Origin of the sequence: Helicobacter rappini (assembly GCF_900198625.1) — a bacterium.
Classification (GTDB): Bacteria; Campylobacterota; Campylobacteria; order Campylobacterales; family Helicobacteraceae; genus Helicobacter_A; species Helicobacter_A rappini.
Map to the genome: position 1 here is coordinate 1 of NZ_FZPK01000019.1, position 51,078 is coordinate 51,078.

47 protein-coding genes and 1 tRNA gene are annotated in these 51,078 nt (G+C 35.0%); 19 read left to right on the forward strand and 29 right to left on the reverse strand.

Annotation, left to right across the window (positions count from 1 at the left end; genetic code table 11):
* Positions 1-880: 880 nt before the first annotated feature.
* The 7 genes from C6H17_RS12870 to tyrS all read right to left on the reverse strand — a co-directional run bounded on the left by C6H17_RS12870 (position 881) and on the right by tyrS (position 7,274).
* Positions 881-1,807 carry a PKD domain-containing protein gene (locus C6H17_RS12870; RefSeq protein WP_020995884.1) on the reverse strand — a complete coding sequence of 309 codons (927 nt, stop codon included), beginning with the start codon at positions 1,805-1,807 and terminating at the stop codon, positions 881-883.
* Between the two features lie 101 nt (positions 1,808-1,908).
* Positions 1,909-2,037 carry a hypothetical protein gene (locus tag C6H17_RS13255; protein WP_263363176.1) on the reverse strand — a complete coding sequence of 43 codons (129 nt, stop codon included), beginning with the start codon at positions 2,035-2,037 and terminating at the stop codon, positions 1,909-1,911.
* Between the two features lie 272 nt (positions 2,038-2,309).
* A complete protein-coding gene (locus C6H17_RS05070) occupies positions 2,310-2,783 on the reverse strand; it encodes a hypothetical protein (RefSeq protein ID WP_005218288.1) in 474 nt (157 codons plus the stop codon).
* Between the two features lie 41 nt (positions 2,784-2,824).
* Complete coding sequence (locus C6H17_RS05075; protein ID WP_005218290.1) at positions 2,825-3,541, reverse strand: LPD23 domain-containing protein; 717 nt, start codon at positions 3,539-3,541, stop codon at positions 2,825-2,827.
* A gap of 162 nt (positions 3,542-3,703) precedes the next feature.
* Positions 3,704-4,915 (reverse strand): N-acetylmuramoyl-L-alanine amidase family protein, encoded by a 1,212-nt coding sequence (locus C6H17_RS05080; RefSeq protein WP_020995883.1) that lies wholly within the window; start codon positions 4,913-4,915, stop codon positions 3,704-3,706.
* 10 nt (positions 4,916-4,925) lie between these two features.
* The gene (locus C6H17_RS05085; RefSeq protein WP_005218295.1) at positions 4,926-6,017 is read right to left on the reverse strand and encodes a nitronate monooxygenase; all 1,092 of its coding nucleotides are present in this window, start codon (positions 6,015-6,017) and stop codon (positions 4,926-4,928) included.
* Between the two features lie 9 nt (positions 6,018-6,026).
* A complete protein-coding gene (gene tyrS, locus C6H17_RS05090; protein WP_005218297.1) occupies positions 6,027-7,274 on the reverse strand; it encodes a tyrosine--tRNA ligase in 1,248 nt (415 codons plus the stop codon).
* A gap of 311 nt (positions 7,275-7,585) precedes the next feature.
* Between tyrS and corA the strand changes: the two genes are divergently transcribed.
* On the forward strand, positions 7,586-8,557 hold the full coding sequence (gene corA, locus C6H17_RS05095) for a magnesium/cobalt transporter CorA (RefSeq protein WP_004088932.1): 972 nt from the start codon (positions 7,586-7,588) through the stop codon (positions 8,555-8,557).
* Positions 8,558-9,038: 481 nt separating this feature from the next.
* On the opposite strand, the gene C6H17_RS05100 is transcribed toward corA, so the two are convergent.
* From C6H17_RS05100 to C6H17_RS05125, 6 genes are all read right to left on the reverse strand, one after another.
* Complete coding sequence (locus C6H17_RS05100; protein WP_005218299.1) at positions 9,039-10,208, reverse strand: pyridoxal phosphate-dependent aminotransferase; 1,170 nt, start codon at positions 10,206-10,208, stop codon at positions 9,039-9,041.
* 311 nt (positions 10,209-10,519) lie between these two features.
* On the reverse strand, positions 10,520-11,377 hold the full coding sequence (locus C6H17_RS05105; protein ID WP_005218301.1) for a ParB/RepB/Spo0J family partition protein: 858 nt from the start codon (positions 11,375-11,377) through the stop codon (positions 10,520-10,522).
* A 1-nt stretch (position 11,378) separates the two neighbouring features.
* Positions 11,379-12,170, reverse strand: a complete 792-nt coding sequence (locus C6H17_RS05110) for a ParA family protein (protein ID WP_004088939.1) — start codon at positions 12,168-12,170, stop codon at positions 11,379-11,381.
* A gap of 25 nt (positions 12,171-12,195) precedes the next feature.
* On the reverse strand, positions 12,196-12,966 hold the full coding sequence (locus tag C6H17_RS05115; protein WP_005218312.1) for a biotin--[acetyl-CoA-carboxylase] ligase: 771 nt from the start codon (positions 12,964-12,966) through the stop codon (positions 12,196-12,198).
* Between the two features lie 2 nt (positions 12,967-12,968).
* On the reverse strand, positions 12,969-14,801 hold the full coding sequence (locus C6H17_RS05120) for a tetratricopeptide repeat protein (protein ID WP_005218313.1): 1,833 nt from the start codon (positions 14,799-14,801) through the stop codon (positions 12,969-12,971).
* A 200-nt stretch (positions 14,802-15,001) separates the two neighbouring features.
* Positions 15,002-15,517: a hypothetical protein gene (locus C6H17_RS05125; protein ID WP_223808377.1), complete on the reverse strand. Its 516-nt coding sequence runs from the start codon at positions 15,515-15,517 to the stop codon at positions 15,002-15,004.
* Between the two features lie 85 nt (positions 15,518-15,602).
* Between C6H17_RS05125 and purF the strand changes: the two genes are divergently transcribed.
* Complete coding sequence (gene purF, locus C6H17_RS05130) at positions 15,603-16,997, forward strand: amidophosphoribosyltransferase (protein ID WP_104731366.1); 1,395 nt, start codon at positions 15,603-15,605, stop codon at positions 16,995-16,997.
* Positions 16,998-17,016: 19 nt separating this feature from the next.
* Positions 17,017-18,030: a TIGR01212 family radical SAM protein gene (locus C6H17_RS05135; RefSeq protein ID WP_005218320.1), complete on the forward strand. Its 1,014-nt coding sequence runs from the start codon at positions 17,017-17,019 to the stop codon at positions 18,028-18,030.
* Positions 18,031-18,145: 115 nt separating this feature from the next.
* On the opposite strand, the gene C6H17_RS12875 is transcribed toward C6H17_RS05135, so the two are convergent.
* The 3 genes from C6H17_RS12875 to C6H17_RS05150 all read right to left on the reverse strand — a co-directional run bounded on the left by C6H17_RS12875 (position 18,146) and on the right by C6H17_RS05150 (position 20,155).
* Entirely contained in the window at positions 18,146-18,664 is a 519-nt protein-coding gene (locus C6H17_RS12875; protein WP_005218322.1) for a hypothetical protein, read from the reverse strand.
* Positions 18,665-18,794: 130 nt separating this feature from the next.
* A complete protein-coding gene (locus C6H17_RS05145) occupies positions 18,795-19,244 on the reverse strand; it encodes a GNAT family N-acetyltransferase (protein WP_005218325.1) in 450 nt (149 codons plus the stop codon).
* Positions 19,245-19,315: 71 nt separating this feature from the next.
* Positions 19,316-20,155: a radical SAM/SPASM domain-containing protein gene (locus C6H17_RS05150; RefSeq protein WP_005218327.1), complete on the reverse strand. Its 840-nt coding sequence runs from the start codon at positions 20,153-20,155 to the stop codon at positions 19,316-19,318.
* 198 nt (positions 20,156-20,353) lie between these two features.
* Here C6H17_RS05150 and C6H17_RS05155 point away from each other — a divergent pair, with 198 nt between their 5' ends.
* Positions 20,354-21,181 (forward strand): substrate-binding domain-containing protein, encoded by an 828-nt coding sequence (locus C6H17_RS05155; RefSeq protein WP_040463431.1) that lies wholly within the window; start codon positions 20,354-20,356, stop codon positions 21,179-21,181.
* A gap of 395 nt (positions 21,182-21,576) precedes the next feature.
* Positions 21,577-22,422, forward strand: a complete 846-nt coding sequence (gene pstC / locus C6H17_RS05160) for a phosphate ABC transporter permease subunit PstC (protein ID WP_005218333.1) — start codon at positions 21,577-21,579, stop codon at positions 22,420-22,422.
* Between the two features lie 210 nt (positions 22,423-22,632).
* Here pstC and C6H17_RS05165 read toward each other — a convergent pair whose 3' ends face one another.
* Together C6H17_RS05165 and C6H17_RS05170 are read right to left on the reverse strand one after the other, a co-directional pair.
* Complete coding sequence (locus C6H17_RS05165; protein ID WP_020995880.1) at positions 22,633-22,839, reverse strand: hypothetical protein; 207 nt, start codon at positions 22,837-22,839, stop codon at positions 22,633-22,635.
* An 89-nt stretch (positions 22,840-22,928) separates the two neighbouring features.
* Entirely contained in the window at positions 22,929-23,231 is a 303-nt protein-coding gene (locus tag C6H17_RS05170; protein ID WP_138160868.1) for a FeoA family protein, read from the reverse strand.
* An 88-nt stretch (positions 23,232-23,319) separates the two neighbouring features.
* On the opposite strand from C6H17_RS05170, the gene hisC reads away from it, so the two are divergent.
* The 6 genes from hisC (at position 23,320) to C6H17_RS05200 (ending at position 29,115) form a co-directional block, all read left to right on the forward strand.
* Complete coding sequence (gene hisC, locus C6H17_RS05175) at positions 23,320-24,420, forward strand: histidinol-phosphate transaminase (protein WP_005218339.1); 1,101 nt, start codon at positions 23,320-23,322, stop codon at positions 24,418-24,420.
* A 21-nt stretch (positions 24,421-24,441) separates the two neighbouring features.
* Positions 24,442-26,133 carry a flagellar basal-body MS-ring/collar protein FliF gene (gene fliF / locus C6H17_RS05180; RefSeq protein WP_005218340.1) on the forward strand — a complete coding sequence of 564 codons (1,692 nt, stop codon included), beginning with the start codon at positions 24,442-24,444 and terminating at the stop codon, positions 26,131-26,133.
* Positions 26,134-26,142: 9 nt separating this feature from the next.
* Entirely contained in the window at positions 26,143-27,174 is a 1,032-nt protein-coding gene (gene fliG, locus C6H17_RS05185) for a flagellar motor switch protein FliG (protein ID WP_004088974.1), read from the forward strand.
* Complete coding sequence (gene fliH / locus C6H17_RS05190) at positions 27,161-27,955, forward strand: flagellar assembly protein FliH (protein WP_004088976.1); 795 nt, start codon at positions 27,161-27,163, stop codon at positions 27,953-27,955. Before fliG ends, fliH begins: the two co-directional genes overlap by 14 nt.
* Positions 27,956-27,972: 17 nt before the next feature.
* Entirely contained in the window at positions 27,973-28,674 is a 702-nt protein-coding gene (gene hisA, locus C6H17_RS05195; RefSeq protein WP_005218345.1) for a 1-(5-phosphoribosyl)-5-[(5-phosphoribosylamino)methylideneamino]imidazole-4-carboxamide isomerase, read from the forward strand.
* A 66-nt stretch (positions 28,675-28,740) separates the two neighbouring features.
* On the forward strand, positions 28,741-29,115 hold the full coding sequence (locus C6H17_RS05200) for a chemotaxis response regulator CheY (protein ID WP_004088980.1): 375 nt from the start codon (positions 28,741-28,743) through the stop codon (positions 29,113-29,115).
* A gap of 74 nt (positions 29,116-29,189) precedes the next feature.
* On the opposite strand, the gene C6H17_RS05205 is transcribed toward C6H17_RS05200, so the two are convergent.
* The 5 genes from C6H17_RS05205 to C6H17_RS12150 all read right to left on the reverse strand — a co-directional run bounded on the left by C6H17_RS05205 (position 29,190) and on the right by C6H17_RS12150 (position 31,642).
* Complete coding sequence (locus C6H17_RS05205; protein WP_005218348.1) at positions 29,190-29,846, reverse strand: outer membrane beta-barrel protein; 657 nt, start codon at positions 29,844-29,846, stop codon at positions 29,190-29,192.
* A gap of 305 nt (positions 29,847-30,151) precedes the next feature.
* Positions 30,152-30,817 carry a DNA-methyltransferase gene (locus C6H17_RS05210; RefSeq protein WP_005218349.1) on the reverse strand — a complete coding sequence of 222 codons (666 nt, stop codon included), beginning with the start codon at positions 30,815-30,817 and terminating at the stop codon, positions 30,152-30,154.
* A gap of 10 nt (positions 30,818-30,827) precedes the next feature.
* Positions 30,828-30,989, reverse strand: a complete 162-nt coding sequence (locus C6H17_RS12145; RefSeq protein WP_005218350.1) for a hypothetical protein — start codon at positions 30,987-30,989, stop codon at positions 30,828-30,830.
* 270 nt (positions 30,990-31,259) lie between these two features.
* A complete protein-coding gene (gene thiS, locus C6H17_RS05220) occupies positions 31,260-31,460 on the reverse strand; it encodes a sulfur carrier protein ThiS (protein WP_005218352.1) in 201 nt (66 codons plus the stop codon).
* 32 nt (positions 31,461-31,492) lie between these two features.
* Entirely contained in the window at positions 31,493-31,642 is a 150-nt protein-coding gene (locus C6H17_RS12150) for a hypothetical protein (protein ID WP_155243512.1), read from the reverse strand.
* Between the two features lie 16 nt (positions 31,643-31,658).
* Here C6H17_RS12150 and C6H17_RS05225 point away from each other — a divergent pair, with 16 nt between their 5' ends.
* From C6H17_RS05225 to leuC, 7 genes are all read left to right on the forward strand, one after another.
* Positions 31,659-32,489, forward strand: coding sequence for a metallophosphoesterase (locus C6H17_RS05225; RefSeq protein ID WP_005218353.1), 831 nt, complete (start codon positions 31,659-31,661; stop codon positions 32,487-32,489).
* Complete coding sequence (locus C6H17_RS05230) at positions 32,446-33,393, forward strand: chemotaxis protein CheV (RefSeq protein ID WP_005218354.1); 948 nt, start codon at positions 32,446-32,448, stop codon at positions 33,391-33,393. The genes C6H17_RS05225 and C6H17_RS05230 overlap by 44 nt, the downstream gene beginning before the upstream one ends.
* A gap of 91 nt (positions 33,394-33,484) precedes the next feature.
* Positions 33,485-35,860 (forward strand): hybrid sensor histidine kinase/response regulator, encoded by a 2,376-nt coding sequence (locus C6H17_RS05235; protein ID WP_005218355.1) that lies wholly within the window; start codon positions 33,485-33,487, stop codon positions 35,858-35,860.
* Between the two features lie 2 nt (positions 35,861-35,862).
* Complete coding sequence (locus C6H17_RS05240; protein ID WP_005218356.1) at positions 35,863-36,366, forward strand: chemotaxis protein CheW; 504 nt, start codon at positions 35,863-35,865, stop codon at positions 36,364-36,366.
* A 126-nt stretch (positions 36,367-36,492) separates the two neighbouring features.
* A tRNA-Ala gene (locus C6H17_RS05245) sits at positions 36,493-36,568 on the forward strand.
* Between the two features lie 657 nt (positions 36,569-37,225).
* A complete protein-coding gene (locus C6H17_RS05250; RefSeq protein WP_020995879.1) occupies positions 37,226-37,756 on the forward strand; it encodes an NAD(P)H-dependent oxidoreductase in 531 nt (176 codons plus the stop codon).
* Positions 37,747-39,009: a 3-isopropylmalate dehydratase large subunit gene (gene leuC / locus C6H17_RS05255; protein WP_005218359.1), complete on the forward strand. Its 1,263-nt coding sequence runs from the start codon at positions 37,747-37,749 to the stop codon at positions 39,007-39,009. The genes C6H17_RS05250 and leuC overlap by 10 nt, the downstream gene beginning before the upstream one ends.
* A 768-nt stretch (positions 39,010-39,777) precedes the next feature.
* On the opposite strand, the gene C6H17_RS05260 is transcribed toward leuC, so the two are convergent.
* The 6 genes from C6H17_RS05260 to C6H17_RS05285 form a co-directional block, all read right to left on the reverse strand.
* The gene (locus C6H17_RS05260) at positions 39,778-40,581 is read right to left on the reverse strand and encodes a pseudouridine synthase (protein WP_005218360.1); all 804 of its coding nucleotides are present in this window, start codon (positions 40,579-40,581) and stop codon (positions 39,778-39,780) included.
* A 2-nt stretch (positions 40,582-40,583) separates the two neighbouring features.
* Positions 40,584-42,140 (reverse strand): DEAD/DEAH box helicase, encoded by a 1,557-nt coding sequence (locus tag C6H17_RS05265; RefSeq protein WP_005218362.1) that lies wholly within the window; start codon positions 42,138-42,140, stop codon positions 40,584-40,586.
* A gap of 230 nt (positions 42,141-42,370) precedes the next feature.
* Entirely contained in the window at positions 42,371-44,269 is a 1,899-nt protein-coding gene (gene rpoD / locus C6H17_RS05270; RefSeq protein WP_005218363.1) for an RNA polymerase sigma factor RpoD, read from the reverse strand.
* Positions 44,270-44,381: 112 nt separating this feature from the next.
* A complete protein-coding gene (locus C6H17_RS05275) occupies positions 44,382-45,815 on the reverse strand; it encodes a Do family serine endopeptidase (RefSeq protein ID WP_005218364.1) in 1,434 nt (477 codons plus the stop codon).
* A gap of 178 nt (positions 45,816-45,993) precedes the next feature.
* Positions 45,994-46,635 (reverse strand): LysE family translocator, encoded by a 642-nt coding sequence (locus C6H17_RS05280; RefSeq protein WP_005218366.1) that lies wholly within the window; start codon positions 46,633-46,635, stop codon positions 45,994-45,996.
* A 29-nt stretch (positions 46,636-46,664) separates the two neighbouring features.
* A complete protein-coding gene (locus tag C6H17_RS05285) occupies positions 46,665-47,222 on the reverse strand; it encodes a hypothetical protein (RefSeq protein WP_005218368.1) in 558 nt (185 codons plus the stop codon).
* A 1,259-nt stretch (positions 47,223-48,481) separates the two neighbouring features.
* Here C6H17_RS05285 and C6H17_RS13425 point away from each other — a divergent pair.
* Positions 48,482-50,485: a methyl-accepting chemotaxis protein gene (locus C6H17_RS13425; RefSeq protein ID WP_005218370.1), complete on the forward strand. Its 2,004-nt coding sequence runs from the start codon at positions 48,482-48,484 to the stop codon at positions 50,483-50,485.
* Positions 50,486-51,078 lie beyond the last annotated feature (593 nt).

Here is a 51,078-nt window from a genome sequence, read left to right on the forward strand (position 1 = left end):
TAGCATAAGTGGGTAATTGCTTTTTAATGTAAGAGTAAAAAATCCCCTTGTGTGTTGTGTTGCTTATGATTATAGTGTATCAATAGCCTTTATAATCTAGCTTAAATAAAGCCTTATTTAAAACTTAAGAGTAACTTAAAATTTCATTGTTGGAATCGCAATTCTATCCAAAGTCCGCAAAATAGGGCATAAAATGTATATGTGTGTCAAAATTTGTGTCATCAGTGTATTTTTTGTGTCATTTATGTATGATAGAAAATCTTAAAGAATGAGATAAGTTGCAGAGAGATTGAAATATTTAAAGCTTTATGGCTTGTATGATTGGCTCTTGTAAAGTTGTCTTGCTTTGATTGGCTTTTGTGTAAATGTAAAGGCTAGTGTGATTTATGTTTGCATGATTTAGGGTTTTTTTGTGCTATTTGTGTAATTTTGGCTGATATTCCACTGAAATAAGGCTCTAAAACTAAGCTAAACTAGGCTACATTTGGCTAGTTTTTGCTTTTTTGATAGAAATTACACTTAAATCTACCATTAAACTTACATAAATGACTTACATTTTCTTGCAATTTTGTTAAATTCTGCTTTGTTTGCTTCATTTCATAGTGTTTTTGTCAAAAAAACTCACAAACAATCTTTTTTATATGTTTTCGCTTATATATTACTATCAACAAACATGTAAAATATAAAAATCTCGCAAAATGTGGCGTGTGAATTGTAAGGCTTTGAGAATGCAAAAATTGCAATTTTGGCTTTAAATGTGGCGTGGAAAAAAGGTATATAAATAGATTTTGGGCTTTCAAGTGTGGCGTGTGAGCTTAAAAAAGGTCGAAATGGCTTAAATGCAGTATCTAGCACATTTAAACACTAGCAAAAAAAATACTTAACACACCAAAATCTCTAAATCCCTAAAGTATTCTTTCATTACAAATTTATCTTGGCTTTTATCATTGACATAATCTTTATTCTCAACTTCTACTAAGGCTTTTAATCTTACATTGTATGAGCCTTCTTTATTAAAAGACTTTAATATATTGTCCTTTTGACTACTCACTTCACCATCTCCAAAATCCCATTCAACTTCTACTAACTCAATAGAAGTAACAATATGAAATCCTATCACTTCATCAATAGCTATAACACTCTTAGTAGCATATATCTCTAGTATAGTCGTATCAAAGTCTGTATTGTAGTCAGGTATTTGCACCTTTTTCCACTCATCTGTATAATCACTGATTGGAGCTTCACCTATTGCTTTGAGTGCATTCACGGTAGTTTGCTGCATATCATAGCTTTTAAGCAAGTCTGGTTTATTTGCATTAGATAGGACATTTTGATAGCTTACCATACAATTAGCTTTGTTTATCTGTGCGTTATCATTGGCACTTTTATGTAATACTTCTGCCTTGATTTTATCTTGCAAGGCTTGGGCTTGAAGTTGTGCTGTTTGCATTTTACTTGCTTGTATCTTAAAGAAACTCTCTTTCACTTGATTTGATAGCATTGCTACTTCTTTTTTCTTACCTAGTATGCCTAAAGCACTTTGATTTTGTGCGTCTCTTGTAGCTACTTCATTTTGGTCTATGGTTAATGCGGTTTGGACTGCACTTTGAAATACGCCTAAAAATGTTTTAGCCATAAAATCACTATAAGCTAAAGCTTTTTGGTCGTCTGTAAAGGCATAGCTTGGCATATACTTTACAAAACTATCTAAGGCATCTTTATATATTTGACTATCTTTCATCTTAGCTTCTATAAAGTCGAAATTCTCTTGGAATTTCTTTAGAGTGAGATTTTTTGTGTCTAACATGTTAAATCCTTTTTTTTGTGGTATAATACTCCCACGCAAGAGTAGTAGCCGTAGGATACGCAATGTAAGTGGTTTATCCCCTTTGCTGAGGCACTCTTGCCTTAAAATGCTTCATATACTAATTCGTATTCATTTATCATTTTTAGCATTCTTTCCCTTGAGGCAATGTAGCTTGTTTTGTAGCGGATTCTATTGCTCTTTGGTATGGCTATACTAACGATATTTAGCACTCCCTTTTCATCTTTAAAAGGTTTGTAAAAATAGTAAGTGTCTTTTTTGTCTTTGGTTATAAAAAGTGGGTTTTGCAAAGTTGGTAATATCGCACCGCTTATATCTATCCTGTTTTGTTTGTTAGAATTTTGCGTTAAATGCTCGTAAGCTTTTAAAGGTTCTATTTCTAGTTCTTTTATAGGTGTTTGTATATTGATATATTTTTTATTTTTTAAAAGATGTAAAAAATCATCTTTTGTTATAGGTTTAGGTAAATCTTGGGCTATTTCTTTTAAATAACTATATTTAAATTATTGTCTATAAGTAGCCTATCTTTCAAAGTCATTGTCTCTCCCAAAATCTTATTGCTAGATTCTAGCATATTTTCCACTTTGTTTGTTGGCTCCTTGCTTAACACTTCCCCTTGCATTGTGCTTTCTGCTATGGTATCTTTTAAAGGTGTATCCATAGTTTTATAAGGGTGTGGAGTTTGAGTATAATTGTCTCTAAGCTTTATTGCCCTTTCTCTACCTCTTAATGCACTATCTATAAACTCTAAGTTTGTTTTAATACTTCTTTCTTTATCTTTTTGTGATACGCCTTTATACTTTCCTATGCCATTTTTGATTTCTTGTATTTCTTGTTCTGCTTTTTGTATATTTTTATCTATTGTATCTATTGATTTTTGGATTTGTTCCTTAGGTGGTTTTTTAGTCTCATAACCACTGACTTGTTGCATTCTGTTTTGCACATTCCTTGCTTCCACTTCGCCGTGCCTTAGCCTGTAATTATCCTTGCTAAGTGTTTCTAATTTTCCCCATAAGCAAAGCCCTCTATATCTTGGATTGCGTGTTGGATTTCGTGGTAGAGAGTGCTTTTTGCCTCTTGTGGTGATTTTAGTGTATCTATTTCTAAGGATATTTTCTTTTTATCTTTTTTATACTCACCTAAAATGTCTTCACCTAATGGGTCAGCTTGTATTTTAAGGTCCTGTAACTCTGGGTAAGCTTGAAATAATTCCTTATCCTGCAATACTTCTTTCAATTTCATATAGTTATTATCTCTTGAGTAGTCATACCTTATGCTTTTTAGTAAATCCCAATCAAATTCCCCGCCACTTTGGCTTATCTCAAACTTCCATTTAGAATCTTTATCTTTATACCAGCCTGTTTTTTCCCATATCTCTATTTCATCTGCCCCACTAGATTCTAATTCTTTTGCCTTTTGTAGCCTTGCTTTGTGTGGTGCATAAGATTCATTTACTAAAGCCTTTTCCCCTGCAAATAATTCCAAGCCAACATTCCTAACCCCTAGCTTCTCATACTCTTGGCTAAAGTTATCTTTATAATTTTCTATAATATTTTTGACATTCTCTCTTAGTTTATCATAGGCATTACTTTTCTTAAGTCCTATCATTTCTGCTGTGCTAACAAAAAGCTGAATAATATTATCAATAATCTTTTCAAAGACATTTGCCCTTTTAAGCTTACTAGCAAACTTAGGGTTAGAAAGCTCTGCTATCATCTCGTGTGAGTTTTTTAATCCATAATCCCCTGTCTTTTCTCTAGCATTCCACGATGTGAATCCTAGCTCATCTTTTTTCTCTACAATCTGCTTATAGATTGATTCTATATTCTTGTGTTAAAAGTGTTTGGTGCAATATTTAGAATAATAGATTATAGTAATTTATGGATTCTTTGTTATATACCCATCAACACCATTTGCAATGCCTTTGGCGATTAGGGTTTGATAGCTTGTATCTTTTAGTCGCTCTGATTCTACTGGGTGAGAGTTATAGCCTATTTCAATAAGGATTGAGGGCATGAGAGCACCTACAAGCACCCAAAATGGTCCCTCTCTTACACCACCATCAAGATTCTCATTATATTTTGTGCGGATTTGCTTTAGGATACCTGCTTGCACATCCATACCAAGCTTATTTGAAGCGATAATCCTTTGTGAAGTAAGGAATGAGGCAATGGTTGTTGGCGAATATTCCGCCATGCCTTGATTCTCAATAGCAGCGGCATTTATCGCCCTCTCTGTCCTTGCGGTTGATAGAAAATAGGTTTCCACGCCTTTTGGCTGTCTGCTTGAACCTGCTGGTATAGAGTTTGCATGAATGGATATAAACAAATCCGCATGTATCTCATTTGCCATTTCTGTGCGTCTTTGCAGCTCAATAAATATATCAGTGTTCCTTGTCATATAGACCACATAGCCTCTTCTAGAAAGCTCTTGTGCGGTGAGTTTGGCTACGCTTAAGACAATATGTTTTTCACAAGTTTTAGAAATGCCTTGTGTGCCACAATCTTTACCGCCATGACCGGGGTCTAGGATAATAATTTTTTTACGATTTTTACTCGTTGGCGTTGCTTTTGAAACAAGTATTGGCTTTGGCTGATTTGTGTTTGCAGCTGGTTTTGGTTTAGGCTTTGGTGATTGTGGCTTTTGTGTTGTGGGTTTTGCTTGTTGTATGGGCTTTTTTTCTGGTTGCTTTTCAGGCTTTTTTGAACTTGCGATTGGGACTATACTTTGTTTTGCATTTTTTTCTTTGATTGCGATGTAGAGATGGTTGCCTTTGGTATTGTATTCAAATTCAGTTTTTGAGGTGAGGGTGATAAGCACACGAAGTCGCTGTTTGTTGTTTTGTGCGATTGTGATTTGAGTGTTATTTGGGAAGTTATACTCTTTTCTACCTGTTGGCACATATATGCCGTATATGTCTATAAAAGTGCTTGTATCACTTAGTTTATGAACGCTGATTTCATCTTTTTTGAACGCTCTGTTTGCATCAATCCTAAGGCTTGATGCACCAAAAGGAATAGTATTTAAAACGCGCAGTGTGTCGGCTTGCAAACTGCTTATAAGCAAGAAAAAAAGCACAATGCAACGCATACATATCCATTTAGCGTTGTGTTAATTCATCAACTAATGCTTTAACGCTCAAAATCTCTTTTACGCGATAGCCATTTGCACCACTGAAATATAAACCCTCTTCAAGATTCCCTAAATGTCCCTTGCCTAAGCTATCAGCTATGCAGTAACCCACTTTTTTTGCTTCCTTGCCCCTTTGACATGGGCTAACGCAGTTGCTAATGCACTGCACTTTTGGGGCATTTCCCTCTTTTAATCTCTGCATTACACCGATCTTTAAAGCTCTTGCTGGATAGCCAACGGGCGATTTTACAAGCTCAATATCATCTTCAGTAATATGTGGTAGGATTTGCTGATAAGCTTTCGCATCACATTCTTTTGTCCCTAAGAATCTTGTCCCCATTTGCACTCCACTAGCCCCTAGTGAAAGCATGGCATCAATATCATTTCTATCCCAAATACCACCTGCAGCAATAATTGGCATAGACCCCCACTGCATAGATTCTGTGACAACTTGTGGCAGAATGTTTTCAAGCTGATATTCTGGCTTAAAACAATCCTCATATTTAAAGCCCTGATGACCACCGCTTAAAGGTCCCTCTACGACCACAGCATCTGGCACTCTTTTATATCGCTCACTCCAACGCTTACATATAACACGCAGGGCTTTTGCTGATGATACGATTGGGACTAATGCTACTTCTGGAAAATTCCTTGTAAATTCTGGCATATTTGTAGGCAGTCCTGCACCTGTAATAATCACATTTGCCCCCGCTTCACACGCATCTTTTACCACTCTGCCATAGTCATTAATTGCATGTAAAATATTTGCACCCAAAGGCTTATCACCGCATATTTTACGCGCATTTTTAAAGATTTCATTCAACGCATTTTTACTATAAAAGTTAATCGCCTCAAAAGGCTTACTTGATAAAATCTTATCAACAAAACCCATATTTTTATAATAGCCCGTGCCAACTGCAGAGATAATGCCTAGACAACCTTCCTTTGATACATTGCCTGCCAACTCGTCCCAACTAATGCCAACACCCATGCCACCTTGAAAAATAGGATATTTTATCGTGTGTTTTCCTATTGTTAAGCTTTTAAATAAATTGCCCATTATCCTACCTTATATGCTATCTACAATAATAATTTTAGCAAACTTTCTTTTACCAAGTTTTATAATAAATTCGCCTTCTTGTAAAAAGTGAAAATTCTCATCTGTTTGCTTTGCTTGATCTATACTTAAAGCCCCAGCTTTAATATCTCTTCTTGCTTGTGAAGTAGATGGGCTGAAACCTAGCTCTACTAGCACTTTGCATATCCACTCGCCTTTTTGTATCTCTTTTGTTTCAATGTCTTTTGGAATCTCTTTATTGCTAAATATCGCATTAAAGGCTTCTTTAGCCTGTATTGCCAAGCTTTCATTATGAAAACGCGTAGTAATCTCTAAAGAAAGTTCCTCTTTCACAGCCTTTGGGTGCAACTCACCTGTCTCTACACCCCTTTTTAGCTTTGCTATCTCTGCTAAACTTTTTGTGCTAATAAGCTCATAATAACGCCACATAAGCGTATCATCAATGCTTAGAATCTTAGCATACATATCATTTGGGGAATCTGTTACGCCGATATAGTTTTTAAGGCTTTTGCTCATCTTATTGACACCATCTAGCCCTTCAAGTAAAGGCATAGTCATCACGCTTTGTTCTTTACCGCAATTATATGCCCTTTGCAATGCCCTACCTACCAAGAGATTAAACTTTTGATCATTACCGCCAAGCTCAATATCACAATTTAGTGCCACAGAATCATAACCTTGCAATAAAGGATACATAAACTCGACAATAGAAATAGGCTGATTTTCTTTAAATCGTTTTGTAAAGTCGTCTCGCTCCATCATTCTTGCCACAGAGTATTGAGCGGTCAGCTGCATGATATTTACACTTGTAAGACTACCTAGCCATTTACTATTAAAGCAAATATCTGTCTTATCTTTGTTTAGAATCTTAAAGACTTGTTCTTCATAAGTCTTAGCATTTTGTGCTACTTCCTCAAAAGTTAGTGGTTTTCTTGTCTCACTTTTCCCTGAAGGATCGCCTATTGTCGCAGTGAAATCGCCGATTAAAAATTTTACTCTACCGCCATAGTTTTGAAAAGTCGCAAGCTTTTGCAATAACACAGAATGCCCTAAATGTAAATCTGGTGCAGTGGGATCAAAACCAGCCTTTACAATAAACTCTTCCCCCTTTTCATAGAATCTTGTTACTAAAGATTCTATATACTCTTTACCGATAAACTCCACACAGCCCCGTTCAATTTCTCGCATGGCTTCTTGCACTTTTGCTTGTAGCGTAGAGTTGGCATTATTTGCTTGCATACTATTGTATTCCTTTTTTGTTGCAATTTATCTTTCAAATAGGTAATAATACTATGAAATTATAAAGATTTTTATAAACTATTAATGTTATTTTAAGTTTTTGTTGAAATGGTGGCAATTAAGGTGGATATTGTCTCGTAAAATCTCTCTATTGCAAGAATCATATTCATATCTTATTTATTACAATTATATACTACAAGCTTTTTTGGGAAATCACACATCATGCAATAATATGTTATAATGCGTAGTTTCTGTAACAATGTTTAGCGGATATGTAAAACCAAGTATTCAAAAAAGCGTAAGGAATAGTCATGCTTAATATTTATACTAAGACGAATAATGGGCTTGTCAAAAAGTTACAATTTAACATCGAAGATAATATTCTCCCTAGTAATATTTTGTGGGTTGATTTACTTCACCCAACAAATGATGAGATGAACTACATTACAAAGCAATATAACCTTGATATTCCAACGCAAGAAGAGCGTGAAGAAATCGAGCTTAGCGCAAGATATTGGGAAGATAATCTCACAATTACTATTAACACGCATTTTCTCGTGCGTATGCAGACAGAAAACAAGGAATTTAGCCTGATTAATGAAACAATTACTTTTATGACGACTAAAAATATTTTATTTACGATTAGATTCAATGATTTTAAGATTTTTGAAGAGATGCAAACACGCATTCTTGCAAGTCCAAAAAACTTTGAAGATGGCTATGATGTGCTTGATAAAATGTTTGAAATTCGTGTAGAAAAAGATGCTGATATACTAGAGTGGATTGATAAAGAGGCAAGAAAGCTACGCATTAATGTTTTAGAAGAAAAGAATGAATACACTTATGACAAAATGCTAAAAGGCATTTCAAGTTTGCAGGAACTTAATATGCGTGTGCGAGATTCACTATTTGATAAACGGCGCGCTATTACTTCGCTTATTAAAAGTGATAAGATTGATAGCGATATTAAACGCAATCTTACTATTGTTTTAAAGGATTTAAACTCACTTGTTGAATTTAATGTATCGCAACTCAATGTCCTTGATAATATCCAAACAATTCTAGCAAGTCAGATTAATATCGAGCAGAATAAAATCATTAAACTATTTACCGTTGCCACTGTTGCTATGATGCCACCAACTCTTATTGGGACGATTTATGGCATGAACTTTGAGATTATGCCAGAGCTTAAATGGGATTATGGCTATCCACTTGCAGTGCTTGTGATGATTATTTCCACCATACTACCACTTATTGCATTTAAGAAAAAAGGGTGGTTGTAAGATTTATTACATAGCAATTAATGGCTAAAGTCTTTTATCTAAAAACTTTGCTTAAAGTAAATAGCAAGGTGAATTTACATGAGAATCTTTTTTGTAGTTCTTGCTTCTATTTTTGATGCTTGTGGTAAAATAATAATATGTATTTCATTTTAGATCTTCTGTATTCGCTATTTTTTGTTTCTTAAGATCATATAATGTGAATTTGAGTTTATGCGAAAAGGTTGAAATATAGATATGCCAAACAACTCACTACACAAGGCAGATTATACAATATAAAAAATTCGAGAATTAATAAGACACGCGATACTAAACAAGATATGGAATAACAGAAAAATAAATACTTTGCCTATTTGAGATTCAATAGGCTCAAGCGAAAATATACAGATTCCAGATTTTATCTGTATAGATATAACAGATTGGCAGGAAAGGCTTCAATGGTGAAATTTAAAGCCCTATAAATCGCTACAAAATCTTAATGGTATTAGATATAGCGTTTCTGTCTAAAAGTTTTTAATACTTTTACATAATATTCAGCTTGCTGTGGAGTTCCTAATGTAACTCGACAGAAGTTATCAAACTTAGCAAATTGTCGTCCAACAAGGATATTTTGATTTCTCATATTTTTTGCAAAATCATCATAGCTACCTGTGATTTCATGGAAAATAAAGTTAGCATGTGAAGGTGCATAGCGTAAGCCCAAAGAATCAAGGGCTTTTGTTACAATTTGTCTTGATTTCACATTTGAATTTACACAATATTGCCTAAAGTTGAAATCAGCAAGTGCCGCAGTAGATGCAACTGCACCGCACACATTAATACCTGCAAGTTGCAAGAAATCTTTAATTCTTCTTTGCAACTCTGGTGTTGTAACTGCATATCCTACACGCAATCCTGCAAGACCATATATCTTTGAAAATGTGCGTGTTACAATAACATTTTTTGCACCATCTTTTAGGATATCAATACCACTTTTAAATGCAGGGTCAATCACATACTCTGCATACGCCTCATCGATAAGGAAAATCGTGCTTTGTTTTGCATTTCTTACCCAAGAATACAGATCGTTTGCAGATACAATGTTTCCTGTTGGATTATTTGGATTGCAAAGATAAACAAGAGAAATGCCATCAAACTCTCGCTCACTCTTTTTCATAGCATCAATATTCATGTTAAACTTAGAGTCTAAATCAAAATTCACAACTTCAATGCCTAGCGGTTTTGCATAAACAGCAGGGAATTCAAAAGTGGGATTAGGATTTATGATTCTAAATGGCATATTAAGCTCATTAGCCAAATTACTAACAGCATAAATCGCAGCTTGTAATGCAGCCGAAGAACCATTACTCACACATATATTGTCTTCTTTTACTTGATAAAATCTTGCAATACTAGAACGCAATTCCTCTTCAGCTTTGAAAGGATAGAGAGATAAATCTGCTGCCTTTTTGTCCAATGCTTTTTTAACAAGACTTGAAAAACCATACGCACTCTCATTGCTATTTAGCAATAATGGCTTATCTCTAGTAGGCAACTTAAAAGATGTGCCAGCAGCCTGCAACGGCGACAAAAAACCACCTAAAGCCAACGCACTAGCAATCGTTCCAGCCTTCAGCACATCGCGTCTATTCATTGTTTGTTCAACACTTTTCATAAGATTAACTCCTTACAATATGTTATATATGCAGTTTCCATGTCTGCAATAATACACTATTTTCACAGAAAATGCAATAAAAAAAGAAAAAATGTAGTATTTTAAATAAGCTTTTTTATGAATTTGAAAATATGAGAAACCTAGAAATGATTATAATGAAAAGTATATTGCACAAAATAACGACGCAAGAGTAACAAAATCAAGAATAACAAAATAGAATCTAGGGCATGATAATATGAAGTATAGCAAGCAAGGCTCTAAAGACACACAAAGCCTAAGCAAGAAAATGTGCGTTTAGGGCAAGAACAATATTATTGCAACTTCTGTAAAACAATATCAAGTTTGCTGTTTTCATCACATTGCAAAATAATACTATTCTTTTTTATGGTGCTTTCAATATTATAGGTTTTTAGAATCTCTTGTAGATTTTGCAGAGATTCCGCATAGAGAGATTCTGTAGAATCTTTATTATTCTCTAGCATCTTTGCCTTTGATTTAAGGTTTTTTGCAAGATTTTCTGTTTCTCTTACATTGAGTTTTTGTCCTAATATGCTTTGCAATGCCATCTCTTCGTCATTTGGAGTTAAGCCAATCAGCATTTTTGCATGTCCTTGCGTTATTTTGCCATCTTGGAGTAATTCTCTTGTTTTATCGCTTAATTCAAGCAAACGCAGTGTATTTGTGATTTGCGTGCGAGATTTGTGAATCTTTTGTGCGAGTTTTTCTTGTGTGAGATCATATTCTTTTAAAAGTGCTTGATAGCAAAGGGCTAAATCAATAGGATTTAAATCCTCTCTTTGCACATTTTCTATCAATGCCAATTCACGCATTTTGTAATCTTCTGTGCTAATGACTATGGCTTGTATATGCTCTTTTTGTAGTAGTTTTGTAGCACGAAGTCTTCTTTCCCCAGCAATAAGTATGTATCCACCATTTTCATTTTCACGCACGACTATGGGTTGTAAAAGTCCATGCTCTTCTATAGAATCCGCAAGTTCCCTCAAACTCTCATCATTAAAGATTTTACGCGGCTGCATGGGATTTGGCACAATATCATCGCATTTAATCATCTGCATGTTAGTATCTGAATCTACATAATTTTTCTCATACACAGCATTAATATCACCAAATAGATTATTAAGCCCACTACCTAACGCTCTTTTTGCCATGCTATTTCCTTTTTTGCTTCTTTAATAAAGCTTTTGCAAGACGCATATAAGCTTCATTACCAGCTGACTTGCTATCATATAATGCAATGGGTTTTCCATAACTTGGGGCTTCTGCAAGTTTTACATTATGCGGTATGACTACATAGCCTTCTTTATCATCAAAGAATTTAGTTTTCACATGATTTAATAAATCATCTAAAACTTGCTTTGATAGATTTGTCCTTGAGTTATACATGGTAGGCAAAAAACCTCTTATTGCTAGACTCGTATTAATAGACTGCTTTATTACCTTGACAGTATTCATAAGTTGGGCTAATCCATCAAGGGCTAAAAACTCACATTGCACAGGCACAATGAGAGAATTTGCCGCTGTTAAAACATTAATCGTAAGCGGTCCTAATGCGGGTGGCGAATCTATAATAATAAAGTCATAATCCATGCGAATAGATTCTATATATTGCCTAAGAAGTGTTTCCCCTTGACTTTTCTTTTTTGCGTAAAACTCAGATTCTATACCGACTAGATTTTGGTCAGTTGGAGCGATAAATAGGTGCTTTAGCATTGTGCTTTGGATAATATCTTGTATGGAAGTCTGCCCAGACATTACATGATACATTGTAGATTCTATGCTATTGCGTTTTATCCCATAGCTTAGTGTAGCATTTGCCTGTGGGTCAAAGTCAATAAGCAAAACTTTTTTATTACATAATGCCAAAGATGCGGAAAGATTCACAGCAGTAGTTGTCTTTCCAACGCCACCTTTTTGATTTGCAATGCCAATGACTTCGCCCATGCAATCTCCTTATTTCTTGTAATATTTAACGCAAACTATATAGAATCTTATCATGCAACACTATGCTGCCATCATTTTGTAATAACGCATCTTGCAATGATACTTTATGAGTAATTCCATCTTCATTGATATGTGTATAAAAACGATGATTTTTAGAAAAACTTTGTTTATATCGATTAAAGACTTCATACCATGTCATGTTATTTTGTAAAAAAGCATTGCAAGTAATGCCATGCAATGTTGTATCTATATTTTTTTGTAAAGCAAATTCTACAATGTTAAAGCTTAAAAAATGCAATATTTTTTTGATTATTTGAGATAAAATCTCTATGCTTATGGATTCTATAGAATCTTTTTGAGATAAATTATTTTGCATTTTGCCTGTTAATAAAGAAAATTTCTCTTCGCTAAAGATATTTAGCCCAACGCCAAATATAACAAAGCCTTTTATATACTGCGTGATTAAACCCCCGATTTTCTCATCTTGTAAATAAAAATCATTGGGCCATTTTAACCACAAATCATTATGAAATTCTCTAAACAACTCAAGCAAAATTTGTCCAAAATAAATTGAGCTAGACTGCCTTGGTAAATCCTTTGGTAATAAAGCAATAGGCAAAGCACATGATAGATATAATCCACATGATACTTTATCCCAAGTGTTTGCACGACTGCCGATACCATTTGTCTGCTCTTTTGTTGCTACTATGCAAATAGATTCCAAATCATTCTTACGGATATAATCAGCCAGCCATACTTGCGTGGAGGGCAATTCCTGTGTCCAAATAAAACGCATATCTACTCTTTAAATGTCTGCTTTAAAAACGCATTAAGTTTTTCTAAGACACCACGCCATTCATGTAAATCTTCTTGTATAAATAGCTTTGTGCTATCATACCAAATAGTAGAATCATGTTTGCAAAATCTCCCCCATCTCCAGTCATGCCGCTTATATAATAATACAGCCGTAGGAATACCTAAAGTAGCACTTAAATGCGCTAATGCAGAATCTATGCTAATCACAAAATCCATATTTAATAAAATCCTAGCACTATCATAAAAGTCTTTAATCTCTTTTGACATATCAATGACACTAAATTCTTTCGCAAGACCAGAATCAATGCCTTCATACTGCAAACTATAATATGTGAAGTTTTTATGCGGCAAGGATTCTAAAAGCTTTTGTGCGTATATGGACTTTTCTCTTGCGTTTTGAAAGTTTGGATTTGAGCTAAAGTTTAGGGCGATCTTTATTTGCTTTTTTGTCTCTATTGCATTATGCGTATTTGTTATAAAGTGATTTTTCGCTTGTGCTTTTGTGCTTAGGAATACATCATCTTTTAGCTCTTCTTTTTGTGCGTAATGCTGATAAGATTCTAAAACCTTTTTTATAGATATTTGAGATTCTGTCATATTTGTGTGTATAAAAGTATCACTTAGCATAGAATCTTTTAAGCCATTAGAATCTTTTATTTGAGATTTTATAAGAAAGGATAATAAGGTATTTCTAAAAGATTCTAAGCCCACTTTTACACTCTTTTCATTGGCAAATAAAAAGGCAAGGCTTGGCAGGGGGAGTGCTACATCATAATCATCATGCACTTTTTCACTGCAGCACACATTAAAGCAGCTAAAGATTTTACAAAGCTCTTTTGGAGCAAAAATTATCTTTTCTTTACATGAAAGAAGTGGTATAAATCTTGCAAACATAATGCTATCTCCAAAGCCTTGCTCGTGGTAAAGTGCTACTCTCTTATCTTGCAAGAAATCCAATATACTTTTAGAATCCTGAAAAGAAAAATCAAGAAAATGCCTATCCATAGTCTTTGGCAGCATAACTCTTCTGTGTTCATAGAGTGCAAAGCCTGTTTGAAACTCATTTAAGCTTAAATATAAATGTGAGAGATTTATCACATATCTTATATCTGGATTTAGGCTAATCGCCCTGCTATATGCCTCTTTTGCTAACTCTACCTCATCGTTATAACGAAGTGCATTTGCGTAGTTAAAATAGAAATTAGAATCTTGTGTGTAATGTGGCTCTAACTCTCTATAAAGTGTGATAGCAGATTCCAAATCATCTAAATTTGTATAGATTTGTGCTAGATTTATACCCGCATCGCCCATACCGCTTTCATAGGCGAGTGAGTAGTATTTCAATGCGAGTTTAAAGCTACCTATGGCGGCTTGCTGATTGGCTAGATTAAAGATAGCATGTATATCTTTTGGATTAATCTTAATAGCTATCATGTAATGTTGAATAGATCTCTCATAATCTTGTAAATCACCATAGCATTTTGCGAGATTAAAATGCAAATTCTCATCATCTTTTGGCAGAAGATTCTGTAAAAGTGCTATGGCTTGTAGCGTCATATTATTTCTTCTATAAAATTCCGCAAGATTGAGTGAGAGTGTAAAGACATGCTCTTTATGATGCTTTTTTGCTATCTTTAGTGCGTCTTCAAGGCATTTAATCGCTTCTTGCAGCTGCCCTATATTGTTATAACAAAACGCACATAAACTCCATGCTTCAATATTTGTGCGTTGCTGCATAATCAGCTTTAAACATGCTTCAATGCAGGTTTGCCACTGCTTATTATTAAATAACTGACGAATAGTCTCTATATTCATATAAAACCCTAAAATAATCTAAATAATCGCAAACAATCAAATTTAATACCAAAATAATCAATCTTTTGTTATTCTACATAAATAACACAATGATATGAAAAACGACTCATGTTTGATGAAACTAAGCACAATATTAAGCTTTTGTATTGTAGCTTTGCGATACTTTTGTTTGATGTTAAACCAAGTTATCAAGCATATATCTACCACGCTTCATCAATACCTATGAGAATGCAGCTTGTAAGATAAGGTGCAGCACAATAGGAAAATACCTTGCCGCCTTTGCCGATTTCATGCAGTGCAGAATAGTATCTTTGAGCGAATTTAAAATACCTTACTTTTGCTTTTTTATCGCCAAACTCATCAGCTAAGATTCCCCCCACACTCACACCATCTAAGTCATTATGCTGACTTATCCACTCTATATAAAACATAGATAGAATCACATAGGTATGATAGCCGTGCATTTGCCCTAGATTCATCTTGCTAAAAGCGGTATGTGAGATAATCTTTTTGCCATTAAAGCGGACAAAGTTTCTCTCATTTGATTGCTTATCGACTTGTTTATAATAGGCTTCTAGCTTTTTTGTATTTTTTTCTAACACTTCACTTGCTTCTATGTTTTTCCAAGTTTTGTTTTGATTGTATTTTCTTTGTGTATTTTCATTCGCATACAGCACAAAAAGACTGAAGAAAAATAACAACAATATGCGGTGCATACAAAGCCTTTTTAAATTTTTGTTATTGTAGCTTAAAAACATTATGATACAATCCCTATTTATCATTTTAACCCAAGGCTTTTGTATGGATAAACACTGGAATGAGGAATGTGCTGTTGTTGGTGCATTTAACTGCGATGAAGCAGCCTTCATGGCATATTACGCCCTTTTTGCAATGCAGCACAGAGGGCAGGAGGCAAGCGGTATAGCAATAAGCAATGGCAAAAATATCACTACTCAAAAAGGGCAAGGACTTGTAACAAAGGTTTTTAGCAAATCAATCTTAGAAAAGCTAAAAGGCATGAATGCGGTAGGGCATAATCGCTATGCAACTGCTGGGGCAGATTCTAATGGCGATTGTCAGCCTATTTTTGCGCGTTATGGCTTAGGTGAGATTGCCCTCGTGCATAATGGCAACCTTACAAATGCAAAAAATATCCGTCAATCACTCACACAGCAAGGTGCAATCTTCCAAAGTAATTTAGATACAGAAGTCATTATCCATTTAATCGCAAGAAGCACAAAAAAGCATTTAACCCCGCGTATTATGGAATCTTTGCATGAGATTGAGGGGGCGTTCTCACTTGTGATTTTAAGTCGTTCTAAAATGTTTGCAGTAAGAGATAGATTTGGTCTTCGTCCATTAAGCTTAGGGGAGATAACCAATAAAGATGGCTCAAAAGGCTATATTGTAGCAAGTGAGACTTGTGCCTTTGATCTTGTTGGGGCGAGTTTTGTGCGAGATATTGAGCCGGGGGAATTAGTCGTATTTGAGAAAAATCGCAATAATGAAACAAAGATTATAAGCATAAAAGTCTTTGAAGAGATTCTAAAACCTTGCGTTTTTGAGTATATCTATTTTGCCCGCCCTGATAGTGTCGTCTTTGGTAAAAGTGTGTATATGGTGAGAAAAAATCTAGGCAAACAATTAGCTTTAGAGCATAAGATTGATGCAGATATTGTTATGCCTGTGCCAGATAGCGGTCTTGCTGCTGCTATTGGGTATAGTGAGCAAAGCAAAATCCCATTTGAATTAGGACTGATTAGAAATCATTATGTAGGTAGAACCTTTATTGAGCCAACACAAGAGCTAAGAGAGCTAAAAGTGCGATTAAAGCTTAATCCTATTAGAGAAGTGATTGAGAATAAAAGGGTTATAGTGATAGATGATTCGCTTGTGAGAGGCACGACAAGTAAAGCTATCGTGCGATTATTAAAACAAGCTGGTGCAAAGGAAGTGTATCTACTCATTTCTGCACCACCGACTATTTCGCCATGCTATTATGGTGTGGATACGCCGAGTAAAAGTGAGCTTATATCTGCGAATAAAAGCAATGATGAGGTAAAAAAATTTATTGGTGCTGACTATCTTGGGTATCTCTCTTTAGAGGGCTTGAAAACTGCGGTAGAACCGCATAATTATAGCTATTGTCAAGCATGTTTTGATGGTAACTATTTGCATGATGTAGAATCAAAATAAAGGGGCATGGGTGAAGATAATGCTAACAGTTGGGCGATATTTTAAACAGCGATTTGGTGAGAAAGTAAGAAAGATTCCAATATCTTTAAGCGGCTTTACTTGTCCTAATATTGATGGCAAGGTCGCAAAAGGTGGCTGCATTTATTGTAAAAATGAGACTTTTTCACCATCGCTTGTAATGAAAAAAAAGCAGAATTCCAATATAGATTCTAACAATACAGAATCTACACAAGAACAAAACATAAAAGATATTACTAAATTAAAAATGAATTTTTCATTGACAGAAAATCCGTTGTTGCCTACACAATTAAGGGAGCTTGAGACGCAATTCCACTATCATGCAAACTTTCATAAAAATAAATATGGTATAAAAAAATATATGGTGTATTTTCAAAGCTTTACAAACACTTACGCACCATTTGACACACTCAAAGCCCTTTATACAAAGGCATTGAAGTTGCCTGATGTTGTAGGCATGAGCATAGGCACAAGGGTTGATTGCGTAGATTCTAAGCTGCTTGACTTTTTAGGGGAGTTTGTAAAAGGGGGTAAGGAAATATGGCTTGAGTATGGAATCCAATCTATCTATGAAGAGACACTAAAACTTACAAACAGAGGGCATACTATGGAGGGTGTAGAATCTCTTTTTAAAGAGACAAGAAAAAGGGGGATAAAAGTCTGTGCGCATTTAATCTATGGCTTACCTAATGAAAGCGTGGATATGATGATACACTCACTGCAAACGATTTTAAGCTATGGTGTAGATTCTCTAAAAATCCATCCACTCTATGTTGTGGAGGGCACAGCCCTAGCGCGCATGTATAAAAAGGGCGAATATACACCAATTAGCCTAGAAGACTATGGCGAGGCAATAGCAAAATCACTCAAACTTATCCCGCCAAATATTGTGATACAAAGAGTGAGTGCTGGAGCGCATGATGAGAGTTTAATCGCACCAAAATGGTGCTTTGATAAAAATATCCAAATGCGTTATTTACGCGATAGACTAAAAAAAGAGGGGATAGATTACTAAGTTTTTGTTGCTTTGTATTTATGCGATGTTTATTGAGTCTATTGTGTCAAAGTTTTTATATATCTATACTTCTAATTTTGTATTTATTTGTAATTTTTTTATAGAAGTTTGAAATTTATTTGCAATCCTTGCAATATTGTTGTATCGCGTCCCTATATCTCTTTTGATATTCCTTTGGGAAATTAGTATCATCTAAATAGATTTTATCTAAGATTCTAGCTATCTCTTGCATAAGTTCTTTGCTATCATAGAGATTAAGACATGCGTTTGTATAGTCTGGATTCTCACCTTTTATGTCTTGCTTTTTATAAGTCCTACTAAATCTTAAATCTGTTATATCCAATGCTCCATTATTTGCGTTTAATATTATTGTTTTAGTAAAAACCACAAGCTCATCTAACAAACTAGGTGGTATTGCATACCATACATCAGGATTATTATGGGAGATTGCATGACTATCAACAAAATCGCTTTGTGGATTAAACTCCTGCAAACACACAAATAACGCATGTCTTTTGAGTTTTACAATCAAACTATCTACACTATCCCAAGTATCAAGTAACTCCATAGGCAGTGGCTCTGTCGCACGAGAAACACTAAATAATAATAGTAATACTAGAAATATCTTTTTCATTGTCTAATCCTTAAAAGTAACATTTTGTTAGCACCATATTTTATTTAGATATAAGTTTTACACATTTTCTTATTATAACTTAATCATAAGAATAATTTTAATGCAATGCAACATTCAGTCTAAACTACCCTTAACCCTCATTCAAGATTCGAGTATTTGCAGAATCTAAAATACATTCATAGAGATTCAAAGTATCTTTAAGCGACCAGTTAATCTCATGCCAAAAAAGATTCCCAAGAGAGTTATTCTTAAAAGCTACAAGATTAATATGTGTCGCACCCTCTTCTTTTAACCTCTCTTTCACAAATGCCACCATACCTTTGCCGATTTGCTTATGGCGATATTCCTTTTGCACGCACACATGATAGAGATATGCACACCGCCCATCATAGCCGCATAATATGCTACCTACAATCTTATTATCACAGATAGCTACTACATTTGTATTTGGATTTTTTGTAAGAAATTTTTGCATACCTTCATAGGAATCATCAATAGTGCGGATATAAAATCCCTCAATGCTTTTCCAAAGTTTCAGCACTAAATCATAATCCTGTATAGTCATAACTCGCAGTTTCATAGCACACTTTCTTCATTAAAAATAAGCGTGAATTATAACAAAATTTATCATGCAATAAGATTAGTTTTCCATCAAACACCACGAAAAGTGCAATTTTTACATAATGGTGCTAAATCCTTATGCGTCCTTAGTGAATCTTGTATATTTTTCATATCTTTGGAATATAGAATCTCACTAAAATCCTGTGTGTTAAAATCACCAAGTGGCATTTTTGCACTTGCATCAATACAGCATGGGACAACCTTGCCATTTGCAAGTATTGCAAGCTGCTTTATCGCCCCAAAGCAATAAGGCGTATTTGGATAAATCTGCACATTTGCAATCTTAGAATCTTTTTGCAAAGCAGTCCATGTAAAAGATTTATGAAATCGCAAGAAAAAATTCTTGGCTAAACGCAAACGCCTTTTTTCTGTCTGTAAAATCGCATTTGGGAATCTTTGCAAAAAATATGTGTAGTCATACTTCCCAAAAAGTCGCAGATTGATATAAAGATTCGGGGCGTGTGTTTTTGCATACTCATAAAAGGCAAGGATTGTATCAAAATATTTTTCCATCTCTTTTCTTAAATGTTTATTATCAAACAGGGCATCAAGCGAAAAGCTAACTTGATGTATATGCTTTTGTGTTAATAATGAAAAATGCTCTTTTTTCAAAAACGCACCACTACTCACAATATCAAACCTTACTTTATAATACGCCCCAATATCAATGTATGCAGATAGATTATCCACACAGAGCGGATCGCCTAATACATGCAGACTTACAAGCCTTGTATGATTGGCAATCTGTGATATGATTTTTTCAAATAAAGCTAGCGGCATAATGCCTCTTATTGCCTTTTTTGGCGTGCAAAAAGAGCAAGATAGCTTACAAATATCAGTAATTTCAACATAAATTTTATGGAATTTCATATATTTACCTGCTTCAATATATCTTTGGAATAAATTGTGTTGGAATTATACTTTATTGTGGATTGTTGGGAATATATAATCATCAATAAATACATAGAATCACAAATCAATTTTACTAAAAATTTACATTCTTTATTTTGCAACTTTACAAGCTATATCTATACTTGCAGCACATTTTATTTGAAAGGATTTTTTATGATGAAAAAGTGTATATTAGGGCTTGTGGCAGGCTTAACTCTTGGTGCAAATATAGCTATGGCAGCAGAGAATATTTACCCTATTTCAAGGGAAATGGGATCTGGAACTCGTGGTGCTTTTACTGAAATCTTTGGGATTCAAAAAGAATTAAAAGGTAAGAAAATCGATGCTACCACAACGAAAGCAGAGGTTACAAACTCAACGGGTGTCATGATGACAACGGTGGCAAACTCTAAAAATGCTATTGGTTACATATCGCTTGGCTCACTGAATGACACTGTGAAGGCAATAAGTGTTGAAGGTGTTATGCCAAGTGTTGAAAACATTAATAATAAGAGTTATAAAATCTCTCGTCCATTTAATGTGGTAATCAAGAAAAGCAATCCACTCATTGAAGACTTTTTAGCATATAGCATTAATGCGAAAGCAATCATTGAAAAGTCTGGCTACATTGCGACAAAAACTAAAAAATTTGTGAGTAAAAAACCTAAAGGAAAGCTTGTAATAGCTGGTTCTAGCTCTATCACACCACTTATGGAAAAGCTTGTAGAATCTTATAAAAGTGTCAATCCAAATGTAGTGATTGAGATTCAGCAATCAGATTCTACAACAGGTGTAAATGTTGTGGTAGAGGGTATCGCAGATATAGGTATGGTATCTCGTGAGGTAAAAGAAGCGGAGTTAAAAAAGGGCATTAGTGTGCGTGTATTAGCGATTGATGGTTTAGCTATTATTGTAAATAAGGCAAATCCTATCACAAATATCACAAAAGATAGCGTGTATAAGATTTTCACAGGTGAAATGACGACTTGGGATCAAGTGAAATAATGAGATTAATCTCATGAGTTGTGGTGTAGGATTTGGGTTGCTTTAGAATCTAGCTTAGATTCTAAGAGAGATTTTGATCAACATTCACAATAGCAAAAAAGATTTAGATTTTTACTATTTTATCTCTACGCCATGCAACCACCAATAAGGGATTAGAATCTGTAATCTAAAACAAATTGTCATGTTGAATGTAGTGAAATGTTTCACATTGTATAATTTAAAAGAGATATTTCAGCTATGACTCAATATGACAAGAATTTATCCTTAAGTTAAGTAGGCAAAGAATTCATCACAAAGAGTAAAGATTCTTAAAACAACACTTATTGCAACAAAGTTTTGTTTTAAGAATCTAAACACAACACTAAGCTTTATTATAAAGATTCTAAAGGAAATAAATGCTTAAAGAAAGATTTTTTCACACTTTATTTGCACTTTGTGCGATGGGATCTATTTTTGCAGTTTGTGCGATTTGCTTTTTCTTATTTGCAAATGCAATCCCTACGATGAAGCAGATTGGCTTTATGGACTTTATATTCGGGCTAGATTGGTATCCAGAACAGGAATTTTTTGGAATTTTCCCCATGATTATAGGCAGTCTGTGTGTAACCGCTCTTGCTATCCTTTTTGGCGTTCCGCTTGGGATTTTTAGTGCGGTTTATTTATCGCAGTTTTGTCCAAAAGGTCCAAAAAAGTATCTCATCATGGCGGTTGAGTTGCTTGGGGCTATCCCATCTGTTGTGTATGGATTCTTTGGTTTAGTGATTATTGTGCCGCTACTTGCTGGTATATTTGATGGCATACCGGGCAAAAGTGTATTGGCGGCGTCTTTCATTCTTACCATTATGATATTGCCTACGATCATTCTTGTATCAAAGGCTGCGATAGATTCTGTGCCAACAAGCTATTATGAAGGGGCGTTAGCGCTTGGAGCTAGTAGTGAAAGAAGTGTGTTTTTTGCGGTTTTACCTGCGGCTAAATCAGGCATTCTAGCATCAGTTATACTTGGCGTTGGTAGGGCTATTGGCGAGGCTATGGCTGTTATTATGGTTGCTGGGAATCAGGTGCAGCTTCCAAGTAGTGTGCTTGATGGTGTAAGGACATTAACGACAAATATCGTGCTTGAGATGAGCTATGCAGAAGGCTTACATAGAGAAGTATTAATCGCAAATGCTGTCGTGTTATTTGTATTTATCTTGCTGATAAATGTATGTTTCAATCTTATTAAAAAAGAGAAGATTTAGAATCTTTGCTTATTTACTCTATCTATTTTTGCTTAAGTGTGGAATAAATGAGCTTTCTAATATGTCATATTGGGGTTTAACATACATGCTTGCTTTTAGAAAGCAATATTAAATTCACTTTGAGAAATTTTACAAACCCTTTAAACAGATAAGAATATAAAAGAGATTTTTTAGGCATCACTAACCTTAAGTTGCGGTTCTAAATACAGCTTATTTATCAAAAACTTTCTTCGTAATTGTAAATATAGAATCTAATCCCGCACTTAACATATTGCTATGAGTTTTCATTAATGCGTTACATTTGGGACAAATTATAGCCGCAATATCTTCAGCACCAAAACAATCACTTTTTGCTTGATGGTATTTCACATGTCCGCATTTTTTACATACATAAAATACAGGTCTTGGTTGTATCATAATAATGCTCCAGAAAGTTATTTTGATAGAGTATTTGATAAGTGATTCTAGTTTCATTTTATATGGTATTCAATATGAATTAAATAATTTTATATTTTTTCAATTTCAATTAATTCCGCTTCACTCTTTCGCAGTGCCACTTGTGTGCCATTCACATATACACTATAAGTGTGTTGCCACATTGAGACATATCCAAGTCGCACAGAAGCCCCTTCATAAATACCTAGAGAATGCAGTCTTTGTGCGAGTAGATTCTGCATATTACATACAGATTTTATCCTATATGTTTCATTATGTTGCATATCAAGCAAAGTCATAATCACCACCACAATAATGTCTATTTTCAAAGTAAAAACTCTGTAAAATAGTAACATAAAAATATAAATTCGCAATCTTTATGCTACAATTTCGTTTTTAAGGTTACAATAAGCAATGAGACCTTGTTAGTGATGATGCCAGAGCGATTTATAAGGAAATATTATGAAATTTCACCAGCATATCTCTGTTTTGCCTACTTATGAAGTTGGAAAACCACTAGAGCTTGTTATGCGTGATTACAATATTGAGCCACAAAATATTATTAAGCTTGGTAGCAATGAAAATCCGCTAGGCACATCGCCGCTTGCAAAGGAAGCAATCCTTGAGAATGCGTGTAATGCATATATATATCCCGATGATTCTTACTATGAGCTTAAAGAATCTCTAGCAAAAAAATATGATATAGAAAGCAATCAAATCATTATTGGTAGTGGTAGCGACCAAATAATTGAGTTTTGCATACATGCAATTTGTGATAAAAATACTAAGGTGCTTATGGCAAAAACGACTTTTGCAATGTATGCTATCTATGCAAAGCATTGCAATGCTACTATTTTACGCACACCTGATTTTTTTCATAATCTAGATTCTATGTTGCAATATTATGAAGCACATAAGCCTAGCATAATCTTTCTATGTACGCCAAATAATCCGCTTGGAGAAGCGTTGCCTAAATCTCAAGTGATTGATTTTTTAAAAAAAATTGATAGAGAGAGTCTTGTAGTCCTAGATTGTGCATATATGGAGTATTGTGCGTATAAAGATTCTAATTATGCGATTAGTCCTAAGGATATTATAGATTTTCCAAATGTAATTTATCTGGGGACTTTTTCTAAAATATATGGACTAGGTGGTATGCGTGTTGGATATGGTATCGCAAATAAGACTATAATTGACACATTAAATAAGATAAGACCACCTTTTAATATCACGACTTTAAGTCTTAAAGCCGCTAGTGCTAGTCTTTTTGATGAAGAGTTTTTGCAAGATTCTGTTAAGAATAATTTTAGTGAAATGGAGAAATACAAGCAATTTGCAAAGCAATATGAGATTGATATTTTGGAATCTTATGCAAATTTTGTTACTTTTATATTGCATAATAAGTTAAATTCTACTAAAATAAGCAATTTATTATTACGGCAAGGAATTGTTGTGCGAGATTTGGCAAGTTACGGACTTAATGCCGTGCGGATTACGATTGGAATCTCACAGCAAAATGACATTGTCATACAAAAATTAACAGATATACTACAAGATTTATAAATATTTTAAGGAAGGTGAGTTTTGGATTTTAAAGCGATATTTACGCAGTTACAAAATTTAATTAAAAAATTAAATCGAAAACAACAAATTGTTATTCTTGTAACTGTTGTTGTTTTTGTTGCTTTTTTATCATATCTCATTGTATCCTCTCTAGGTTCAAAGAAAGGGGATAGCGTCGATGGTTTTGGGATTCTCTTTTCAGCTGAGAATCCAGCAGATGCAGGGTCTGCGATAAGCTATCTTAAGCAGCAAAATATCCCCTATAAAATGATTAATGACAACACTATTGCAGTGCCACAAGACCAAGTCTTTGTTTTGCGTAATGAGCTTGCTGCACAGGGCATTATAAAAGGCAGGGTTGATTATGATATTTTTAATGAAAATAGCTTTGGTGCAACACAAAGTGAATTTGATGTTAAAAAACTGCGTGCAATTAAGGGACAATTAGAAAAGACATTAATGGCATTAGCCCCCATACAAGATGCAAGAGTTGAGATTGCAGAACCAAAAGATGATGTATTTGTAAAAACTCGTGCTGTGCCTAGTGCAAGTGTAGCATTAACGCTTAGAGATGGCATGACACTCACACAGAATCAAATCTTTGGTATTCAAAACCTTATTGCAAATTCATTCAATGGACTTAAACCAGAAAATGTTATCATGGTGGATCAATATGGTAATCCACTAAATAAACGCGATGAAGCAACCATTGAAAACGAACAAGCGTTTAAAAACTTTGCTTATAAGGTGCAGGCAGAACAAGAGATTGCAAATAAGATTAGACAATCATTAAGCAGGCTTGCTGGTGGCACAGACAGAATGACTGTGAGTGTGAATCTAGATTATGATTTTGGTAAGCAAGAAAGTACGGAAGAAATATATAGCAAAGAATCTGCTGTTGCAAGTGAGTCGGGTAAAGAGATAGAGAGAAAGGGACTTGCACCAAAAGATCCGGGTGGCGTCCCGGGTGTTATTAATAACATTGCTGAAGTTAAAGACTTAGATTCCAATAATAGAGAAGAGTATAGAGAAAGTCAGTTTGTTAAAAACTATATGCCCGATAAAAAGACAACGACTATGCGATTGCAAACCCCCCAACTTAAACGCATGACTGTTGGTGTTGTGATTGATGGGACTTATACTGAAGAGACAAATGAAGAAACGGGCTTTATTACAATGAAATATACCCCAAGAAGCCCAGAAGAGCTTGCAGAGATTAAAAAAATTGTCGAAGCAAGTTCAGGTTATGATGAAAGTCGTAATGATATTGTAAGCGTTATTGCTGGGCAGCTTAATGCTATTGGTTCTGGCACACCACCATTAACAAACTTTGAAAAAGTAGCCCAAGCGGTTGAAAAATATCTCGGTCCATTTATGCCGTTACTACGATATGTGCTTGTTGTTATCGTGCTATTCTTCTTCTATAAAAAGGTTATTGCACCATTTGCGGAGCGTATGCTTGAAGTGCATGAAGAAGAGGAGACAGAGAAACAACCGCTATTTGACTTTGATGATGATGATGATACACTAAACAGAGCGAATGAAATGCGTAAAAGAGTGGAAGAGCAGCTTGGCATTGGCGGTGGATTCAACGAAGATGCTGTAAAATATGATGTGTTGTTAGAAAAAATCAAAGAAGCAGTGAGAACGAAACCAGATGAGATAGCAGGTTTATTTCAAGCACTCATACGCGATGAAATCGAAATGAAATAAGGGGCAAAAATGGCAATGACCTTAACTCCAAAGCAACGAGCTCAATATGATGAACTCTCTATGTCTGAAAAAGTAGCAATTCTACTCATTCAAGTTGGTGAAGAAATCACAAGCGAAGTATTCCATCATTTGGATATAGAATCTATTACTGAAATCAGTAAGCATATTATGCAATTAGGTGGCACAGACAAGGCTGTGGGTGCTGCTGTATTGGAAGAGTTTTACACTATATTGCAGTCTAATCAATATATTAATTCTGGCGGTGTTGATTATGCAAGAGAATTGCTTATTAAAACACTTGGACCAGATATTGCAAAGAGAGTGCTTGATAAACTTGCAAAAACTATGCAATCTACCAAGAATTTTGGTTATTTGGATAAGGTAAAGCCGCAACAACTTGCAGACTTTATTGTAAATGAGCACCCGCAGACAATAGCCCTAATTCTAGCACATATGGATTCTGGTGGTGCAGCAGAAACTTTGGGCTTTTTTACAGATGAGCTGCGTGCGGAAATTTCTATCCGTATGGCAAACTTAGGGGATATTTCACCTTCTGTTGTAAAAAGAGTTTCAGCAGTGCTAGAGCAACAAGTAGAATCTCTTACAAGCTATAAAGTCGAAGTTGGTGGTCCTCGTGCTGTTGCTGAAATGTTTAACCGCATGGGACAAAAAACCGCAAAAGCTACATTGGCACAGATAGAGCAAAGAGACGAGCAGCTTGCCAATGAGATTAAAGAAATGATGTTTACTTTTGAAGATATGATTAAGCTTGATAAGTCCGCTATCATTGAGATTCTAAAAGTTGCAGATAAGAAGGATTTAGCATTGGCATTGAAATCAAGTGCCGATGAATTGAAGCAGAAGTTTATGAGTAATATGAGTTCGAGAGCAAGTGAGCAGTTTGCTGAAGAGATTCAGTTTTTAGGTGCGGTTAAAGTGCGTGATATAGAAGCGGCACAAAGAAAGATTATTGAGATAGTTCAAAATCTATCAGAACAAGGCTTAATACAATTAGGAGAACAAGACGATGTTATCTCGTAATCACAATCTCATACAAGATGAACAAAAAGGTGATCACTCAATCAATAAATATGAGTTTAAAGCTATTGTGCCTTTAGAGATTCAGACAAATACAGATTCCACTGAAAATACAACCGATGAGCAAAATGTAGAGCAAGTGAATGCATATCGTCCGCCAACTATGAACTCTTTAGAAAAGGAATTAATCGAAAAGCTATTGCATAAAAGTGATGAGTTATCCGGGAATCTTGCAAAGCTTGAAATGCAGTTTGAAAAAAATCAAGTAAGCATGCAAGAAACACTTGAAAAAACAAGCGATGAGTCATATAAAAGGGGATTTGAAGAGGGAAAAAATGAAGCAAAACAAGCAATGGAAGCAGAGATACAAGCAGAGCGTGAAAAGATAGTGCAATCATTGATCACTTTAGAAAATACACTAAAACAATCACAAATCCATCTTGAAGCCCTTGAAAAAGAGTTAAGTTCTATTGCTATTGATATGGCAAAAGAAGTTATAGTAAAAGAAATTGAGGAAAATTCACAGCGGGTTGCTTTGGAACTTACAAGATCTTTACTATCAAATATTATGGAAGCAACACAAATTGGTATTAAGGTCAATCCTATTGATTATGTATATTTGAAGGAAAATCTAAAGGATAAAGAAAAAATACAGATTGAAGCGGATAATGCCATTTCTCGCGGTGGCGTTGTTATCTCATCAAATCTTGGTAATCTCGATGGAAATGTAATGTCTCGCTATAAGATGCTGAAGCAATCAGTGTTGGATAATTTAAATGATTAGAATCTAGGATAAAAATCATGGCAATTTTATTCCCTGCAATAGATCTGTTAAACGGAAAGGCTGTGCGTTTAACAAAGGGTGAGAAAAAAAGTGCTAAAGAGTATGGTGATGCCCTTGATTTTGCGAAATATTTTGAAGATTGCGGTGCAAAATGGCTTCATATAGTGGATTTAGATGGTGCGTTTGAGGGAAGTCCAAAAAATCTTAGTGTCATAGAAAATATTGCAACTGAAACTAACCTGCAAATACAAGTTGGCGGTGGAATCCGCACTGAAGACACTATAAAAAATTACCTAAATGCTGGTGTATGTCGCACGATTTTAGGCTCTATCGCCCTGCAAAATCTAGATTGGACTATCTCAATGGCGGAAAAATATCCAATCGCTTTAAGCATAGATTCTAAAGATGGCAATATTGCTACTCATGGTTGGGTAAATGTGAGTGAAATAAAAGCAATTGATTTTGCCGAGAAACTAAAATGCAGTAGTGTGCAGGCAATAGTTTGCACGGACATTCAACAAGATGGTATGCTTTCTGGTATTAATTTTGCTTTAACTGAAGAGATTGCGGAAATTAGTGGCATTTTTACCATCGCAAGTGGTGGTTTTTCTGGACAGAAAGATTTAGATATGTTGCATAATTACCCAAAAGTTGGTGGTGTAATCATAGGAAAGGCATTTTATGAAGGTAAGCTTGATTTTAAAAATGTAAAATTTTAATCTTGGTTATTAAAAGTATGTTATAATACACCGATGAAGATTTAATTAATTTATAAGGAGCAAACATTGAAATTGCTTGTAGTTGATGATAGTTCTACGATGAGACGGATTATTAAAAACACTCTTCAAAGACTTGGTTATGAAGATATTTTAGAGGCTGAGCATGGAGTTGAAGCTTGGAATCAGATGAGTACTATTGAGGGTATTAATGTCTTGATTACAGACTGGAATATGCCAGAGATGAATGGCTTAGAGCTTGTAAAAAAAGTGCGTGCAGAAGAAAAGTATAAAGATATTCCAATTATTATGGTAACAACTGAAGGTGGAAAATCAGAGGTTATAACTGCGTTAAAAGCAGGAGTTAATAACTATATTGTCAAGCCTTTTACACCACAGGTTTTAAAAGAGAAACTAGAAGTTGTGCTAGGAATTAACGAGTAATTGTTTGGCTTTCTAATACCCATTCACGCTTATCTAAAGAGACATTACATAAGCGTGAGAATTGTAAAATCCTATTAGAATAAATAAGAATAGTTCGCACCTAAGAATACTTGAAATCCTATGATATTTTCTGTCGCTTTTGAGTGTGTAACGACACTTTTTGTTGAAAACTCAAATTGATGATGTCTTGCCACAAGTGTTCTAACTCCAAAGTTTAGCCCTATAGTAACACCACTAAAACTTGGAATATCCATGTTTTGAATCGTAAGTGCGCTACCGCCCGGATATAGCGTAGTCATATATCCAGCCCCCATGCCGACATATATACCAACTCTTTGAGATTCTGTGCTAGTGAAATCATGTAAAAAATCCATATTTATATCACCAATCATGGTAATACCAGACACTTTTAAATCACCAAAAGCATAACTTGGCGCACCAAAAACACCACCAATGCTAAGGTAATATCTCATGCCATTTTCTCTATCAAAATATCTCTGTCCACCTATACGCAGATTGAGACCAAAACCCGCATTAACTTGCATTGTCTCTTTAGCTGGGACACCGCCTTGCCCAGCGTTACCACTAATTGTTAATCCTGTATTTGTAAGTGCTCCAACAGAACCACCAAAATCAACACCAAGAAAAAAGCCATTCCCTTTACTATCAGCAAATGACATATTGACACAAATACAACTTGCAACAACAACACTCAATAGATGCTTTTTCATACATATCCTTTATAAAAAATCCATAACATAATCGTTCATTTACACTTTTTTTAAAACTATAAAATACAGATAACACATTTTTTTTGCTACCAGCACAATAAATACGAGTAATGATTTTATATGTTGGTCTAGCGGTTATATAGCTTTTAATCCCACAAATAGCAATATATAAAATACTTAGAAGCTCTCATAAATCTATATTTTGGATTACAACAACAAATCACAAAGCAATATTAAGTTTTTTTGGTGAATTAGTCGTTAGAATCTTATTTGTGCGTTGCTTCAAATTAATGAATATAATGAATTTATAGCAATGCGCTAAGATTTGTGCCGATAAACTCTCGCCCTAATTCCCTAGCACACTCAAACACGCTAAAGCTCCCACTTGCTGGATCAAGCACCAAATCGCCCTTATTTGTGCAAGATTCTATTAAAGCCTTTTGCAATCCTTTGGGTTTTGAATGCGGATGGATTTTTAGCTCATCATTTGGAATCTTCTCACTCCACACATCGCGGATATTATGCAATCGCCAAGTATTTTTAGCCCTAACTGGTGCTTTTTGCAAAACAAGCAGATACTCGCTCTGTCGCCTTGTGCGATAGCCCATACCCATTTTGAGCTTATCCCAAGTGATGAGATCTACCACCTGCAAACTTGTTTGTTCCACCCACGCTTTTACCCCCTCGCATAGATGAAACTTATCAATCCACAGCATCAAATAACAGCTAGGCTTTAGCACTCTATCAATCTCGCATATAAAGCTTTGAATCTGTTCTTCACTCATCTGCACAAGTGTGCTTCTGCCCTTTTGTCGCTTCCCTTCGTTACCATAACGCATTTTATCAAGCACCCCACGATACTGCGGATCAAAAAAACACAAATCAACACTGCAAGATTCTAAACTTCCCATAAGCTCTAAGCCATCAATATTAAGTCTAGTATTCAGCGGATATTTTGTTTTAGATTCCATAATTACACCTTCATTGTTGTTGTAATTTTTGCTTGATTTTATTATGAACACTTTCTATTTTTAATAATTCATCTATTACAAATTCAAAATTGCTATTACACGCTTCGTGTCTTTGCCTATCAATCCTTGCTTTATCAATTCCTAAAATATTGCAAAATTCATCTCCACTCATTGCTTCTTTTTCTGAAATATAGCCTTAAAGCCACTTACAATTTTTGTTTTGTCGTGCTGATTAAACATACAGACCTTAATCTCAGACTGCCAAGGATATGGCAATTTATTAGCAAGTGCATTTGAGTATGTGCTAAGATTATTGACTTCTCCTTGTGATTTTTTCGTATCAAAATTATCACCATCTACCATCTTATGATTATAGAATCTAAGCTAGGATTTCGAACGAACTACTTAAGATTCTAGCCTAAAAGCCATATTGAAAATCTAATCAACCACCACTCATAAATTGTAAAAGCTCTAGCTTATCATGTTCTTTCAAATGCACTTGTGTCCATGTGTCTTTTTTTATTACATTTGCATTTAGAGAAATTGCTACGATTTTATCTTCTACTTCTAATTGCTCTAAAAGCTGTGTGATTGTGATGTTATCCGCTATATTTTGATGTTCGCCATTAATAGAAATTTGCATGATATTCTCCTAATAAAAAGATAAAAAACGCTTCATTCTAACATACTTCTGTCAAACTCACCTAAGATTCCATGTATATTTATAGCGATATGCGTTAAGTTGCGATACAAAGTTACATTCTTATAGAATCTTAGAAAAATATCGCAGGATTTTTGTGCTATCATTTTATAGAAACTAAACACATTAAAAAGCAAAAAAATGACAATTATTAATGATTTTACAATTAGAGAAGATGCCTTTTTTATAGCAGATTCACACTTTAAAGAAAATGATGTGAATCTTTTAGAATATTTTGATAATTTTCCCCCGCAACGACAGATTATTTTAATGGGTGATATATTTCATTTTCTTATCGGCAGCGTTCATAGTAGTTGCGTTGCAAATAGGGGGCTTATAGAAAAGATTGCCAAGCTAACTTTTAGCAATGAGATTATAATAATAGAGGGAAATCATGATTTTGGATTAGATTCTGTATGGAGAGGTTATGATTATAATGCTAAGAATCTAAGGATTTATGCCTATTGTATGCAGCCGCTTATCATAAAAGGCAGTAATGAGACAATATATATATTAGCCCATGGTGATTTATGGATTAACAAAAATTATGATTCTTATCGTAAGTTTATTACTAAACCTTATGTCTTATTTATTTTTCGGTTACTTGATACACTAAGTTGTGGTATAATTTACAAAGCAATTGCAGCTCGTATAAATCAAAAACTGATTGCAGAATTTTCATTTTTTCGCACTGATTTTCTACATTTTATGTCTGAAAGGATTGTAAAATATAAATCTCATGTTATTCAGAAACTAATTAATGATGGATTTGCCACAGGTATTACAAAGTTTTGTATTATAGAGGGACATTATCATTTAGGACAACATGTAAAGGAAGAAAATGTTTTTTATAACGCATTGCAATCGTGTTATTTTCACAAAGATTATCTTAGTTTTAAACAGGGCAGCTTGTTTATAGAGGTGGCGTATGGAACAGAAAAAAGCGTATCAGACAAAAATATCCTCCAATGAAATAGAATTGGTAGATTTTAGAATCAATGAACAAACTAATGGCGAAGTATATGAGGGTATCTATGGTATAAATGTCGCAAAAGTCCAAGAGATTATACAAATGCCAGAAACTTTTGAATTACCAGCTAGTCCAGATTATGTCATCGGTGTATTTGACTTACGAGGTATTATTATACCCCTTGTAGATTTAGCAACATGGCTTAATATTAAGGATAGAGAGGCAGATTTGCCCTTGCATAAAAAACGAGTGATTATCACTGAATTTAATAATTTAAAGATAGGTTTTTTAGTGCATGAAGCAAAGCTTATTAGACGCATAGGCTGGGATAATGTCCAAGCAGCACAATTTAGCTCAAATAGCCATAATTTAGAACGCGGTAAAATCACAGGCACAACACGCATAGAAGATGGCAAAACACTTTTAATCCTTGATTTAGAGGGCATTGTTGATGATCTCGATTTTTATAGTGATAAACAAGATAAAAAAGAGTTGCAAGAAGTAACTAAGAAGTTTAGCGGACATGTATTAATCGTAGATGATAGCACTATTGCTCGCTCTTTATTGAAAAAGAATCTCAAAAAAATGGGCTTTACCGTGATTGAAGCACATGATGGCGAAATGGCATTGCAAACGCTAAATGACTTGTATGTGGAAAAAAATGGAAATCTCACTTCATTTATACGCTTTATTATCTCTGATATTGAAATGCCTAAAATGGATGGCTTCCATTTCGCAGAAATCATTAAAAGCGATGAAAGATTCCAATCTATACCATTTATATTTAACTCGTCCATTTGTGATAAATTTAGTGAGCAAAAAGGGCGAGATATTGGTGCGGATGCCTATTTAGTAAAGTTTGATGCACAGACTTTTTATGATGAAATTATAAAAATTTTGGAATAAACCAAAAATATTTTTTTTTATGTTATAATTGGCAGTTATGAAAAAGCATGGATAATGCAATACATAATTTATAGTTATTTAGAGGTGTTAAATGAATGATGATATGCAAGAGATAATGGAGGACTTTCTGATTGAAGCCTTTGAGATGGTCGAGCAACTTGACCAAGATTTGGTTGAATTAGAAAATAACCCTGAAGATTTAGATTTATTAAACAGGATTTTTAGGGTAGCACACACTATAAAAGGTTCAAGTTCATTCTTAAATTTTGATGTTTTAACACATTTAACACACAATATGGAAGATGTGCTTAACAAAGCTCGTAGGGGTGAGCTTAAAATCACACCTGATGTAATGGATGTGATTCTGGAATCTATTGATTTAATGAAAGCCCTTTTAAGCGTTATCCGTGATAATGGGACTGATGCAAATAGTGGTATTGATGTAAGCGATTGCGTAAAGCGTTTGCAAGCTATCTCAAAAGGTGAAGCGATCGATGAAGCAACCGCAGAATCTCCAGCTACAGAGGCAGCACCTACACAAGAAGCACAACAGGCTAATACAGAATCTAGTAGCACAGAGAGTGCAGAATCTGCGTCAGCAGATTCTGAAGAAGAGCCAGATTATGCTAATATGTCTCCAGAAGAAGTAGAAGCAGAAATAGCAAGATTGCTTGCAAAAAGACAAGAAGAAGATAAGAAGAGAAGGCAAGAGAAAAAGCAAGAAGAAGCACAAGCAAAAGCCACAGAACAAAAGGCAGCACCTGCTGCAGCCCCAGCCACAAAGGCAGCACCTAAAGCGGAAGCAGGTGGGCAAAAAGCACCTTCTGTTGCAGTAGAGCCAACCGTGCGTGTAGATGTAAAAAGACTTGATCACCTTATGAATCTTATTGGGGAATTAGTTTTAGGTAAAAACAGACTCATTAGAATCTATGGTGATGTTGAAGAGCGATATGATGGGGAGAAATTCCTTGAAGAGTTAAATCAAGTCGTAAGTTCAATTAGCACTGTAACGACAGATTTACAACTTGCGGTTATGAAAACAAGAATGCTTCCTGTTGGTAAGGTGTTTAGTAAATTCCCAAGAATGGTGCGAGATCTAAGCAGGGAGCTTGGCAAAAACATTGATCTAATCATTAGTGGTGAAGAAACAGAGCTTGATAAATCCATTGTAGAAGAGATTGGCGATCCGCTTATCCACATTATTAGAAACTCATGCGACCATGGTATCGAAGTGCCAGATGTGAGAAAAGCAAATGGTAAAAGTGAAGTTGGTAAAGTCGAGCTTAAGGCTTATAATGAAGGAAATCATATCGTCATTGAGATTAAAGATGATGGTAAGGGGCTTGATGCTGAAATGCTGAAAAAGAAAGCTATTGAAAAAGGGCTTATTAATGAACGAGATGCTGAAAACATGAGTGAAAAGGAAGCATTTGGTATCATTTTTAGACCGGGCTTCTCAACTGCGGCAAGCATTACGAATGTAAGCGGTCGTGGTGTAGGCATGGATGTTGTGAAAACAAATGTTGAAAAGCTTAATGGTATCATAGAAATAGATTCTGAATTAGGCGTAGGCACGACACAGAAGCTAAAGATTCCATTAACACTAGCTATTATGCAAGCCTTGCTTGTTGGAGTGCAAGAAGAATACTATGCTATACCACTTAGCTCGGTATTAGAAACCGTGCGTGTATCACAAGAAGAGATTTACACCGTTGATGGTAAAAGCGTATTGAGACTAAGAGATGAGGTATTAAGCCTTGTGCGATTAGCAGATATTTTCAAGGTAGATTCTGTTTTAGAAAGTCTTAATGAAGTCTATGTTGTTATCATCGGTTTAGCGGAGCAAAAAATCGGTGTAATTGTAGATTATCTCATCGGGCAAGAAGAAGTTGTTATTAAAAGTTTGGGCTACTATCTCAAAGGCACAGAGGGTATTGCTGGAGCGACTGTTAGGGGAGATGGTAAGATTACCTTAATCGCTGATGTTGCCGCAATGATGGATATGGCAAAAGATGTTAAGGTAAGCGTGAATAATCTTATCTCTCAAAGCACTGCGGCAAAAGCTAAAAATTCACCAAGCGATTACATTGTATTAGCAATCGATGATAGCACAACAGATAGAACGATTATGAAAAAATGCTTGAAACCTTTAGGTGTTACAGTGCTTGAAGCAAGCAATGGACTAGAGGGACTTGAGATTGTAAAAAGTGGCGATCATGACCTTGATGCTGTGCTTGTTGATATTGAAATGCCTAGAATGGATGGCTACACTTTTGCAAGTGAAGTAAGAAAATACAATCGCTTTAAAAACTTGCCACTCATCGCAGTAACGAGCAGGACAAGCAAAACAGATAGAATGCGTGGTGTAGAATCTGGTATGACAGAATATATTACAAAGCCATATACGCCTGAATATTTGTTGAATGTCGTAAAACGAAATATTAACTTGCAAGTAGATGGAGAATAAGAATGGATAATAACGCATTAAAAGATGTATTTGCAAAACAGCAAAAGCAAAATGTGGGAGAAGAGTTGCATAGTGATTCTGAACATATCGTGCAATTAATTGGTTTTGTGGTGGGAACTGAAGAGTTTGCAGTGCCTATTTTAAATGTTAAAGAGATTATAAAACCTATTGATTTCACTCGTGTGCCGGGTACCCCAAATTATGTAATGGGTGTATTTAACCTGCGTGGAAATGTATATCCACTCATTAACCTTAGAATGAAGTTTGGTATCCCACAAACAAAACAGGATAAGGATACACGCTATTTAGTTGTGAATCATAATGATGAAATCGCTGGTTTTGTTATCGATAAATTGACAGAAGCTATAAGGATTGATGAGAATCAAATCGATCCTATACCCGATACTTTTAATGAGCAAGAAAACTTATTATATGGCATTGCAAAGCAAGGTGATAGATTAACTACAATATTACGCGTTGATAATCTTTTGAAAAGAAACTTCTAAGATTCAAAAAATATTTGTTTCTTAATGAAATAAAGAATGATATATACATCTCGTTCTTTATTTGATCAAAAAGATGACATACCATTCATTTTAAGATATTAATAGATAGGTCTAGAGGCTTCATTTGGGGTGTTAGCTCAGTTGGGAGAGCGCAACGCTGGCAGCGTTGAGGTCAGGGGTTCGAACCCCCTACACTCCACCAAAATTATGCCCCCATTACGCTACTTTCTCTATATAATACTTATCAGAAAGTTAAGGATACAGCATACTGTTATGGCTATATTCTCACGGATAAAAGTTTATTGATTGTGGTAGAGTATGGAATTCCTATAAACTCCTTTGTCATAAAATTCCTAATAAAAGATTAAATACACAACACTCCTTTACCACCCTTTTTAACAAAACATATTGCACTCTTACTAAATAACATATAATAACAATCTTTAATCAAGACAAGTAAAGTAATTCATGAATACAATTAAGGATAGTAGCCAGATTAACTTAAAGATAACAGGCTAACTTACCTTCATGTTTCACAGGATTATGTTTTTAAGTAATATCCAAATAATATTCCATCTGCTTGGTTTCTTAATCTTTATTATTTATAACTCGTATTTGTCTCCACACAAATTAAAAGATCTAAATGCTATACTCATAATATTTTGTATCATTGTATATTACAATGACTATCGATCGTCTATACTATATTCCATAATATTCTTATATTTGATAGAATAAGAATATTATGGAATATTTTTACCTAATTTATATTGCTATATTATATAAAATATATAATTTGATAAAAATTATAAAACAACATGCTATAATGTAGCTTCATGCTGTAACAAAAAGGAAAATTATGCAAACACTACTACTTTTTTCACACACATTTTGGAAAGATTCTAAAGTCAATAGGGCGTTATTAGAATCAGCTCAAACATTAGCAAATGTGAAGATTCACAATCTCAATGAAACCTATAAAGACGGCGTGATAAATGCAGAATCTGAAGTGGCATTACTCAAAGATTCACAAAAAATCATTTTTCAATTTCCGCTGTTTTGGTTTAGCACACCTGCGCTTATGAAAGAGTGGCAGGATAGGGTTTTGACACATATTTTATATGGCAAAGATTCTAAGCTACTGCAGGGCAAGAAGTTTCAAGTCATTACGACTTTAGGCGGGGCAAAAGAGAGCTATGATGGACATCACGGATATAGTCTTAACACGATTTTAAGCCCACTCACAAGTGCGTTTAAGTATTGTGGCTGCGAGATTTTGGAATCTTTTGCTATCTTTAGTGCAAAGGTAGATACACTGCCTATGCAAGAGTATTTAGAGACATTACAAAACAATAAACAACAATCAGTAAGGAGCAAAATATGGGAATGACAATGAGTCAAAAGATCTTAGCCGATAGAGCGGGATTAGAATCTGTCAAGGCAAATGATTTAATTAGAGCAAAGCTAGATATGGTGCTAGGCAATGACATTACCACGCCTGTGGCAATCAACGCCTTTAAACAAGCTAAATTCACGCAAGTTTTTGATAAAAATAAAATCTCACTTGTGATGGATCACTTCGCACCAAATAAGGACATAAAAGCCGCTACGCAAAGTCAGCAATGCCGCTGTTTTGCAAATGACTTTGATATTAAGCATTACTATGATGTGGGGAATATGGGGGTAGAACACGCCCTTTTGCCTGAGCAAGGCATTGTAACAATCGGCGATTTAATTATCGGGGCAGATTCTCACACCTGCACTTATGGGGCGTTGGGTGCGTTTAGCACGGGGGTTGGAAGCACGGATATGGCTGTGGGTATGGCAACAGGCGAGGCGTGGTTTAAAGTCCCAAAGGCGATGAAGTTTAATCTCAAGGGCAAACTCCGCCCTTATGTGAGTGGCAAAGATGTGATTTTACATATCATCGGCAAAATCGGCGTTGATGGGGCGTTGTATAAAAGTATGGAGTTTAGCGGGGAGGGGCTAAAAAACTTAACCATTGATGATAGGCTTTGCATTGCGAATATGGCGATTGAAGCGGGGGCGAAAAATGGTATTTTTGAAGTAGATGACATTACGATTGAATATGCAAAGGGACGCACAAGCAAGGAGTTTAGAATCTACAAGGCTGATGAAGATGCAGAGTATGAAGAAGTCTTTGATATTGAGCTAGATTCCATAGATCACACCGTGGCGTTTCCGCATTTGCCTGAAAATACCAAAGAAAGAGAGCAGTGGGGCGAGATAAAGATAGATCAAGTTGTCATCGGCTCTTGCACGAATGGTAGGCTAAGCGATATGGAAGTGGCAGCAAATATTCTAAAGGATAAGACAATAGCAAAAAATACGCGTTGTATTATCATTCCCGCTACGCAAAATATCTATTTAGAGTGTATTAATCGCGGGTATTTGGAGACTTTTATTAAAGCCGGAGCGGTAGTATCTACACCAACTTGTGGTCCTTGCCTTGGCGGACATATGGGAATCTTAGCGGCAAATGAAAAATGCGTCTCTACCACAAATCGCAACTTTGTAGGCAGAATGGGACATACCACAAGCGAAGTATATCTTAGCTCCCCTGAAGTGGCAGCAGCAAGTGCGGTAAGGGGGATTCTAAGCTCCCCACAAGATATTATTTGAGTTGTGGGGGGGGGGGGATAAACAACCTGTATTGTGCAAGCTTAGAATCTAATGCAATGTTTAATAAACCACCTTAAATTTATCCCTCCTTGCTCATTTCTACACAAAGCACAAATTTACTCTTGTGTCTCCTTATTCTCAAGGAAAACCATAACTTCGTTTTTTCTGTTGTATCATGCTATTGCTTGTTATTTTTTCTCTATCTTATCTTTAAATTCTTTTATTTCATTTTGCAAGGTTTTTACTTTATTCTTATGATACCAATGGGCTGCTTACAATCACAACAAATAGAGAAAAGAATAAAATTATATCTATCATATTAAGCCCTTTTGCTACTATCTATTTCTGCCAACTTTTTCTAAGCAATAGATTCTATATTCACTAACACCAACCCAAGCCGCTAAAATCACAATCAAAACAAAATTCAAACCCATAACCAAATCCTTTCAAACTTATGATAGAATACAAACATTGTATAAGTTAATCACCCCCCCCCCCTTCGTTTTCTTTTAAAAGGGTTTGAAAACAGAAGTCTTAACCGATTAGCTTATACAAAGCGACTGCATAAAATACAATCTGCAAAGACAAAGCTATCATTCCAAAAAATCTTTAAGTTGTCTTTAATTTATCTTTTATCTATTTTCTATTAAGCATTATAACAAGCTATTTCTAATCTCCATATTCAGTTAAAGGGCAATATTCTGCTGACACGACTATAACTTAATATCTAGCAAAAAGATTCTATACCACTACGCCTTAACCTCACAATTAAGAATCTTTTCTATTAGAATCTTTTTCACTCATAAACTTATGCAAATCATCATATTCTTGCTTTGTGAAAAAGCGGGTTTTGCCAACAGGCAGTGCGTTTAGATTGATAAACCCATAGCTAACTCTTCTTAAGTCCAGCACATTCGCATTAAAATGTGCGAAAAATCTGCGCAACTCTCGATTTTTTCCCTCGCTGATACGCACTTTTAGCTTTGAGATTGAAGCACTTTTTATAATCTCATATTCCATAGGCATAAACTCCATTGTCTTTATCTTGCTTAGTCTATGCCCACCTGCTTTTGCATTTTGCAATGTTAAGCCCTCTTCCATTGCCTTTATCATCTGCTTTGTAATATGAGAATCTATTTTAAGAATATAGGTGCGTGGCAGGTTTGAGTGCATGAGTTTGCTTACAACTTCTTTACTATCACTTAAAATCAAAAGCCCCTCACTCGCAAAGTCAAGCCTACCAACAGGCATAAAATGCGCGTATCTAGCATTTAAGCTATCATAGATAAGCTTTCTCCCATAAGAATCTTTTTTGCTCACAAGTTCACCCTTTGGCTTGTGATACACGATTGCAGTGTAGTTTTGCTTTTTAGCATAATGCAGCATTTTTCCATGTATGAAAATCTTAAATTCTTTCATGGCGGCATGTGGATTTTGCAGGGCTATTTGTGGGACTAGAGTTTTTGTTGTCGCTAAAGCATGATTAATCTTTACTGCCCCTTCTATTATTAGCCTATCCGCTTCTCTACGCGAATATTTGCTGTGTAGTGCGATAAAATGATTAAGTCGCAAAGTTATCCCTTATAGTATTTTTGCTGACTTTGCATTTTTTGCTTTTTAGCTCTCTCTTGGGCGTTGCTTGGTCGTGTGTTTTTTGATAGATTCTCTTTATTAGTGCGTCTATTTGTGCTTGATTTTGGATTTTTATCTCTAGCTAGAGTTTTACCTTTTGTGCCTTTGCTACCTTTTGTTTTCGCCTCCTTTTTAGATTCTAGAATCTCTTGTTTTTGGACTTCTAGGGCTTCCTGCTTTGTTAGTCCTATTTTTACATGTTCTCGTAGATAGACAGATAAAAGTCTTAAAATGAGTTGAGCTGAATCTGTCTTATCTTTTATGCTTTCATAAAGATTTATCGCTTCATCTGATACCTTTGTGTTTAAAAGCGTGTTTATCATCACATCGCTGCTTACACTTGGCACTTCATAAAGCTCAAATTTTGCGTTTGTTTCATTCTGTATCTTCTTTAGATCTTTATACTCAAGCGGTGTAGCAAGGGTAATGGCAACACCTTTGCTACCAGCCCTGCCTGTGCGTCCTATCCTATGCACATAAGATTCTATATTTAAAGGTATATGATAGTTGAAAACATGACTTACATTGCGTATATCAAGCCCCCTTGCAGCGACATCTGTGGCGACTAGAATGTCTGCTTCCTTACCTTTAAAAGCTTGGACTGAATCTCTACGCATGCGTTGGTCCATATCGCCATGTAATGCGGTGCTTTTATAGCCTTTATTTTGCAAGTAGCTATTGACTTCATCGGCTTCTTTTTTTGTGCGGATAAAGATGATACTTTTGCTTGGAGATTCTGTATCTATTAGCCTTGTTAGGGCTTCATTCCGTTCATTTTCGTTGATGATATAGTAGCGTTGCGCTATATCTGCATTTGTCGTGCTACTTGATTGAATCTTAATATGCACAGGATCATAGAGAATCTTATCTGCTAATTGTTTGATTCTAGCCGGCATTGTGGCTGAAAACAGCAGGGTTTGTGCGTTATTTGGAATATATTGAAATATCTCTTCAATATCATCGATAAAACCCATATCAAGCATTTCATCACTTTCATCAAGGACCACAACATTTGGTGCGAAGTTTTTTAGTCGCTCATTTTTTAAATGATCTAGCAATCTACCCGGTGTTGCGATTAGGACCTGTGGCTTTTTCTCTATTAATTCAAGCTGCTTTTTCACACTTTGTCCGCCATACACACACACTGTTTTTGTCTTTAAAAATTTACCTAACTTAAAGACTTCATCGCTAATCTGCATAGCAAGCTCTCGCGTGGGCGTAATCACTAAAGCTTCAATGGAGCTATCGTTTTTCAAACTATGGAGGATAGGCAGGGCAAATGCTGCGGTCTTGCCTGTGCCTGTCTGGGCTTGTGCGATAACATCTCTACGCTCAAGTATGGGTGGGATAGCTTTCTCTTGTATAGGGCTTGGTGTAGTAAAACCTGCCTCTTTAATGCCTTTTAACACTTTGTCTTTCAAGCCTAAAGCTCGAAATGAATCTAGCGCACTCAACTTATCTTGTGTATTGTCTTGTGCTTTTGTCTCTTTTTTATTCATTAAACGCTCTTTTTGTAAAGTAAATCATAATTATAGCATTGTTTCTTAACAATATATAGTGTGGTTATTTGTTATTATGCTTGAATATGCTCATAATAAAACCACATCGTATAGCTGAGTATAATGTAATCAATATAAATAGATGCGGTTAGTTTCTTATGTTTTGCCAAAAGATTCTAAACTCTCACTCTAATGTTATTTTCCCGTCTTCAAATGTGATAAAAATTTCCTTATCCGCCAAGATATTGTCGCAATTGTCTGCCTATTCTTGGATGTTTAAGCTTTTTAATCGCACTTGATTCAATCTGTCTTACACGCTCTCTTGTAACATTTAATGCCTTGCCGATTTCTTCTAGTGTCCTATCACTTTCATCTTCAAGCAAACCAAAACGCATTTTAATCACCGCTTTTTCTCGCTCATTAAGCTGGTCTAATACATTATCAATTTGCTCTCTTAAATCTTCTTTTAGCATAATATCCATAGAACTCATCGTGCTTTTATCTTCTACAAAATCTCCAAATTTACCATCATCATCATTGCCTATCGGTGCTTCAAGGCTTATTGGCTCTTTTGTGATTTTGATTACATTTTTAACTTTATCTACACTTAAGCCAACTTGATTTGCAATAGATTCTACATCAAGTTCTTCGCCTTTTTCTTGTGCGTGTTTTCGCATAAGATTCTTAATCTTATTGATAGTATCAATCATGTGGATTGGAATCCTTATAGTGCGCGCTTGATCGGCTATGGCACGACTGATTGCTTGTTTTATCCACCATGTCGCATAGGTTGAAAACTTGTATTGCTTACGATATTCAAACTTATCGACTGCCTTCATAAGCCCGATATTGCCCTCTTGTATCAAATCTAGGAATGGCAAACCTCGATTGGTATAACGCTTTGCAATGCTTACAACAAGACGCAAATTACTTCTACTCATCTTTGTCTTAGCAGTATCTGAAATCCTTTTGCCCCGCTTAATTTGCTCTAGAATCTCTTTTAGTTTTTCTGGCTCAAGATTAAATCCACTCTTACTTGCTTCCCTTGTGCGATAGAGTTTTTGTATCTCTACATAGGTTGCAACCATTGTATTTTCTGGGACTTGCGCTACAATCTCTTCCCTTGTCATATTAGCAATATTTTTTAAAAGCTCTTGATGATTTTGTCGCAATGTATCATTAAAAAGATTTAGTCTATACTCTAATCTTTTTAGCTCTCTATCAAATCCATCGTCATTTTTCAAGCTATTTTCCATAGCTTTTGTAAGCTCATTAATAAGCTTACTTGTAGGTCCTAAGCTAAGCAGCCTTTGCTTTAAGATGTGTTTCTTATGGGCGAGTATAAGCGTATGTAGTAATTCATCATCACCTTTTCTTACAAGCCCTTTGCTTTCATACTCACTATCTTCTTGCAAAATCTTTAGCCAGTCATTTTTTGCATCATTTAGGGCTTGAAAACTTTCAAGCACTTTTTCAATGCGTGCTTCATCGGCTTTTGTATTTTTTCTTGCTTTTGGCTTATTCTCTTCATCAAATTCTTCTTCAGAGCTATCAAACTCAATATCATCAGAATCATCATCGCTTTGCGGATCATCAAAGCTTTTGAAAAGCTCTTTTACTCTTCTCTCTCGATTAATCAAAGCATCTTTATAATCATAAATAAAATCGATTAAATAAGGCACAGAACATATCGCATCGATGATAATATCTTCACCTTTTTCCATGTCCTTGCTTAGATTTATCTCTTCTTCCTTGCTTAGTAATGGAATCTGCCCCATTTCTCGCAGATACATACGCACAGGACTATCGCTTCTACTCCATTCAAGCAACTCTCTTTCTCGCTGAAAGTCAAACTCTTCACTTAAAGATTCTTCCATATTTTTTTGCTTTATAAGATCTGCTTGAATCTTATCCTGCTCGTTTAGGTTCTTTGCCATTTCAGATGAGCTGATGAGCTGCTTTTTATGGGTTTTACAAAGTGTTTTTATCTTTTGTAAGATTGCCATTGTGGGTTCTGTATCAATGGTTTGTGCGATCATCTCATAAGAAATACAATCTTCTTTTGTGCTTTTAAATAATTGCTCCAGACTCTCATTGAGTTTATTCTCATTTAATTTGCTCACTGCCATACTCACTCCTTACTAAGCGATTAGAATCAGTCATTATATCGACAGAACAAAAATAAAATATTAATAAAATGCACTTATTTTATGTCATATTGTAAAAAAAAGATAGATTCTATTATTGCGCTACAATGGTTTTTACTTCATTATTCACGATATTATAGATTAAAATTCTCTTTGGTTTGCCATTATATGCCTGCAATGCATTTTGAAAGTCTGCTACATTTTTGATAGGCATATTTTCTACTTGTGAGATAACATCACCTTTTTGGAATCCTAGCTCTTGTGCCTTTGAGTTTTGCATTACATTACTCACAAGCGCTCCATTAATATCATTTGGCACACGATAGACTTGACGCACTTGCCCTGTTAGATTATCAATGCTTAATCCATCAAATGCACTGCCACCACTTGGTGCTACTTTGCTTGGCTGATTTATCGTTGTGCTACTTTGAGGTTGCTCTGCAAGGACTAGCTTTATTTGCTTTGTTTCAAGGCTTGCTTTATCGCCTTTCATATTGTTTCTTAAAAGTGTAAGTGTAATGCTTTGATTTGGTGGTATAGACCCGATTAGATTCCGCAATTCAGCTGCACTTTTGATAGGTTTGCCATTTACCGCAGTGATTAAATCCCATACAGCTAATCCCGCTTTTTGTGCGGGTGAATTTGCCTGCATACCAACGACTAATGCCCCTTGTGTATCGCCATAAGTGCTTGCAATATCAGAATCTAAATCTTTAATGCTTACACCAAGAAAGCCACGCCTAACCTTACCGCTTTTAATGAGTTCAGTCGCTACACTTTTTACCATTTCAGAAGGGATAGCAAAGCCAATACCATGATTCCCACCGGTGCGTGAGATAATAGCGGTATTCATACCGATAAATGCACCTCTACTATCGATCAAAGCCCCACCAGAATTTCCCGGATTAATACTCGCATCGGTTTGAATGAAGTTTTCATAATTACTAATCCCAAAGCCATTCTTATTTAACGCAGAAATGATACCTTGTGTTACACTCTCACCCACACCAAAGGGATTACCAATCGCAAATACCACATCACCAACAGCATAGCGACTACTTTCAGCAAAAGGGAGTATCGGTAAATTATTTCTCTCGATTTTTATCACAGCTATATCACTTTGAGAATCTTCTCCAATAAGTTTTGCGGGGTATTTCTTTGTATCACCGGGTAGTGTTACATGAATCTTATCTGCACCTTTAATCACATGGCTATTTGTTACAATATAACCATTACTTGCAATGATAACACCAGAGCCAATACCACCTTGAAGTCTATCTTGTGGCACCATATCGCCAAAAAATTGCTGAAAAAATGGATCATTAAAAGGGGAATTACCACCGCCAACTTTCCTTTCAGTCGTAATATTTACAACAGCTTTTGTAGCATTTTTAATCGCTTCGTGGTAAGAAAAGACAACATTTGCATTGCTAGAAGGTGTAGATCTAGTGAAAGAGGGGGCAACCGCTACATCAAGCCCATGACTTAAACAAAGACTTAGTGGCATTATCGCAAGCATTTTTACCAATGTATGACGACTTGTTTTTTTCATATTTCTAAACTCCTTAAGATAATATCTTAAATAAACATGCAAAGATTCTAATATGTTTTCATAAAAATTTTTTAAACAACAAAATAAACGACATAAATATCGCATTTTCTTATACATTTTAAACGCCTTGCCAACTCTTAGAATCTTAAATACATCACGACATAAAAATATCATACGCATGATAAAGTAGTAAGATAGAAAAACAAGCAAAAAGGATAGAACAAATCTTATCGATAATGTGAAAAACCCTATCGCAAATTAGATTCCTAAAAAAAGTGGCAAGTAAAATAACAGAAAAAAACGCACTACTTAAACCACAAAATAGCACAGATAGACTTATAAGCGGACTAGATTCTATAAATGGGGCAACAATGACGCTAAAAAATAAAATTGCCTTTGGATTTGATAGATTAATGATTAAGGCTTTAAGATAAGTGTCTGGTTTATCTTTTAAGGTATTAGAATTTTGAGAGACTTGCGAGTTATTATTTTGTAGATTAGAATCTGGAATATCAATATGTGTTGCACTCTTTTTAAAAAGCATAAAGGCAATATAGGCTAGATAAATTGCCCCAAGAGTGCTTAATGCAATCTGTGCTATTTTGCCATTAAAAAGATAGCCAAATCCAAAATAAAGCACCGCCAAATAGACAATCCAACCACTAGCAATACCGCTTAGAATCTTTACGCCTTGCATAAAGCCAAATAGCAGAGTATTACGCATGACAAGCAAAATATCAGGTCCGGGCGTAATCGCTCCAACAAATGCAAGTAAAAAAAGCGTTAATAAGCTCATACATTCTAACCTTAGAATCTTATGGATAACTAATATTCAGGTGGCTTTGGACACTCAAGCAAAATGTCTGCTACGCCTTGATTTGGGACCTTATTTAAGTCAAGTAAAACTTGCGGACTTGAAGTCTTTTGTGCTTCAAAAGTGCGTGAAATAATAAGGGAACAAGCCGTGATTCTTGGTGGCATAGGTTCAACTTTATAAAAACTCCCTGCAAAATGCGTTACCTTATAAATGTTTGGTGCCATACGCGTATATTGCCTTGTCGTATTGCGTGTATGACGATAGAAAGTAATGTTGTTGTTATCGGAGCGAAAGATAGTGTAGTTGCCATGATTATACATGCCTTTTGCCACTATATTTGTGTTATTTTGCGGATTTAATGCTTCTTGCGGAATAGCTATCATGCGTCCATAAGGCGTATTTTGCACAAACTCTGGAGTAATGGGTATAACATGAGAGGTTACAAAGACAAGCATACTAGGATCATCTTTACTCTTTTGAAACGATTGGCTATCCTCATCTAAAAAAGTATCTGCTAATACAAATGCAGACATCATCATACCAAATAATGCAATATATCGCAGCATAAAATAATATCCTTATTAAAAATCAATAATGCTCAAGCAATTAAGATTCCACAATGAACGATTGCAACATGGGTGTAGCTATGAGAACCTAATTTTGCATAAATCTCATATAGACTTGTCCATCACAAAAATATTTAATTTTCTGCAATAATTAAAATCTCTATACTACCAAATATATCAGTCAAACTTAAGTGTGAAAGTACGGAAAGTAAGACATAAGGCTATTGTAATGTGTGAAGTCAAAGTTGTAATACATACTTGGTAAAAGTGAGAAATGGTAGTGCAATTATCTAATCCGTCACCATCTACAAAGCCCTACTTTAAGGAAATTTTAACAAGTTGCTTACTCTGTTATAATTCTCTTTATTTTATTCGTGCTTTGTATCTAGTCTATATTATGAAAATTAGAAAGCTTGTTTTTGTATTTACAGAATACTTGTCTTGTAATACTATACTTTATATAGATATGACTTACACTATCAATATAAGCTACATACTCAATTAAAGCACTACTTAGATACAAAGGACATAATAACAAATAGTGGCGACATGTATATGTTGAATCTTGTTGATAATAAGGATAGATTTATGTTACTATTGCTTATTGCTAACCTTACCTTTTGTCTTATTTGTTTTATTTTTCGTGTTGTTGTCTGTGTTTAACTCCATAATTAAAACCTTATTAATAAAATCAATCAAATAAACATTTGAAAGCACTTAACCCTAGTTATAACACAAAATAACATTATACTATTATAGCCAATAGTCCTTACAACCTTGCTTAATTTGCATACTAAGAGCCTTTACATAACAACAATTGTTTATGCGTGTTTTTACAAAGATAAATAATGTTTATGCAAAACACAAAGCGTCTATGATATTTGGTATAAAATTATTTTTAAAGCACTAAACTTGTGAGTATTTTGATACAAATTAAAATTACATAAGCAAATAATGCCTTATACTTTGCATTCTTTACTTTTTACTTAATAGTATTTAAAAAATTGATTATGTATTTTATGTGCTTGTTAGCACACATGACATACTTTAATAAACAAAAAAGTATAAAAATGTAACACTAAAAAATAACAATATATTCAAATATAAACTTTTTTAATGAGATAAACATAATTTTAATTATTTATGTGTAATAATCTCTGCTTATGTCAAATTCACTTTACATTAAATTAACATTCACTACACAAGGCAGTGTAGAATGTAGCATGAGATTCTTAAATAAGGGAGAACCTATGAAACAGATGAGCATTAAGACAAAAGTTGCACTCATTGCAGTAGCGGTTATTATGCTTGGCATTATTACTTTAAGCATAATCACCATGACTATGCAAAAAAGCGAATCTATGGAACACGCAATATCATCACAAGCAAATGAATTGCGTATTGTAGATTTGATCTTGCAAGATTCTAATCAAAAGTATTCTACCGCTCTAGAAGGTCTGGCAAATTCTATTAAGTCTTTACCATCAAGCATGTTTGAAGATGAAGATGTCGCTATAAGGGCGGTTGGTGCTTTCTTGCAAACACATAGACAATCAACTGGTGCGTTAAATTCTTATGTAGGCTTTCCTAGTGGAGCTATTGTAGAATCTGAAGAGGGGACTGATAAGCAGGGTTTGCCATACAGAATGCGTGGGGGTAAATATACAAATGATTACAATGCTACGCAGCGTCCTTGGTATATTGGAGCGGTTGCGAAAAATGGTCTTTATCAAACTGAAGTATATGAAGATTCTGTAACCGGTAAGCCAAATATGAGCTATGCCTATCCGGTTGTAAAAAATGGTAAGGTTGTAGCAGTCGTTGGTGTCGATATTTTATTATCTACTTTGCAGGATTACTTTACCTTTTTGCATGAGAAAAACGGTAGCACCATCTTTGTGCTTGATGATAAAAATATCCCATATCTTGCGACTGATACAGAAATCATTATGAAGAAGAATGCGATATTTGATGAAGTGGCACAATGGTCTGCAAAGACAGGTGATTTTGAGGCATTTGAAATTAAAGATAAGGGCATTACAAGACTTGCGCAATGTAAAACTTCGCATGATAAAACATTTTCACTATATACTTTGTGTAGTTTTGAAACACTTGATGATATAGAAGCACCTATCAAAAGGCAGGGATATGTGCAAGTGGGCATAGGGATACTTTTTGCGTTGATCGCTAGTGCAGTTATTTTTGGACTTGTTAGCTTTTTCTTACGCCCTATCGATAAGATTCAAAAAGGTTTGATTAACTTTTTTGCATTTTTGAATCATGAGAGTAAAAATACACAAACCATTGATATTTCTTCCACCGATGAGTTAGGCGTAATGGCAAAAGCGATCAATGAGAATATTGAAAAAACAAAGTTAGGACTAGACCAAGATTCCAAAGCCGTAGCCCAGTCAGTGGAAACAGCAAGGATTATAGAATCTGGTGATTTCACAGCGCGTATTACAGAAACACCGCATAATCCACAGCTTAATGAATTAAAAAATGTGTTAAACCACATGCTAGATGATTTAGAGAAGAAAATTGGTAGCGATGCAAATGAAATCACAAGAGTATTTGATAGCTTTACACAACTTGACTTTACAACAGAGGTGAAAAATGCAAGTGGTAGGGTAGAAGTCGTTACAAACACTTTGGGTGAAGAGATTCGAAAAATGTTGCATACAAGTCAAAAGTTTGCAAAAGATTTAGAATCTAAGTCAAAAGAGCTAGAAGAATCAGTGCAAACACTCTCACAAAGCTCAAATCATCAGGCAAGTTCTTTGCAGCAAACCGCCGCTGCAGTAGAGCAAATCACTTCATCAATGCAGAATGTATCAAGCAGAACAGGTGAAGTCATCACGCAAAGCGAAGATATTAAAAATGTAATAAGCATTATTAGAGATATAGCCGATCAAACAAACTTACTAGCACTTAACGCAGCAATAGAAGCAGCAAGGGCAGGAGAGCATGGTAGGGGCTTTGCAGTCGTTGCTGATGAAGTGAGAAAACTAGCAGAGAGAACGCAGAAATCTTTGGGCGAGATTGAAGCAAATACGAATATCTTAGTCCAAAGCATAAATGATATGGCAGAATCTATAAAAGAACAAGCACAAGGTATCAGCCAAATCAATGAAACCATAACGCAATTAGAAAGTATTACACAACAAAATGTAAGCATTGCAAATCATTCACAAGAGATAAGCTTTGCAGTAGATTCTGTTGCTATGCAGATTCTAGAAGATGTGAATAAGAAGAAGTTTTAAGGGGTTGTAAATTTTATAGATGCAAGATTAAGCAGAAAGATAGAGGGAATAGATCTGTTGCAGAAACCTTACAAAAAAAAGCTAAAGAACAAATATCCAACATTGCACCAAGAGTTCCAAATATCAATCCCCCTTCCACAGATATACTTAACATAGTTGTCCGATATTACAAAGATGAAAAGACAGGTCAACTACTAAAGGACGGCTTACTTGATAATAAAATTTTATGTGGCGACTTACCGCACTTCAAGCTAACAGATTCTTTAAAAAATATGGTGTACTTATACATCAGCCAAGTATGGAATTCATAATCTAGTAGTTATCATGTCTAGTGTAAGAACTTTGATAGGGATTTCATAAAAGACATCCCACCTTTTTCAGAGAATTACACAAACAAATCTTTTGATTTACCTGCGAATATGACAAAATTATGATTCAATACGCTTAGATTCGACACTCTCATCACTCTTGGTTTTATTACTGCTTTCTTTCTTCATTATATTCTTCCCCGCTATATTCTTCCTGCATATCACTTTGATACTCATCAAGAAAATTGCAAGATTCATTATTACTCAAAGAACACCCTTTTTCAA

What these genes read in the sequence shown, in the direction of transcription:
- C6H17_RS12870 (WP_020995884.1), bottom strand. Translation starts at nt 1,807, where the DNA reads ATGTTAGACACAAAAAATCTCACTCTAAAGAAATTCCAAGAGAATTTC.
- C6H17_RS05075 (WP_005218290.1), bottom strand. Translation starts at nt 3,541, where the DNA reads ATGATAGCAGAGCTTTCTAACCCTAAGTTTGCTAGTAAGCTTAAAAGG.
- C6H17_RS05080 (WP_020995883.1), bottom strand. Translation starts at nt 4,915, where the DNA reads ATGCGTTGCATTGTGCTTTTTTTCTTGCTTATAAGCAGTTTGCAAGCC.
- C6H17_RS05085 (WP_005218295.1), bottom strand. Translation starts at nt 6,017, where the DNA reads ATGGGCAATTTATTTAAAAGCTTAACAATAGGAAAACACACGATAAAA.
- tyrS (WP_005218297.1), bottom strand. Translation starts at nt 7,274, where the DNA reads ATGCAAGCAAATAATGCCAACTCTACGCTACAAGCAAAAGTGCAAGAA.
- corA (WP_004088932.1), top strand. Translation starts at nt 7,586, where the DNA reads ATGCTTAATATTTATACTAAGACGAATAATGGGCTTGTCAAAAAGTTA.
- C6H17_RS05100 (WP_005218299.1), bottom strand. Translation starts at nt 10,208, where the DNA reads ATGAAAAGTGTTGAACAAACAATGAATAGACGCGATGTGCTGAAGGCT.
- C6H17_RS05105 (WP_005218301.1), bottom strand. Translation starts at nt 11,377, where the DNA reads ATGGCAAAAAGAGCGTTAGGTAGTGGGCTTAATAATCTATTTGGTGAT.
- C6H17_RS05110 (WP_004088939.1), bottom strand. Translation starts at nt 12,170, where the DNA reads ATGGGCGAAGTCATTGGCATTGCAAATCAAAAAGGTGGCGTTGGAAAG.
- C6H17_RS05115 (WP_005218312.1), bottom strand. Translation starts at nt 12,966, where the DNA reads ATGCGTTTTATTTGGACACAGGAATTGCCCTCCACGCAAGTATGGCTG.
- C6H17_RS05120 (WP_005218313.1), bottom strand. Translation starts at nt 14,801, where the DNA reads ATGAATATAGAGACTATTCGTCAGTTATTTAATAATAAGCAGTGGCAA.
- C6H17_RS05125 (WP_223808377.1), bottom strand. Translation starts at nt 15,517, where the DNA reads ATGCACCGCATATTGTTGTTATTTTTCTTCAGTCTTTTTGTGCTGTAT.
- purF (WP_104731366.1), top strand. Translation starts at nt 15,603, where the DNA reads ATGGATAAACACTGGAATGAGGAATGTGCTGTTGTTGGTGCATTTAAC.
- C6H17_RS05135 (WP_005218320.1), top strand. Translation starts at nt 17,017, where the DNA reads ATGCTAACAGTTGGGCGATATTTTAAACAGCGATTTGGTGAGAAAGTA.
- C6H17_RS12875 (WP_005218322.1), bottom strand. Translation starts at nt 18,664, where the DNA reads ATGAAAAAGATATTTCTAGTATTACTATTATTATTTAGTGTTTCTCGT.
- C6H17_RS05145 (WP_005218325.1), bottom strand. Translation starts at nt 19,244, where the DNA reads ATGAAACTGCGAGTTATGACTATACAGGATTATGATTTAGTGCTGAAA.
- C6H17_RS05150 (WP_005218327.1), bottom strand. Translation starts at nt 20,155, where the DNA reads ATGAAATTCCATAAAATTTATGTTGAAATTACTGATATTTGTAAGCTA.
- C6H17_RS05155 (WP_040463431.1), top strand. Translation starts at nt 20,354, where the DNA reads ATGAAAAAGTGTATATTAGGGCTTGTGGCAGGCTTAACTCTTGGTGCA.
- pstC (WP_005218333.1), top strand. Translation starts at nt 21,577, where the DNA reads ATGCTTAAAGAAAGATTTTTTCACACTTTATTTGCACTTTGTGCGATG.
- C6H17_RS05165 (WP_020995880.1), bottom strand. Translation starts at nt 22,839, where the DNA reads ATGATACAACCAAGACCTGTATTTTATGTATGTAAAAAATGCGGACAT.
- hisC (WP_005218339.1), top strand. Translation starts at nt 23,320, where the DNA reads ATGAAATTTCACCAGCATATCTCTGTTTTGCCTACTTATGAAGTTGGA.
- fliG (WP_004088974.1), top strand. Translation starts at nt 26,143, where the DNA reads ATGGCAATGACCTTAACTCCAAAGCAACGAGCTCAATATGATGAACTC.
- fliH (WP_004088976.1), top strand. Translation starts at nt 27,161, where the DNA reads ATGTTATCTCGTAATCACAATCTCATACAAGATGAACAAAAAGGTGAT.
- hisA (WP_005218345.1), top strand. Translation starts at nt 27,973, where the DNA reads ATGGCAATTTTATTCCCTGCAATAGATCTGTTAAACGGAAAGGCTGTG.
- C6H17_RS05205 (WP_005218348.1), bottom strand. Translation starts at nt 29,846, where the DNA reads ATGAAAAAGCATCTATTGAGTGTTGTTGTTGCAAGTTGTATTTGTGTC.
- C6H17_RS05210 (WP_005218349.1), bottom strand. Translation starts at nt 30,817, where the DNA reads ATGGAATCTAAAACAAAATATCCGCTGAATACTAGACTTAATATTGAT.
- C6H17_RS12145 (WP_005218350.1), bottom strand. Translation starts at nt 30,989, where the DNA reads ATGAGTGGAGATGAATTTTGCAATATTTTAGGAATTGATAAAGCAAGG.
- thiS (WP_005218352.1), bottom strand. Translation starts at nt 31,460, where the DNA reads ATGCAAATTTCTATTAATGGCGAACATCAAAATATAGCGGATAACATC.
- C6H17_RS05225 (WP_005218353.1), top strand. Translation starts at nt 31,659, where the DNA reads ATGACAATTATTAATGATTTTACAATTAGAGAAGATGCCTTTTTTATA.
- C6H17_RS05230 (WP_005218354.1), top strand. Translation starts at nt 32,446, where the DNA reads ATGGAACAGAAAAAAGCGTATCAGACAAAAATATCCTCCAATGAAATA.
- C6H17_RS05235 (WP_005218355.1), top strand. Translation starts at nt 33,485, where the DNA reads ATGAATGATGATATGCAAGAGATAATGGAGGACTTTCTGATTGAAGCC.
- C6H17_RS05240 (WP_005218356.1), top strand. Translation starts at nt 35,863, where the DNA reads ATGGATAATAACGCATTAAAAGATGTATTTGCAAAACAGCAAAAGCAA.
- C6H17_RS05250 (WP_020995879.1), top strand. Translation starts at nt 37,226, where the DNA reads ATGCAAACACTACTACTTTTTTCACACACATTTTGGAAAGATTCTAAA.
- leuC (WP_005218359.1), top strand. Translation starts at nt 37,747, where the DNA reads ATGGGAATGACAATGAGTCAAAAGATCTTAGCCGATAGAGCGGGATTA.
- C6H17_RS05265 (WP_005218362.1), bottom strand. Translation starts at nt 42,140, where the DNA reads ATGAATAAAAAAGAGACAAAAGCACAAGACAATACACAAGATAAGTTG.
- rpoD (WP_005218363.1), bottom strand. Translation starts at nt 44,269, where the DNA reads ATGGCAGTGAGCAAATTAAATGAGAATAAACTCAATGAGAGTCTGGAG.
- C6H17_RS05280 (WP_005218366.1), bottom strand. Translation starts at nt 46,635, where the DNA reads ATGAGCTTATTAACGCTTTTTTTACTTGCATTTGTTGGAGCGATTACG.
- C6H17_RS05285 (WP_005218368.1), bottom strand. Translation starts at nt 47,222, where the DNA reads ATGCTGCGATATATTGCATTATTTGGTATGATGATGTCTGCATTTGTA.
- C6H17_RS13425 (WP_005218370.1), top strand. Translation starts at nt 48,482, where the DNA reads ATGAGCATTAAGACAAAAGTTGCACTCATTGCAGTAGCGGTTATTATG.